52 protein-coding genes and 1 tRNA gene (1 of these 53 cut by a window edge) are annotated in these 56,371 nt (G+C 68.0%); 29 read left to right on the forward strand and 24 right to left on the reverse strand.

Translation table 11 applies throughout. The annotated features are described in order from the left end of the window. Positions 1 to 198: 198 nt before the first annotated feature. The 12 genes from FDA38_RS23005 (at position 199) to FDA38_RS23060 (ending at position 12,150) form a co-directional block, all read left to right on the forward strand. Positions 199 to 1,569 (forward strand): serine hydrolase domain-containing protein, encoded by a 1,371-nt coding sequence (locus FDA38_RS23005; RefSeq protein ID WP_233714873.1) that lies wholly within the window; start codon positions 199 to 201, stop codon positions 1,567 to 1,569. Beyond that, positions 1,566 to 2,084: a flavin reductase family protein gene (locus FDA38_RS23010; protein ID WP_137256144.1), complete on the forward strand. Its 519-nt coding sequence runs from the start codon at positions 1,566 to 1,568 to the stop codon at positions 2,082 to 2,084. Before FDA38_RS23005 ends, FDA38_RS23010 begins: the two co-directional genes overlap by 4 nt. 44 nt (positions 2,085 to 2,128) lie before the next feature. After that, positions 2,129 to 2,692 carry a TetR/AcrR family transcriptional regulator gene (locus FDA38_RS23015; protein ID WP_202877789.1) on the forward strand — a complete coding sequence of 188 codons (564 nt, stop codon included), beginning with the start codon at positions 2,129 to 2,131 and terminating at the stop codon, positions 2,690 to 2,692. Next, a complete protein-coding gene (locus tag FDA38_RS23020) occupies positions 2,689 to 3,243 on the forward strand; it encodes a hypothetical protein (RefSeq protein ID WP_137256145.1) in 555 nt (184 codons plus the stop codon). Before FDA38_RS23015 ends, FDA38_RS23020 begins: the two co-directional genes overlap by 4 nt. 18 nt (positions 3,244 to 3,261) lie before the next feature. After that, positions 3,262 to 4,293, forward strand: coding sequence for a zinc-dependent alcohol dehydrogenase family protein (locus FDA38_RS23025; protein WP_137256146.1), 1,032 nt, complete (start codon positions 3,262 to 3,264; stop codon positions 4,291 to 4,293). A 258-nt stretch (positions 4,294 to 4,551) separates the two neighbouring features. Continuing rightward, entirely contained in the window at positions 4,552 to 5,835 is a 1,284-nt protein-coding gene (locus FDA38_RS23030; RefSeq protein WP_137256147.1) for an ABC transporter substrate-binding protein, read from the forward strand. Positions 5,836 to 5,878: 43 nt separating this feature from the next. Further along, positions 5,879 to 6,778, forward strand: a complete 900-nt coding sequence (locus FDA38_RS23035; protein ID WP_137256148.1) for a carbohydrate ABC transporter permease — start codon at positions 5,879 to 5,881, stop codon at positions 6,776 to 6,778. Next, positions 6,775 to 7,680: a carbohydrate ABC transporter permease gene (locus FDA38_RS23040; protein ID WP_137256149.1), complete on the forward strand. Its 906-nt coding sequence runs from the start codon at positions 6,775 to 6,777 to the stop codon at positions 7,678 to 7,680. Before FDA38_RS23035 ends, FDA38_RS23040 begins: the two co-directional genes overlap by 4 nt. 103 nt (positions 7,681 to 7,783) lie before the next feature. Beyond that, complete coding sequence (locus tag FDA38_RS23045) at positions 7,784 to 9,409, forward strand: hypothetical protein (RefSeq protein WP_233714874.1); 1,626 nt, start codon at positions 7,784 to 7,786, stop codon at positions 9,407 to 9,409. A 55-nt stretch (positions 9,410 to 9,464) separates the two neighbouring features. Next, on the forward strand, positions 9,465 to 11,243 hold the full coding sequence (locus FDA38_RS23050) for an NHL domain-containing thioredoxin family protein (RefSeq protein ID WP_137256150.1): 1,779 nt from the start codon (positions 9,465 to 9,467) through the stop codon (positions 11,241 to 11,243). Positions 11,244 to 11,292: 49 nt separating this feature from the next. After that, on the forward strand, positions 11,293 to 11,829 hold the full coding sequence (locus FDA38_RS23055) for a DUF2231 domain-containing protein (protein WP_137256151.1): 537 nt from the start codon (positions 11,293 to 11,295) through the stop codon (positions 11,827 to 11,829). A 72-nt stretch (positions 11,830 to 11,901) separates the two neighbouring features. Next, complete coding sequence (locus FDA38_RS23060; RefSeq protein ID WP_137256152.1) at positions 11,902 to 12,150, forward strand: DUF6458 family protein; 249 nt, start codon at positions 11,902 to 11,904, stop codon at positions 12,148 to 12,150. 42 nt (positions 12,151 to 12,192) lie between these two features. Here the strand turns inward: FDA38_RS23060 and FDA38_RS23065 are convergent, their stop codons facing one another. The 5 genes from FDA38_RS23065 to FDA38_RS23085 all read right to left on the reverse strand — a co-directional run bounded on the left by FDA38_RS23065 (position 12,193) and on the right by FDA38_RS23085 (position 18,263). Next, positions 12,193 to 12,963 (reverse strand): DUF4097 family beta strand repeat-containing protein, encoded by a 771-nt coding sequence (locus FDA38_RS23065; protein WP_137256153.1) that lies wholly within the window; start codon positions 12,961 to 12,963, stop codon positions 12,193 to 12,195. Between the two features lie 110 nt (positions 12,964 to 13,073). Further along, entirely contained in the window at positions 13,074 to 14,294 is a 1,221-nt protein-coding gene (locus FDA38_RS23070) for a hypothetical protein (RefSeq protein ID WP_233714875.1), read from the reverse strand. Further along, entirely contained in the window at positions 14,291 to 14,935 is a 645-nt protein-coding gene (locus FDA38_RS23075; protein WP_137256154.1) for a hypothetical protein, read from the reverse strand. The genes FDA38_RS23070 and FDA38_RS23075 overlap by 4 nt, the downstream gene beginning before the upstream one ends. After that, positions 14,932 to 16,149 (reverse strand): hypothetical protein, encoded by a 1,218-nt coding sequence (locus FDA38_RS23080; protein WP_137256155.1) that lies wholly within the window; start codon positions 16,147 to 16,149, stop codon positions 14,932 to 14,934. The genes FDA38_RS23075 and FDA38_RS23080 overlap by 4 nt, the downstream gene beginning before the upstream one ends. A gap of 254 nt (positions 16,150 to 16,403) precedes the next feature. Next, positions 16,404 to 18,263, reverse strand: coding sequence for an acyl-CoA dehydrogenase (locus tag FDA38_RS23085; RefSeq protein ID WP_137256156.1), 1,860 nt, complete (start codon positions 18,261 to 18,263; stop codon positions 16,404 to 16,406). A 75-nt stretch (positions 18,264 to 18,338) separates the two neighbouring features. Between FDA38_RS23085 and FDA38_RS23090 the strand changes: the two genes are divergently transcribed. Then, the gene (locus FDA38_RS23090) at positions 18,339 to 18,857 is read left to right on the forward strand and encodes a histidine phosphatase family protein (protein WP_137256157.1); all 519 of its coding nucleotides are present in this window, start codon (positions 18,339 to 18,341) and stop codon (positions 18,855 to 18,857) included. On the opposite strand, the gene FDA38_RS23095 is transcribed toward FDA38_RS23090, so the two are convergent. The 3 genes from FDA38_RS23095 to FDA38_RS23105 form a co-directional block, all read right to left on the reverse strand. Further along, positions 18,845 to 19,744, reverse strand: coding sequence for an endo-beta-N-acetylglucosaminidase H (locus FDA38_RS23095; protein ID WP_170989842.1), 900 nt, complete (start codon positions 19,742 to 19,744; stop codon positions 18,845 to 18,847). The two genes, FDA38_RS23090 and FDA38_RS23095, sit on opposite strands and share 13 nt — an antisense overlap. Before the next feature lie 161 nt (positions 19,745 to 19,905). Continuing rightward, a complete protein-coding gene (locus FDA38_RS23100; protein WP_137256159.1) occupies positions 19,906 to 21,261 on the reverse strand; it encodes a hypothetical protein in 1,356 nt (451 codons plus the stop codon). After that, on the reverse strand, positions 21,258 to 21,755 hold the full coding sequence (locus FDA38_RS23105; protein ID WP_137256160.1) for a SigE family RNA polymerase sigma factor: 498 nt from the start codon (positions 21,753 to 21,755) through the stop codon (positions 21,258 to 21,260). The genes FDA38_RS23100 and FDA38_RS23105 overlap by 4 nt, the downstream gene beginning before the upstream one ends. Before the next feature lie 134 nt (positions 21,756 to 21,889). Between FDA38_RS23105 and FDA38_RS23110 the strand changes: the two genes are divergently transcribed. The 4 genes from FDA38_RS23110 to FDA38_RS23125 are packed head-to-tail and all read left to right on the forward strand — an operon-like array spanning position 21,890 to position 25,828. Then, the gene (locus FDA38_RS23110) at positions 21,890 to 23,041 is read left to right on the forward strand and encodes an anhydro-N-acetylmuramic acid kinase (RefSeq protein ID WP_137256161.1); all 1,152 of its coding nucleotides are present in this window, start codon (positions 21,890 to 21,892) and stop codon (positions 23,039 to 23,041) included. A 24-nt stretch (positions 23,042 to 23,065) separates the two neighbouring features. Then, entirely contained in the window at positions 23,066 to 23,575 is a 510-nt protein-coding gene (locus tag FDA38_RS23115; RefSeq protein WP_233714937.1) for an AAA family ATPase, read from the forward strand. Between the two features lie 34 nt (positions 23,576 to 23,609). After that, positions 23,610 to 24,665, forward strand: coding sequence for a MerR family transcriptional regulator (locus tag FDA38_RS23120; protein ID WP_137256162.1), 1,056 nt, complete (start codon positions 23,610 to 23,612; stop codon positions 24,663 to 24,665). Beyond that, positions 24,662 to 25,828, forward strand: coding sequence for an MFS transporter (locus FDA38_RS23125; RefSeq protein WP_137256163.1), 1,167 nt, complete (start codon positions 24,662 to 24,664; stop codon positions 25,826 to 25,828). Before FDA38_RS23120 ends, FDA38_RS23125 begins: the two co-directional genes overlap by 4 nt. Here FDA38_RS23125 and FDA38_RS23130 read toward each other — a convergent pair. After that, positions 25,795 to 26,238, reverse strand: coding sequence for a GNAT family N-acetyltransferase (locus tag FDA38_RS23130; protein ID WP_137256164.1), 444 nt, complete (start codon positions 26,236 to 26,238; stop codon positions 25,795 to 25,797). The two genes, FDA38_RS23125 and FDA38_RS23130, sit on opposite strands and share 34 nt — an antisense overlap. A gap of 85 nt (positions 26,239 to 26,323) precedes the next feature. Between FDA38_RS23130 and FDA38_RS23135 the strand changes: the two genes are divergently transcribed. Together FDA38_RS23135 and FDA38_RS23140 are read left to right on the forward strand one after the other, a co-directional pair. Further along, entirely contained in the window at positions 26,324 to 26,923 is a 600-nt protein-coding gene (locus FDA38_RS23135; RefSeq protein ID WP_202877790.1) for a DJ-1/PfpI family protein, read from the forward strand. Further along, positions 26,920 to 27,396 (forward strand): MarR family winged helix-turn-helix transcriptional regulator, encoded by a 477-nt coding sequence (locus tag FDA38_RS23140; RefSeq protein ID WP_137256166.1) that lies wholly within the window; start codon positions 26,920 to 26,922, stop codon positions 27,394 to 27,396. The genes FDA38_RS23135 and FDA38_RS23140 overlap by 4 nt, the downstream gene beginning before the upstream one ends. Here the strand turns inward: FDA38_RS23140 and FDA38_RS23145 are convergent. From FDA38_RS23145 to FDA38_RS23155, 3 genes are all read right to left on the reverse strand, one after another. Further along, positions 27,371 to 29,860: a polysaccharide lyase family 8 super-sandwich domain-containing protein gene (locus FDA38_RS23145; protein ID WP_137256167.1), complete on the reverse strand. Its 2,490-nt coding sequence runs from the start codon at positions 29,858 to 29,860 to the stop codon at positions 27,371 to 27,373. The genes FDA38_RS23140 and FDA38_RS23145 overlap by 26 nt on opposite strands. Positions 29,861 to 29,930: 70 nt before the next feature. Then, on the reverse strand, positions 29,931 to 31,994 hold the full coding sequence (locus FDA38_RS23150) for a hypothetical protein (RefSeq protein WP_137256168.1): 2,064 nt from the start codon (positions 31,992 to 31,994) through the stop codon (positions 29,931 to 29,933). A gap of 177 nt (positions 31,995 to 32,171) precedes the next feature. Then, on the reverse strand, positions 32,172 to 32,966 hold the full coding sequence (locus FDA38_RS23155) for an SDR family NAD(P)-dependent oxidoreductase (RefSeq protein ID WP_137256169.1): 795 nt from the start codon (positions 32,964 to 32,966) through the stop codon (positions 32,172 to 32,174). 99 nt (positions 32,967 to 33,065) lie between these two features. Between FDA38_RS23155 and FDA38_RS23160 the strand changes: the two genes are divergently transcribed. The 4 genes from FDA38_RS23160 to FDA38_RS23175 all read left to right on the forward strand — a co-directional run bounded on the left by FDA38_RS23160 (position 33,066) and on the right by FDA38_RS23175 (position 36,782). Then, on the forward strand, positions 33,066 to 33,821 hold the full coding sequence (locus tag FDA38_RS23160; RefSeq protein ID WP_233714946.1) for a hypothetical protein: 756 nt from the start codon (positions 33,066 to 33,068) through the stop codon (positions 33,819 to 33,821). Beyond that, positions 33,818 to 34,654, forward strand: coding sequence for a DUF4097 family beta strand repeat-containing protein (locus FDA38_RS23165; protein ID WP_137256170.1), 837 nt, complete (start codon positions 33,818 to 33,820; stop codon positions 34,652 to 34,654). The genes FDA38_RS23160 and FDA38_RS23165 overlap by 4 nt, the downstream gene beginning before the upstream one ends. 150 nt (positions 34,655 to 34,804) lie before the next feature. Continuing rightward, a complete protein-coding gene (locus tag FDA38_RS23170; protein ID WP_137256171.1) occupies positions 34,805 to 35,050 on the forward strand; it encodes a hypothetical protein in 246 nt (81 codons plus the stop codon). A 205-nt stretch (positions 35,051 to 35,255) separates the two neighbouring features. After that, entirely contained in the window at positions 35,256 to 36,782 is a 1,527-nt protein-coding gene (locus FDA38_RS23175) for a hypothetical protein (protein WP_137256172.1), read from the forward strand. A 49-nt stretch (positions 36,783 to 36,831) separates the two neighbouring features. Here the strand turns inward: FDA38_RS23175 and dcd are convergent, their stop codons facing one another. Together dcd and FDA38_RS23185 are read right to left on the reverse strand one after the other, a co-directional pair. Further along, positions 36,832 to 37,407 (reverse strand): dCTP deaminase, encoded by a 576-nt coding sequence (gene dcd / locus FDA38_RS23180; protein ID WP_137256173.1) that lies wholly within the window; start codon positions 37,405 to 37,407, stop codon positions 36,832 to 36,834. A gap of 138 nt (positions 37,408 to 37,545) precedes the next feature. Then, positions 37,546 to 37,986 (reverse strand): MarR family winged helix-turn-helix transcriptional regulator, encoded by a 441-nt coding sequence (locus FDA38_RS23185; protein WP_137256174.1) that lies wholly within the window; start codon positions 37,984 to 37,986, stop codon positions 37,546 to 37,548. 319 nt (positions 37,987 to 38,305) lie between these two features. Here FDA38_RS23185 and FDA38_RS23190 point away from each other — a divergent pair. The 4 genes from FDA38_RS23190 to FDA38_RS23205 all read left to right on the forward strand — a co-directional run bounded on the left by FDA38_RS23190 (position 38,306) and on the right by FDA38_RS23205 (position 41,326). Then, positions 38,306 to 38,376: transfer RNA gene (locus FDA38_RS23190), tRNA-Gly, on the forward strand. Between the two features lie 244 nt (positions 38,377 to 38,620). Continuing rightward, positions 38,621 to 39,271 carry a hypothetical protein gene (locus tag FDA38_RS23195; protein ID WP_137256175.1) on the forward strand — a complete coding sequence of 217 codons (651 nt, stop codon included), beginning with the start codon at positions 38,621 to 38,623 and terminating at the stop codon, positions 39,269 to 39,271. Between the two features lie 46 nt (positions 39,272 to 39,317). After that, on the forward strand, positions 39,318 to 39,989 hold the full coding sequence (locus FDA38_RS23200; protein WP_137256176.1) for a response regulator transcription factor: 672 nt from the start codon (positions 39,318 to 39,320) through the stop codon (positions 39,987 to 39,989). After that, positions 39,986 to 41,326: a HAMP domain-containing sensor histidine kinase gene (locus FDA38_RS23205; protein WP_137256177.1), complete on the forward strand. Its 1,341-nt coding sequence runs from the start codon at positions 39,986 to 39,988 to the stop codon at positions 41,324 to 41,326. Before FDA38_RS23200 ends, FDA38_RS23205 begins: the two co-directional genes overlap by 4 nt. On the opposite strand, the gene FDA38_RS23210 is transcribed toward FDA38_RS23205, so the two are convergent. The 5 genes from FDA38_RS23210 to FDA38_RS23230 form a co-directional block, all read right to left on the reverse strand. Next, positions 41,314 to 42,168, reverse strand: a complete 855-nt coding sequence (locus FDA38_RS23210) for a galactose-binding domain-containing protein (RefSeq protein ID WP_137256178.1) — start codon at positions 42,166 to 42,168, stop codon at positions 41,314 to 41,316. The two genes, FDA38_RS23205 and FDA38_RS23210, sit on opposite strands and share 13 nt — an antisense overlap. Next, positions 42,165 to 43,736: an alkaline phosphatase D family protein gene (locus FDA38_RS23215; RefSeq protein ID WP_137256741.1), complete on the reverse strand. Its 1,572-nt coding sequence runs from the start codon at positions 43,734 to 43,736 to the stop codon at positions 42,165 to 42,167. Before FDA38_RS23215 ends, FDA38_RS23210 begins: the two co-directional genes overlap by 4 nt. Positions 43,737 to 43,835: 99 nt before the next feature. Then, a complete protein-coding gene (locus FDA38_RS23220; RefSeq protein WP_137256179.1) occupies positions 43,836 to 44,630 on the reverse strand; it encodes a LolA-like protein in 795 nt (264 codons plus the stop codon). Positions 44,631 to 44,709: 79 nt separating this feature from the next. Then, positions 44,710 to 46,869, reverse strand: a complete 2,160-nt coding sequence (locus tag FDA38_RS23225; RefSeq protein ID WP_137256180.1) for a (Fe-S)-binding protein — start codon at positions 46,867 to 46,869, stop codon at positions 44,710 to 44,712. An 83-nt stretch (positions 46,870 to 46,952) separates the two neighbouring features. Then, positions 46,953 to 48,404, reverse strand: a complete 1,452-nt coding sequence (locus tag FDA38_RS23230) for a GAF domain-containing protein (RefSeq protein WP_137256181.1) — start codon at positions 48,402 to 48,404, stop codon at positions 46,953 to 46,955. A gap of 83 nt (positions 48,405 to 48,487) precedes the next feature. Here FDA38_RS23230 and adh point away from each other — a divergent pair, with 83 nt between their 5' ends. Together adh and FDA38_RS23240 are read left to right on the forward strand one after the other, a co-directional pair. Continuing rightward, positions 48,488 to 50,011 (forward strand): aldehyde dehydrogenase, encoded by a 1,524-nt coding sequence (adh, locus tag FDA38_RS23235; protein ID WP_137256182.1) that lies wholly within the window; start codon positions 48,488 to 48,490, stop codon positions 50,009 to 50,011. 2 nt (positions 50,012 to 50,013) lie between these two features. Continuing rightward, positions 50,014 to 50,391, forward strand: a complete 378-nt coding sequence (locus FDA38_RS23240) for a DUF779 domain-containing protein (RefSeq protein WP_137256183.1) — start codon at positions 50,014 to 50,016, stop codon at positions 50,389 to 50,391. Between the two features lie 56 nt (positions 50,392 to 50,447). On the opposite strand, the gene FDA38_RS23245 is transcribed toward FDA38_RS23240, so the two are convergent. The 5 genes from FDA38_RS23245 to FDA38_RS23265 form a co-directional block, all read right to left on the reverse strand. Beyond that, on the reverse strand, positions 50,448 to 52,913 hold the full coding sequence (locus FDA38_RS23245; RefSeq protein WP_137256184.1) for a GH116 family glycosyl-hydrolase: 2,466 nt from the start codon (positions 52,911 to 52,913) through the stop codon (positions 50,448 to 50,450). Next, a complete protein-coding gene (locus FDA38_RS23250; protein WP_137256185.1) occupies positions 52,897 to 53,526 on the reverse strand; it encodes a hypothetical protein in 630 nt (209 codons plus the stop codon). The genes FDA38_RS23245 and FDA38_RS23250 overlap by 17 nt, the downstream gene beginning before the upstream one ends. Then, on the reverse strand, positions 53,523 to 54,335 hold the full coding sequence (locus tag FDA38_RS23255) for a carbohydrate ABC transporter permease (protein WP_137256186.1): 813 nt from the start codon (positions 54,333 to 54,335) through the stop codon (positions 53,523 to 53,525). Before FDA38_RS23255 ends, FDA38_RS23250 begins: the two co-directional genes overlap by 4 nt. Further along, positions 54,332 to 54,997, reverse strand: coding sequence for a carbohydrate ABC transporter permease (locus tag FDA38_RS23260; RefSeq protein ID WP_233714876.1), 666 nt, complete (start codon positions 54,995 to 54,997; stop codon positions 54,332 to 54,334). The genes FDA38_RS23255 and FDA38_RS23260 overlap by 4 nt, the downstream gene beginning before the upstream one ends. Positions 54,998 to 55,194: 197 nt before the next feature. Then, positions 55,195 to 56,371: the 3' portion of an ABC transporter substrate-binding protein gene (locus FDA38_RS23265; protein WP_137256188.1), read on the reverse strand. The gene runs 122 nt beyond the window's last position; only the last 1,177 of its 1,299 coding nucleotides appear in the window; its start codon lies off the right edge, out of view — the gene reads right to left on this strand; it ends in the stop codon at positions 55,195 to 55,197.

Below are 56,371 nucleotides of genomic sequence, written 5' to 3' on the forward strand. Positions count from 1 at the left end.
GTTTGGGGGGGGGCCTGGGGGGCGGGGGGGACTGCCCCCACCGGGCCCGGCGGCGCGGCCCCGGGGGGCCGGCGCGACGACCCACATCTTGGCGGACTCGCGGTGCTGAGGTTGCTGCCGAAGCGTCGTTGAGCTGACCCTGATGCGGAAGGTATGACTGATGCATCTCCATCCGCCGATCCGTCCAGGAGACCGACCGTGACTGACAGCTTGACCGAGGTACTCGCTTACTACGACAGCTGGCTGGCGTTCAACCAGCGTTATCAGCGGGTGCCGGGCATCCAGGTCGCGGTGTACGCCGGGGACGCGATCGCGTTCTCGGCGGCGTACGGGTCCGCGGACGTGGAGAACGGCGTACCGCTGACCGAGCAGCACCTGTTCCGGATCGCGTCGCACTCGAAGACGTTCACCGCGACCGCCGTGTTGCAGCTGGTCGAGCAGGGCCGGCTGCGGCTGGACGACAAGGTCGAGCAGCACGTCACCGAGATCGTCGGTACGCCGCTCGGCCAGCGGACAGTCCGCGAACTGCTGGCACACGCCGGCGGTGTCACCCGCGACGGCCTCGACGCGGACTGGTGGCAGCTGGCCACGAGCTTCCCGGACCGCGACCAGCTGCTCGAAGTACTGCGACGTGAGTCCTCGGCCGTCATTCCCGAGAACGACCGCTTCAAGTACTCGAACATCGGCTACGGCCTGCTCGGGCTCGTCATCGAGGCGGCGTCCGGTACGCCGTACAACACCTACGTCCAGACCGCGATCGTCGACAAGCTCGGGCTGGCCGGGCTCGGGCCGGAGCTGGATCCGGCCCGGCTGACGGAGTACGCCGCCGGGTACAGCTCGCTCGCGTACGCCGATACGCGCGTGCCGATCGAGCACATCGACACCCGCGCGCTGGCTTCCGCGACCGGGTTCTTCGGCAACGCGCGCGACCTGGTCACGTACTTCTCCGCCCACCTGCCCGGCGACGACCGGTTGCTCACGGACAAGTCGAAGCGCGAGATGCAGCACCCGCTGTGGATCACCGGCTCGGACGACAAGGCGCGGTACGGCCTCGGTCTCGCGGTGACGAAGGTCGGCGACCGCGAGGTCTTCGGGCACGGCGGCGGGTACCCGGGCCACATCACCCGGACCCTCGTCGACCCGGAGAAGCGGATCGTCGTCTCGGCGCTGACCAACGCGATCGACGGCCCCGCCTCCCAGCTCGCCGAGGGCATCTTCCGGCTGCTCGACCTCGCCGACTCGAAGGAGCGCGGTGACGCGGCGGACCTGTCCCGGTTCACCGGCCGGTTCGCGAACCTCTGGGGACTGACCGACTTCGTCCAGCTCGGCGGCCGCCTCTACGCCACCGACCCGACCGGCGGGAACCCGGCCGAAGAGCCGCAGGAGCTCGAGGCGGACGGCGACACGTTGCGCGTCACCGGCGGCAACGGCTACGGCTCGTACGGCGAGTCGTACCGCTTCACGTTCGACGCCAACGGCGCGGTCGAGCTGGTCCACGGCTCGAGCGGCCTGAGCCTGCACCCGATCGACAAGTTCGGCCTCCCGGAGCGCGTTACCGTGGCCCGGTGACCATCCACGGTGACCACCCGTTCCTCCCGCCCGAGTCCGAGCGCAGTCCGGTACGGCGGTTCCGCGGGCGGCTGCCGTCCCCGGTCGGCCTGTGGACAACGTCGTACGGCGGGAAGCGGGCCGGGCTCACGGTCTCGTCGATGCTGGTCGCGGACGGTGAGCCCGGGTACGTGATCGGGCTGATCGATCCGGACTCGGACCTGTGGGAAACGTTGCGCGAGGCAAGGACCGCGGTGGTGTCCCTGCTCGGCGAGCCGCATCGTCAGCTCGCCGACGCCTTCGGGTACGTCGCTCCGGCCCCGGGCGGACCGTTCCGGTTGATCGACTGGACGGACACCGCCTGGGGACCGGCGCCGGTCGGGGTCAGCACCTGGGCCGGCTGCACGCTCGTCGATCAGGACCCACCCGAGGTCGGCTGGGGTCTGCAGGTCCAGCTGGAGATCGCCCATGTCGAGCTCGTCGCAGACGACGTACCTGCTTTGGTCCACCGGCGCGGACACTACGGCACGATCTGAAATCCCCGTTGACGACCGAGGCTAACGCCATTAGCCTCTGAGCTATGGTTGTTAAGAAGTCGTTGACGCCCGCTGCCGTGGTCGAGGTGGCGCTCGGCATCGTGGACGAGCACGGGCTGGAAGGCCTCACGCTCGCCGCCGTGGCGCAGCGCTGCGAGGTCGCCACACCGTCGCTGTACAAGCACGTGGCGAGCCTCGGCGAACTGAAGGCGCTCGTCGGGGTTCGGGTGCTGGACGACATGACGGACCGGTTCACCGCCGCCGTGCTGGGCCGTGGCGGCGACGAGGCGGTGACCGCGCTGATGCACGCCTATCGCGCCTACGTCACCGCCAACCCGAAGCGGTACTCCGCGATGCCGATGGATCCGCTGCATGACCCGATCCAGAAGGAGGCCGGTGCGAAACAGGTCGACGTCATGTTCGCGACGCTGCGGGGTTACGGCCTGGAGGGTCCGGCGGCGGTCCACGCGGCCCGCCGGCTGCGGGTGCTCGTGCACGGCTTCGCGTCCATCGAGTCGGCCGGCGGCTTCGGCCTGCCCGAAGACCTCGACGGCACCTACGACCAGCTCATCCAGATGTATCTCGCCAGCCTGAGGAAAGAATCATGAGAATCCCCTTGTCCGTCGCAGGCGTGCTGTTCCTGCTCTACCCCGTCCTCCGCCCGTGGCACGACGAGACGACCACCTCGGGCGCCGCGGCTGCGATGGGTTCGACCGCCTGGGTCATCGCGCACCTGTGCGCGATGCTCGGGTTCATCCTGGCCGCGCTCGCCCTGCTGGAGATCGACCGCCGGGCGGCGATCGTCTTCTGGATCGGCGCCGGCCTGACGCTGCCGTACTACGGCGCCGAGGACTTCGGCCTGCATGCGATCGCCGCCCAGCCGAACCTTCTCGACCTGGCCGACGCCGTGCGCTACAACCCGGTCTCCATCACGATGTTCGGCCTCGGCCTGCTGACCATGGCAGCGGCCGCGATCCTGGTCGCGGTCCGGCTGAGGACCGTGCCGGCGATCGTGTTCGCCGCGGGTTTCGCGCTCTTCCTTCCGCAGTTCTTCGCCCCGCCCGCGGCGCGGATCGTTCACGGTGTGTTGCTCGCCGCCGGTTGCGTGTGGCTGGCGTCCAGCTCGAAGCGGGTGGAGGCTGCGCTCAGTCCGGCCTGAGGATCTAGTGTTGGCCCCATGCGTGCCACAGTGATCCATGCGCCGTTCGACGTACGGCTGGAAGAGCTTCCGGACCCGAAGATCGAGGGGCCGGGCGATGCGGTGGTCAAGGTTGTTGCCTCATGCATCTGTGGGTCCGACCTCTGGCCGTACCGCGGTGAGCCGCCGGTGAAGCAGCCGCGGCCGATCGGGCACGAGTTCGTGGGCATCGTCCAGGAGGTCGGATCGGACGTCCGGACGGTCAAGGCGGGTGACTTCGTCGTCGCGCCGTTCGTTGTGAGCGACGGCACCTGCCCGCACTGTCTGGCCGGCTACCAGACCGCCTGCGACAACGTCATCGGGTACGGCGGCGGCAAGGCGGACGGCGGCCAGGGCGAGTACGTGCGGCTCCCGTACGCCGACGGCACGCTGGTCGCGACGCCTGAGCTGCCCGACGACGCGCTCGTACCGTCCCTGCTCACGCTGTCCGACGTGATGGGCACCGGCTGGCACGCGGCCCGCTGCGCGCGGGTCAAGGCCGGCGACACGGTAGTTGTCGTGGGCGACGGTGCGGTCGGGCTCTGCGGCGTACTCGCGGCGTCCCGGATGGGTGCGGCGCGGGTCGTTGCCTTGTCGCGGCATGAGCCCCGGCAGAAGCTGGCGAAGGAATTCGGTGCCACGGACATCATTTCCGAACGCGGCGACGCGGCCAAGGACGCCGTACTCGAACTCACCAAGGGGGTCGGGGCCGACGCGGTGCTGGAGTGTGTCGGCACCGCACAGTCGATGACGACCGCGTTCGACGTCGCCCGGCCCGGGGCGACGGTCGGCTTCGTGGGCGTGCCGCACGGCGTCGAGGTGCCGATCAGCAGGATGTTCGGGCGGAACATCGGGCTCTCGGGCGGCGGTGCGCCGTGCCGGGCGTACCTGCCGGACCTGATGAACGACGTACTGGCCGGGGAGATCAACCCGGGCAAGGTGTTCGACTCGGAGCTCCCGCTGGCCGACGTGGCGGAGGGGTACGCCGCGATGCATGAGCGTCGCGCTATCAAGGTGCTGCTGCGGCCCTGATTCTGCGCAGTCCGACTGCGCGGTGTGCCAATCAGGCCGTGAATGTGCGCGCTCTCACACTGTCAAGGTGCGCGGGGTCACGGCTGCGCAACGCGCCTGCGCGGAGCGTTGACACTCGATGCCTACAGTCCCAGAGTTGCACCGTCACTTAAGAGAACCCCCTAGCTTTTCCCCCCTCACCGAGAGCCAAACTCAGGTGAGAGAAGAAAAGAAGAGAGTGATATGGGGCGGCTCCATCTATTGATCGGAGAGTGAATCATGCGTGGTGGTCTGAGTAAGACCCTGGCGCTGGTGGGTGCGGCGGGTCTTCTCGCAGTGAGCGCCTGCGGAAACAGCGACGACAGCGGCGGCAGCGGTAGCGGCTCGTCCGCGAACAAGGACGTCACTGTCTTCACCTGGTGGGCCGACGGTGGTGAGAAGGCCGGTCTGGACGGCCTGGTGTCGGTGTTCGGCACCGACTGCAAGGACTTCAAGTTCGTCAACTCGGCCGTTGCCGGTGGCGCGGGCTCGAACGCGAAGCAGGTGCTGGCCAACGACCTGCAGGCGGGTAAGCCGCCGTCCACGTTCCAGGCGCACGCCGGTGCGGAGTTGAAGGACTACATCAACGCCGGCCAGGTCGACGACATCAGCCAGCTGTACAAGGACTTCGGGCTGGACAAGGCGTTCCCGCAGAACCTGATCGACAACCTGACCGTGGACGGCAAGATCTACTCGATCCCCGCCAACGTCCACCGGGCGAACGTCGTCTGGGCGAACCCGACCGTGCTGAAGAAGGCGAGCATCGACGGCACCAAGGCTCCGGCCAGCATCGACGCGTGGATCGCCGACCTGACCAAGCTGAAGGCCGCCGGCGTCACCGCGCCGCTGGCGCTCTCCAAGGGCTTCGCCCAGGAGATGCTGGTCGAGGCCGTGCTGCTGGCCGAGCTCGGTCCGGACAAGTTCAAGGGTCTGTGGGACGGCAAGACCGACTGGGCCGGTGGCGACGTGACGTCGGCGCTGAACAAGTACAAGACGCTGCTGACCTTCAGCAACACCGACCGCGAGGCGATCGACTGGCCGGACGCGCTCGGCTACGTGAACACCGGCAAGGCCGGCTACACGCTGATGGGTGACTGGGTGGCCGCGCAGCAGGTGGCGGACAAGATCCCGGACTCGGCGTACACCTACTGGCCGTCGCCGGGCACCGAGGGCGACTTCCAGTTCCTGTCGGACTCGTTCACGCTGCCGACCAACGGCGCGGACCCCGACGGCGCCAAGTGCTGGCTGAAGACGGTCGGTTCGGCCGAGGGCCAGAAGGCGTTCAACACCAAGAAGGGCTCGATCCCGGCCCGCTCCGACGCCGACCCGGCCGACTACCCGAAGTACCAGCAGGGCGCGATGGCCGACTGGAAGAGCAAGACGATCGTTCCGTCCTGCGCCCACGGTGCCGCGTGCACGCTGGGTCAGAACAACGACATCCTCTCCGCGATGAGCCAGTTCAGCGGCAGCCCGGACGTCGCCAAGCTGCAGTCGGCGCTCGGCACCGCGATGAAGACGAGCTGATGCAGGTCGAGTTGCGGAACCGATCCGAGACGGAGGACTGAGCGTGCACGGAAGAATCCGCACCTGGGGACCTGGTGCCCTGGTGCTGCTGCCGACCGTGCTGCTGCTCGGGTACTTCGTCTACGGGCTGATCGCGTGGTCCTTCAACACCTCGCTGACCGACCGGCACACCGCCCGCAAGGGTCCGGCGAGCTATGTCGGGTTCGAGAACTACACGAACCTGTTCGGCGAGGAACGGTTCCAAAACTCGCTGAAGAACCTCGGCGTGCTCACGGTGGCGTTCATCGTGGGCACGCTGATCTTCGGCCTGCTCTGGGCACTGCTGCTGGAGAAGGGCGTGCCCGGCGAGTCGGTCTTCCGGTCGATCTACCTGTTCCCGATGGCGATCTCGATGATCGCCTCGGGCGTGGTCTGGGGCTGGTTGCTGAACCCGTCCCAGGGCGAGGACGCGCGGGGGCTCAACCGGTTGTTCGAGATCCTCCATCTGCATTTCCTGGAGAATCCCTGGTGGACCGCGGGGAGTAGATGGACGACGATGGCGTCCATCGCGCTGCCGGCGGTCTGGCAGCTGTCCGGCTACATCATGGCGCTGTTCCTGGCCGGTTTCCGGGGCATCCCGCCGGAGCTGCGCGAGGCGGCCCGGGTCGACGGGGCGTCGGAGTTCAAGCTCTACCGGCACGTGCTGTTCCCGCAGCTGTCGCCGATCGCGCTGTCCGCGCTGATCATCCTCGGGCACATGTCGCTGAAACTGTTCGACCTGATCTACGCGATCACCGGGCCGAACCAGTTCCGGACCGAGGTGCCCGCGGTCTACATGTGGAACACCTTGCTCCGCAGTGACCAGGCCAAGGCGGCCGCGATCGCGATCGTGCTGCTCGCCGTCGTCGCCGTCCTCGTCATCCCGTACATCGCGTACACCGTCCGGCAGGAGAATGAGGAATGAGCGTCGACACCTCCGCCGCGACCGGTCAGGCCGCTGCGGCGATCCGCCGGAAGCCGCAGAAGCGCGGGGTGATCTCGGACGGTTCGACCCGGCGCAGCCGGACCATCCGCTACATCCTGCTGCTGTTGTTCCTGCTGTTCGTGCTGATCCCGGTGTACGTCGTACTGATCACCAGCTTCAAGACCTCCGGTGACACCACCGCTGCCTCGCAGTGGAACCTGCCGAAGACCTGGACGCTGGAGCCCTGGCGCAAGGCCTGGGACGTACTACAGCCGTACATGATCCGGTCGCTGTCGCTGGCGATCCCGGCCGCGATCATCTCGTCGCTGATCGGTTCGATGAACGGGTTCGTGCTGGCCCGCTGGCGGTTCCCGGGCGCGAACATCGTGTTCGCGTTCATCCTGTTCGGGATGTTCATCCCGTACCAGGCGGTGATGCTGCCGCTGCGTACGACGTTCACCGCGCTGGACGTGACCCGGGGTGTGCCGACGCTGATCATCGCGCACTGCATCTACGGCATCCCGATCTGCACGCTGATCTTCCGGAACTACTACGCCACGATCGTGCCGAACGAGATCATCGAGTCGGCCCGGGTGGACGGGGCCGGGCTGGTGCAGACGTACCTGCGGATCATCCTGCCGATCTCGATCTCCGGCTTCGTGGTGACGCTGATCTGGCAGTTCACCTCGGTCTGGAACGACTTCCTGTTCGCACTGTTCCTGACTCAACAGAACAATGGCCCGGTGACCTTGGGCCTGGCCGCGCTGGCCGGTGGGCAGAAGGTCGACTACGCGGCCAGCATGGCCGGCGCGCTGATCACGTCGTTCCCGACGCTGATCGTCTACATCCTGCTCGGCCGCTGGTTCATCGGCGGCCTGATGGCCGGCGCCCTGAAGGGCTGACCGCTTGTGGCCCGTGCTCCATCCGGAGCACGGGCCTCGCCTTATCCACAGGACGCGCGCACGGGACTGCGGTGGACTGGTTCCGGACGGTAATCTCACGAAGGTGACCAAGTCTCCACGCGGACGGGACGGGCGACGCAGCCATTTGCGGCTCGTCCCCGATCCTGGCGAGCCGCACGGGCCGACGGCGGGTGTCGATATCGACACCACGCCGAGCGTCGCCGTGCTGGAGACCCTGCTCGAGACGCTGTCCCTCGACCTGGCCGCGGTGCCGGCCGCGCTGCATCCGGTGATCGCGGAGGCGTCGGTGGCCCGCTCGGCCTCGATGCTCGCGGATCAACTCTGGCCGGCCGGGCGTCCGGACGAGATCGGCGAGGTCGAGCGGTTCTTCTGGGCCGACGCCGCGCGGGTGCTCGGTGAGCGGCGGGATCTCGAGTCCTTCGTCCTGCTGACGAGTCTGGCCCGGACGGTCGGTCCGGCCGGGCGGTTGCCGTTGCAGCGGGCCCATGTCTCGCGGTTGCGCACGCAGGACGCGGTGCCCGAGTGGGTGACCAGGATCGCCGGGTTCCGGCTGACCAGCGCGATCGTGTCCGAGGACATCACCGGCGACGGGCTGAGCGTCGTACTGGACTACGACGATGAGCAGCATCCGCACACCGTGGTGGTGTTCATCGACAACAACCTCGGAGCGATCGTCAAGGACGTGTTCGTCGGCCCGCCGGTCGACCGGGTGCTGGAGGCGTACCAGCGCGGCGGCCGGGTGACGATCCGGACCGTGCGGCCCTCGACCGCGGCCGGGATCATCCTGCAGGCGCTGGGGGAGACCCGCGACTACGACGATCCGCCGGTCAGCGAGGACTTCGAGTTCTTCACCGGCCTGCTGGTGAATCGGCTGACCCAGTTGCCGGAGCGCCCGATCCGCCCACCGGTCCGGCCGCTGCTGTCCCCGCGACAGCGCGACCAACTGGTCGAGGAGTTCCTCGAGTCCGCGTCGGTGTTGCCAGATGACGCTGCAGACATCGTTCGGCTGTGGATCGACCACGCGGTGGACCACACGGTCGGCGGTCCGTTGCGGGTCAGTGCCGTGCTCGTCGAGCTTTTCCTTGCGCATTGGTTGCCTCGCAAGGTCCTTGCCGACAGCACGTACTTCGACGCGGTTCCCGTTGTGGTGAAGGCCTGGCTCCAGTTCGCGGGCGACCGCACGCAGCTGCCCCTGGACGCCGTCGACGAGGCGATCGACGCGGTCGACGTCTGGCAGCCCGCGCTCGAAGCCGCCGCGATGGTCGACCCGGTCGGTACGAAACCCGGCGAGCGAGTCTTCCTCGAAGACACCACGAACGACCTGGAAGACGCTTACCGAGCCCTGGCCGGACTGGGCTCCCCGCCGCAGCCGGACCTCCGCGGCCTCGACAACTCGCAAGCAGCCACGCTCTCCGTGCTGGCTCCCCACGCCTGGCTGATGGCCGGCGAAACCCTCGGTACGGCGTACGCACCCGATGCGTTCGACATCGCCGAACGCCTGGTCCGCGACGCCCCCGACCTCCTCGCCAAAGCCCGCCTCTCCACCTGGCCCCGAGCCATCGTCTGGCTCCTCGCCCACCGCCACCGCCTCGTCGGCCCCGGCGAACCCCTCACCCCCTACGCCCTCGCCACCGACCTCTCCTCCTCCCCGGCAACCCTCCGCAAAACCGCCAAACTCCTCACCGACACGCTGATCCTGCCGCTCTGATCTCAGCCGCCGGGCCGGGCGCGGATCGGGTTGGGCGGCGGCGGACAATGGGGGCATGCATGTGCGTGCGCCGGAGTTGCGGGGTCGGGGTTGGTTGAACACCGGTGGTCAGGAGTTGTCGCTCGCTGACTTCCGGGGACGCTTTCTGTTGCTGGATTTCTGGGCGTTCTGTTGTATCAACTGCCTGCATGTGCTGGACGAGTTGCGGCCGTTGGAGGAGAAGTACGGCGATGCGCTGGTGATCGTCGGCGTGCACTCGCCGAAGTTCGCGCATGAGGGTGAAGAGGCGGCGGTTCGGGCTGCTGTGGAGCGGTACGGGGTGGGGCATCCGGTGCTGGACGACCCGGAGTTGATCACCTGGCAGAACTACACCGCCCGCGCCTGGCCGACGCTCGTGCTGGTCGATCCGAACGGGTACATCGTCGCGCAGTACTCCGGCGAAGGGCACGCGCACGCACTGGACGCCCTGCTGGCCGAGTTGGTGGCCGAGCATGAGGCCGCGGGAACCTTGACCCGTGGCAAGTCGCCGTACGTTGCACCCGTTGCCGAGTCCACCGATCTCCGCTTCCCCGCCAAGGTCGTTGCTCTGGACAACGGGCTGCTCGTCGCGGACGCCGGCAATCACAGCATCGTCGAACTCGCCGCGGACGCGACAACCGTCGTACGCCGGATCGGTACCGGTCAGCGTGGTTTTGCGGACGGGGCGGCCGAGGAAGCCTCGTTCTCGGAACCGAACGGGCTGGTGGTGCTGCCTACCGACGTCGCCGATCGGCTCGGGTACGACGTGGTCGTCGCCGACACCGTGAACCATGCGCTGCGGGGGATCTCGCTGGCGGATGGTCAGGTGCGGACGTTGGTTGGCACGGGCAAGCAGTGGATGGATGGCGACAGCACCGACGTACTCAGTTCGCCATGGGACGTGGCGTGGTGGGGCGAGAAGGTGTGGATCGCGATGGCCGGCGTACATCAGCTGTGGACGTTCGATCCGTTCACCGGGGTGACTGAGGTTGCCGCGGGTACGACCAACGAAGGGCTGAAGGACGGGCCGCTGGCGGAGGCCTGGTTCGCGCAGACCAGTGGGCTCGCGGCGGACGGCGAACGACTTTGGCTGGCCGACTCCGAGATCTCTGCGCTGCGGTGGATCGACACTTCGGTGCACACGGCTGTCGGGACCGGGCTCTTCGATTTCGGATTGCGGGACGGCAAGGCGAGCGAGGCGTTGCTGCAGCATCCGCTCGGGGTGACGGTGTTGCCTGACGGATCGATTGCGATCGCGGACACGTACAACGGCGCCGTACGCCGGTATGACCCGCGCACCGAGGTCGTCGAGACGATGGCGACCGGCCTGGCCGAGCCCAGCGGGGCTGTTGTCGTGGGCAACGAGTTGCTGGTGGTCGAGTCTGCGGCGCATCGCCTGACGCGGGTGCCGTTGGGAGCGTCCGCGACTGCTGACGAGTTCAGCACGCAGACCCAGCGGCCGCCGATGGATGTGGCTGCGGGCGAGGTCACGCTGGAGGTTGTGTTCACGCCGCCGCCCGGTCAGAAACTCGACGACCGGTACGGCCCGTCCACCCGGCTGCTTGTCTCCGCCACTCCGGACACGCTTCTGCGTGAGGGCGCCGGCGACTCCGCTGACCTCGTACGCCGGTTGGTCATCGATCCGCATGCCGGCAGCGGGGTGCTGCATGTCGCCGTACAGGCCGCGTCTTGTGATGATGCGTCTGAGGTGGAGTTCCCCGCTTGTCACATGCATCGGCAGGACTGGGGCGTGCCTATCCGCGTCGTTCCTGACGGCCCTGACCGCGTTGAGCTGGTTCTCTCCGGGGGCAAATAGCGGTAGCGAGCGCTTCCGGGGGTGACGGCGGCGCGCGTACCTTGAGAGCGTGGCGTTGAGATCCTTGCCGCAGCGCGCGGTTCGGGCGGTCGGCGAAAGCCCGCTTTCCGAGCGGCTCGCTCGCGCGCAGGAGTTGGCGTACCAGCCGCTGATCGACTGGGTGCGGGGCAGTCCGCTGCATACCGACGTACTCGGTCATTCGTTGCATCCGTCGCTGACCGACGTGACTACGGGGTGCTGGCTCGGCACGTCGCTTCTTGACCTCGCCGGTGGGTCGGAGTCGCGTCGTGGGGCGACGGTCCTGGCTGGGTTCGGGCTGTTGGCTTCGCTGCCGACGGCTCTCGCCGGTGCGGGCGACTGGGCGGAGCTGTCGGGGGAGGAGCGGAGGATCGGTGCGGTCCACGCGCTTGGTGCTGACACAGCGACGTTTCTCTTCGCGGGCTCGCTTGTTTCGCGTCTGCGCGGGCGGCACGGGGTCGGCGTGAAGCTTGCCATGGCCGGGAACCTGGTGATGGCCGGCGCGGGCTTCCTCGGCGGGCATCTGGCGCTGCATCGCGGTACAGCCCGGCGCCCTTCGATCGGTTAGCAGCGGACTGTTTGGTGTGTGGGTACAGAGAGGTAGCTTTGACGGTGTAGGACGATTAGCTGGGAGGCTCGGATGAGCATCGGTGTCGGGATCTTTCTGATGGTGATCGGCGCGGTGCTGGCGTTCGCCGTCCGCGACACCTGGGACGCCGTGAACCTGCAAATCGTCGGCTACATCCTCCTACTGGCAGGCCTGGCCGGCATTCTCCTCTCCTTCTACATCACCAACCGCCGCCGCCGCGTAACCACCGACGCCATCGACCCGGCCGTCGAGGAGGAGTACCGCGTAGTCGAGGAACACCACCGCGACATCAAGGAGTAAGCGGTCGGTCGGGGCTTACCCACTTCCTTGGTTCCCTGGCGACTAGCTCGCGTGGAGTTCGATGTCGCCTGAGGTTGTTGTGGCGGTGAGGGTGTGGGAGGCGTTGGACGTGTTGCCCAGGGAGTTTTCGACGTCGCCGGAGCGGGATTCGGTGGTGACCTTGTAGTCGCCCGTCGGTGCGGAGATCTCGATGTCGCCGGACGTGCCCTTGGCGTGGACGTCGTTGGGTTCGGAGAGTTGGAGTTGCATGTCTCCGGACGAGGTCTCGACGTCGACCGGGCCTCCCTTGAGGTCGGACGCTTCGATATCGCCCGAGTTGGCCGTCACGTTCAGTTTGCCGGTGAGGTCGCTGACGGAGACGTCGCCTGAGGTGACGTCCAGGTTCACGTCACCCTTGATCTCGCGGAGTTCGGCCTTGCCCGAGCGGGACTTCAGGTCGACCCCGGCGACTCCGGTCAGTTCCAGGTCGCCGCTGCCGTTCTCACCGGTGATCTTGGTACCGCGCGGGACCGTCACCTCGAAGTCGGCGCTGCACTGCCAGCCGCAGTCGCCGTCGAGTTTGAGTACGCCGTCGTTCACGGAGTACGCGTCGCCGTGCTTCCAGAACCAGTACTTGCGCTTCTCCTGCACCGTGGTCGTGTCGTCGTCGGACACGTTGATCGTGATGTCGGAGTGTTCGGCGGCGAGCTGCACCGTGGTGATCTTGTCGTCGACCTTGTGCGTGTCGTCTGAGTCCTTGCCGCCGAACTGCCAGAACGCCAGCCCGGCCGCCGCTACCAGCAAAATCACGCCGAGCTGCTTGTTCTCCGCCATCGTCCGCCTCTTCTCGAGCCCACCCACGTTGTCGTGTCGACAGTAGGTGGCGAGGTGTGCTCACAGGATCAGGCAGATCCCCCGAGCTGCCCCTGAACGCTTCTCAGGGGTCACCGGTGTAGCTCGCCGCGGGAGACTGCTGCGGCGAGGTCGTCGCCGGTGGTGCCGTAGAACGTGCGGGCCCAGAGGGTGTCGTCGTACCAGTAGGGCCCGTCGTCCCCTGGCAGCGACGCCGGCGCGGTGCCGCGCTTCAGCGCTCGACGGCAGTCCGCGCACAGCGGCAGCGTGAGGGTCGTGCCATCAGCCTCGACCTGCGTCGGCTTACCGACGGACCGACCATGCAGCGGATTGAAAGCACACAGATCCGGTACGGCATCCGCCCGACCCGTCACCGCGACGTCGTACTCCCGGCGCGCCTTGTCCAGCAACACCATCGCGCCCACCAGATCCACCAGCGACGTAGACGAATCGAGAACCTTCCCCGCCGCCGCATGATCGTCGAGCGCTGCCTGTTGATGCGCCAGACCAGGACCGCCAGTCGTCGGCAACGCGGCGAGCTTCGTGCCCAGCGTCGTCAATCCAGCCGTCGTGTCGCGCTCCAACCGCCGGCGCCGCTCGGCCGCGACCGTCGCGGCAACATGCGGCGGGATCCGGAACGCCTTCTCACGGCGGGCCCCTGAGCCCCGCCGCCGCAACCCGATCACCAGACCCAGCAGAACCAGTACGACAAGCCCGCCGACGATCGACAGAGCGACGATCCAACCATGCCCACCTGGCTCGTCGTCGGAGGTGGAAGCAGGCGTGGAAGAAGTCGGCCGAGGCGTGGTCGCAGGGATCCCCGGCGCCGCCAGCAGCTCGTACATCCGCGCCAGCACCTCCGTCGGCCCCGCGTCGTACCCCTCGTCATCCAGCGCCCGCTCCCGCGCCGCCTGCAGCTTGTCCTCACTCACCTGCGGTACGTCGCGCGCCTCGTACCACGGGAAGCGATCCCCGCCGTCGACCACGACGTACAACCCCGGTTTGCGCAGCGCGTCCTCCACCAGGGTGAGCACAGTGCTCTCCTCGCCCTGGAACTCGTCGCTCGGCGTCAGCGGCAAGATGATCGTGTAGATCGGGTACCCGACCGCCTTGGCCTTCGTCCGTACGTCGGCCCGCAGCTTCTCCGGCAGCGCCGACGCGTACGCCGGATCGATGTACACCGGGTCCTTGGTCAACGCCGTCGCGATCTCCCGAGCCCGCTCCGCCGGCGTCTGTGCCGTCGCCGCCTCGGCCCCGGCCGGAACCGCGACCAGCATCACCAAAGCGGCCAAGCAGCTCAACAGGCCCTTCACGCGTTCCCCTTCCGACGTCGAGCGGCCAGCGCCGCCACGATCAACACGAACCCGGCGAGGATCCCGCCGCCGATCATCCCGAGCACGCCGCCGCCGAGACCGTTCCCGATCGCCTTGCCCACGGTGAACTTCTCCTCCGGGTACGAAGGCGCAGGCTCGGTCGGCGCCGGCTCGGTCCGGGCCGGCTCAGGCGAGTAGCGGGCGTTCAGCTCGACACTGTAGAGGTACTTCGAGAGCTGTGCGCTCAGCGTCTCGTCCTTGTCCCGCCAGGTGCTGTCCGGCGCGTACGCCGCGAGCTCATGCGCCACGCCGTACGTCGTGTCGCCGTCCATCACCACGTACACGCCCGGCTTCCCGTTCGCGGCTGCCATCCGACCGGCCAGCAGCGTCGCGTCCCCCTTCTCCGGGAACCACGAGCCGGTCGGTACGACGGCAACGAACACCGGCGTCTTCGCCGCCGCGATCACCCGCAACATCTCGTTGCCATCAGCAATCGAGCTGAAGTCGGGATCGACGTACAACCCATCCTTCGCCCAGGCCGCCGTGGCCGCGGCGACCCGCGGATCGGTAGGCGTGGCCGCCCAAGCCGTCCCGGTCAACGCGAAGGCGGTTGCTAGCAGCAACAGAATCAGGCGCCTCATCGGACCGCGATCCGTTCCGGCAGGTCGTCGGACAGTGCGCCGAAACCGGTCGCGACCATCGGGCTGTCCTCCGGGGCGAGCGTCCAGTACGGAACCTTCTTGCGGTCATGACCGAGCAGCCCGGCCTTGCTCCACACCCGCAGCCCGATCGGTGTCCGCCCGCGGCGCAGAACGTTCGCGCAGTTCTGGCAGGCAGGTACTTCGACCTCGTCCTCCCAGCCGACCTGCGTCGTACCGGGGTTGTGCAACGGGTCGAAGAAGCACGGCGGCTGCAGCTCCGCTCCCGAGGCGACGCGCTCGGCCTGCCGGGCGAGGACGAGCGCACCGGCGGCGGCGAGCAGATCCTCCGGCTGATCCGCGCGCAGCGTGCGCGCCGCATCCAGCCGGCGGTAGGCATCGTCTCGCTGATCGAGCTGCTGAGTCGTCTTGTTGGTGCGCTTGTCGAGCCGCGCGAGAGCCCGCTCGGCCTGCTTGATCTTGTCGTCCGCCTTGAGCTCCACGTACCACGCCTCGATCGGCGGATCGTCACTCCGATGCAGGTTGGTCTGCTTGCCGGGCCGCCGCCGGCGCAGCCCGAGGAAGAGAACCAACGCGAAGCCGAGCACCGCGCCGACCCCAATCCCGACGTACGCCGACCGGTTCTCCTTGTCGGTCACGGACAGACCGCCATCGGAGTGCTGCGGATCCAGATCGCCATGCGGGACCGGCGGCAGCGGACGGCCGTCGTACGCCGTCGAGGCCTGCTGGATCGTGCGGACGATCTGCGGCGCCGGCCGCTCGTCGATGATGTCGGAGTCCTGCTTGTCATCGGCCCGGACGCTGTAGAGGTCGCGACCCCGCAGCCCGGCGGGCCGGAACAGCGCCGCGTTGTCGGACCAGTAGTTGTCGTAGACAACCGCGACGATGTACACCCCGGGCTCGCCGATCCTTGCGTGCAGCAACGTCGGCAGGTCGTACCCACTCGCCCGCAGGTACGGCGACTGCGGGACGAGCGCGACGTACACCGGGAGACCGGCGGAGCGGATCGCAGTACGGATCCGGGCCAGCTCGGAGGCCGGCATCGTCGGCTGCAGGCGTTCGTCCACGGAGACGTGGTCCGTCCGCCAGGCCGCGGCGATGCGGTCGGGCAGCTCGGGGGTGTCGGCCTGCGCGGGGAGCGCCGGCACGAACGCCAACGTCGCGAGGAGGGCGGCGAGGAGACGGGCGGCGGACATCGCGAACAGCCTACGACGACCGAATCTGGGCACACTCACACGGACGCCGAATCCTCCCTGCCGGTTCCGGAATAGACGCGACCCTGGCTCGGACAGGGGAGACCAAGCCAGGGTCACGGTGTTGCAGGGCAGAAACGTTGCTACAACACCCCGCTTTACAACAGGGCAGATCGCGGGGCATCCCGGGGCAGATCAATCTGCCCCGAGTTGGAACCCTCCGGCTCGACCGCGCAAGCACCCGAGCCGGAGGAGCTTCAGAAGGCGGACTCCGGGAGGTCCATCACGTCCAGATCGGTGAGCTCGGCCTTGACCCGCTCGGCCCGGACCGACGGCATCGTGCTGCGGACGAACCACTGCGCGGCCGCCACCTTGCCGGCGTAAAAGTCCTGGTCAGCAGGGGAAAGCTCGCCGCCCAGCCGGTCCAGCGCGACCTCGGCCTGGCGGAGCATCAGCCACGAGCAGACCACGTCACCGAGGACGAACAGCAGCCGTGAGGTGTTCAGGCCGACCTTGTAGACGTTGCGCGGGTCGCCGTTCTCCGCCTGGGGGTTGCTGGCCATCAGGGCCTGCCCCATGATGCCCAGGATCTTCTGGGTGTCCTCGAGGCCCTTCGCGAGCAGCCCGCGCTCCTCCTTCAGCCGGCCGTTGCCTGCCTCGGAAGCGACAAATGCCTGCACCTGCTCGGCCAGATGGCCCAGTGCCTTGCCCTGGTCCTTGATGATCTTCCGGAAGAACAGGTCCTGACCCTGGATCGCGGTCGTGCCCTCGTAGAGGGTGTCGATCTTCGCGTCCCGCACGTACTGCTCGATCGGGTAGTCCTGCAGGAAGCCGGACCCGCCGAACGTCTGCAGCGACTCGGTGCCGAGCAGCGTCCACGACTTCTCCGAGCCGTACCCCTTCACCAGCGGCAGCAGCAGGTCGTTGACCCGCTCGGCGAGGTCGTCGTGCTCACCGGCGTACCGCGCCTGCTCGGCCCGGTCCTGGTACGTCGCGGTGAACAGCACCAGCGCCCGCAGCGCCTCGGCGTACGCCTTCTGCGTCATCAGCGAACGCCGTACGTCGGGGTGGTGGGTGATCGTGACCCGCGGCGCGTCCTTGGCCGGCTGCGTCAGGTCCGCGCCCTGCACCCGCTCCTTGGCGTACTCGAGCGCGTTCAGGTAGCCGGTGGACAGCGTGGCGATCGCCTTCGTGCCGACCATCATCCGCGCGTACTCGATCACCTGGAACATCTGTGCGATGCCGTCGTGCACCTCGCCGAGCAGCCAGCCCTTCGCGGGTACGCCGTCGCCGAAGGTGATCTCGCAGGTCGTGGAGACCTTGATGCCCATCTTCTTCTCGACGTTCGTGACGAAGGCGCCGTTGCGCTCACCCGTCAGCTCACCGGTCTCGAGGTCGAAGTCGTACTTCGGAACCACGAAAAGGCTCAGGCCCTTGGTACCCGGACCGCCGACGCCCTCGACGCCCTGCGGTCGCGCGAGCACCAGGTGGACGATGTTCTCGGTCAGGTCGTGCTCGCCCGAGGTGATGAACCGCTTGACGCCCTCGATGTGCCAGCTGCCGTCCTCCTGCAGCGTGGCCTTGGTGCGGCCGGCGCCGACGTCGGAGCCGGCGTCCGGCTCGGTCAGCACCATGGTGGCGCCCCAGCCGCGCTCGATGATGTGGTGCGCGATCTTCTTGTCGCGGTCGACGCCGTTGCGCCACAGGACGTGCGCGAAATTCGGGCCGGCGGCGTACATGTGCACCGGCGGGTTGGCGCCGAGCACCAGCTCGGCGGCGGCCCAGCGCAGCGACGGCGGGGTCGGCTGACCTCCGAGCTCAGCCGGCAGCTCGAGCTTGAACCACTCGGCGTCCATGTAGGCGTGGTAGCTCTTCTTGAACGCCTCGGGCATCCGGACCTCGTGCGCCTCCGGGTCGAAGACCGGCGGATTCCGGTCGGCCTCCCCGAACGACTCGGCCAGCTCGTGCTTGGCCAGCCGGTCGATCTCCGCGAGCACCTCGCGGGCGGTGTCGACGTCCATGTCGGCATACGGGCCCTGACCGAGCACGTCGCCGCGGCCCAGGACCTCGAGCAGGTTGAACTCGATATCCCGCAGATTCGACTTGTAGTGGCTCACAGAAGCTCCCTTACTCACGAGTAACTTAAGTATATACCCGTCAGTAATGAGGGCAAAGGGGGTTTGCTGTGACCTGTGACCAGGCTGATATACGAGACCCACTCGACCACTGTCGACAACGAACGCGGAATCGCGACCGGATGGCTGCCGGGACAGTTGTCCGAGCGCGGGCAGCGGGAGTCGCGCGAGCTCGGGCTGCGGCATGCGGACGTCGACGTCGTCTTCAGCTCGGACCTGCATCGCGCGGTGCGGACCGTCGAGCTGTCCGGACTGACGGTGCCGCACCTGCGGGACTGGCGCTTGCGTGAGTGCAACTACGGCGAGCTGAACGGTGCGCCGGTGGAGGCGCTCGAACCGAGGGCCGAGCGCGTCCAGACTCCGTTCCCCGGCGGTCAGAGCTACACCGACGTCCTCGAGCTGACGCGTGCGTTCCTCGAGGACGTCAAGCGCTGGTACGGCGATGGCACTGTCCTGGTGGTTGCCCACTCGGCCAACCGATGGGCGTTGGAACATCTGCTGGGGAGCGGGCAACCGTTGGAGAAATTGCTGATGGGGCCGTTCAACTGGCAGCCCGGCTGGACCTACGCCTTGTAGACGGTCGCGCTGCCGTACAGCTTCTGCGTGAACGACGTCATGTACGACGACGTGTCCGCCTCGGTCAGGTTGTAGGTGAGGAAGACGCCGTACCCCTCGCTGACCGTTCGCTGGGCGAGGCTCGCGGCGGTCGATGAGCTGGTGGCGGTGTAGGAGATGGCGGCCGGTGAGAGGCGGGACTTCTCGCTGGGGCCGACCGGGACGCCCCACGTGCCGTAGTACGGGTTCCAGGCGTAGTTGAAGGTCTCCGCGATGCTCTGGCCGTTGTACGACAGGCGATCCGCGGCCGGGCCGATGTCGTAGAGCGTGATCAGCTTGTTCGGGAGTTTGGCGCGGAGGGCCTGGACCAGATAGACGAACGAGAAGTCGTTCGGCTGGCCGGTGCCGTTGTTGCCGTACTCCGCGTACTCGTCGTCGAAGTCGATGCCGTCCAGGCCGTACTGGTTGACCGCGTCGGCGAGCTGCTGCGCGAACGCGTCGGCGGCGGCCTGGTTCGGGAAGTTCGCGAAGCCGGCGCCCTGGTGGTTGCCGAGGATCGACAGCAGGACCTTGATGCCCTTCTGCTGCAGCGGGCGGACCTGGGTGGCGACGTTGTTCAGGACGTTGGTCACCTGGTCGTTGAAGAACAGGTACGCGTTCGAGCCGTCGTAGTTGATGTTCGCCGCGAAGATCACCGCGACGTCGATCACCTGCGCGCCGCCGTTCGCCAGCGTGTACTTGCCGGCGCTCAGCATGCTGTGGTCGTTGACCTCGATGTACGCGACGGTGACCGGGCCGGTCTTCTGCGCGCGGCGGCACTTTGGCGCGGCCTCGGCGGGCAGCGCGGCACCGGTGGCGGCCGCGGCGGTGCCGGCGGCCAGGGCTGACAACAGGGTCCTTCGTTTCATGAGTGGTGAGCTCATCCGATCGACTCCTCGTCAAAGGTGGGCGGTGTCGCTATATCGGTTAAGTACCGGTCGCCGCGGGGCGATTGGCCCAGGCGGCGACAGGAGATAAACCGGTATAGCGACACCGATCATCGATCGGGGCCAAACCCGGTGTCAAGGGTTCACGACAACGGTACGACGTCCGTCGTGCCGCCGGCCTCGACCTTCACCTCGGCGCGGCTGCCGGCCGGTACCAGGAGCGCGTTCGAGCGCGCCGGGCTCCACGTGCCGCCGTCGTACCGGTAGGAGAGTTGCGCGTCCTTGCGGGCAACGGCCCAGCCCTGGTTGTCGGGGAGTTTGATCGCGACCGGGAGCGCGGTCGCTGCGTCCGGTACGCCGCCCCCGACGATCCTGAGGTTGCCGGTCTTCGGCTTGAGTACGGCGTACAGGTGGGTCGGGTCGTTGTCGAGCGCCTGCTCGCCGAGGTACACCGCGGTCCCGTTGGTGGTGACGCCGTACCCGGTCCAGATCGAGAACGCGGTGCTGTTCGCGTTCGGGTCGCTGACCTTTCCGATGGCGTCGTTGAAAAGCTCGTTCGCCTTCGAGCGCAGCTTGTTGGCGCCGTCGCTCATCGGCCAGAGCCCGTCGCTCTCCTGCGCGAAGTCCGACCAGAGGCGGTTCTCCGGCGTCTCGGTCATCGCGGGGCCGGTGTACAGGACCGAGAGGGACGAGAAGGCGGTGCCCGGCATCCGGTTGATCTTCAGGTCGTCGACCTTCTGGCCGGCCGGCAGCTTCACGATCGCCACGCGGTCGCGGAACGTCAGCTGGTTGTAGGTGCGCTTGACCGAGCCGTCCTCGGCGTACGTCCGGCCCAGCGACAGGCCGATCGGCTTGCCGGGCATCTGGAGAGCGACCAGTGCTTTGGTGCCGTCCTTCTCGACCACGAACGCGGTCTGCTGGGACGCGCCCGGGACCGGGTAGTCGTCGCCGAGGACGGTCGGCTTGCCGTCCTTCCCGTCGCCGACGTACCCGACCAGCGCCGCGACGCCCTCGTGGTACAGCTGCACGTCGGAGTGGTTGCGGAGGTCGGAGTTCTCGACCACGATCGCGGCCCGGCCGCCCGGCGTGTTGCCGGCCCAGGCGACCTTCGCGTCGCCCTGCATGTGGTTGAAGATGCCGCGGTCGTGGTTGATCGACCTGCCGTGCGAGGACCGCCAGGCCTCGAGCACCTGCCGGAGGTATGCCGTGTCGCCGGCCAGGTCGCCCCGGGTCGGACCGTTCATCAGGAACGCGTACGGGTCGCCCTCGCCGGGGCGGGATGCGACCGGCGGATCGGACCGGTGGTCGAGGACGGCCGGAGCGGTGACCGCGACCCCGCCGACGACAACAGTCGTCAGTGCGATCGCTCCGGCGGCGAGGAAGCGGCGGCGCCGGAGTCGGCGAGCCCCGCCGGCCCGGGCGCGGTCGAGCAGGTCGGACGGGGCCTCGACGCTGTCGACGTCGGCGCTCAGTCGCTGCTTGAGTTCGGTCTCGGTCATCGGAGTCCTTCCAGGATGGCGGGTTCGGTGATCAGGCGGAGCCGGTCCAGTGCGCGGGACGTCTGGCTCTTCACGGTGCCGAGTGAGCACCCGAGCGCGTCGGCGGTCTGGGCCTCGGTGAGGTCTTCGTAGTACCGGAGCACGATCACGGCGCGCTGCCGCGGCGGGAGCTCCTGCAGGGCGGTGATCAGCTGGTCGCGGACGGCGTGGTCCTCGGCCCCGTCGGGCGTCGGCCGGTCGTGGTCGGCGAGCGCGACCTCGGGTTTGCGGCCCTTGCTGCGCCACCGGTTCGCGGCGAGGTTGGCCAGGGTCCGGCGGGCGTACGCGTCCGGTGCGCTGTGGATCCGCCGCCAGGCGACATACACCCGCTCGTACATCTCCTGGACGAGATCCTCGGCCGCCGACCGGTCGCCGACCAGCAGCACGGCGGTCCGCAGCAGCCGGGTCGAGCTGCCCCGGACGAAGTCGTCGAAATCATCACCCCGCGTGACCATCCACCCCTCCTCGGTGATCGTTCTCGTAGTCAGATAGACACCGGCGCAGACCGGAAGGTTGCATTGCCCGGGTCGCGGCGTGGCGGCGTTGTGAATGAAGATGGACGCTCCGACCGCCATCGACGGGAGTTGATATGCGAGTGATCGGGCTGATGTCCGGTACGTCGTACGACGCCATCGACGCCGCCGCCGCTGACCTGCGGCTGGACGGCGACGTGCTGGTGCTGACGCCGCTGGGCATGCTCAGCCAGCCGTACCCGCCCGAGCTGCGGGCGGCGGTCGCGGCCTCGTTGCCGCCGGCATCGACGACGGTCGAGCAGGTGTGCCGGCTGGACACCGGGATCGGGCAGGCGTTCGCCGCGGTGGCCCGGCAGGCGGTCGAGCAGCTGTGCGGCGGGTACGCCGATCTGATCGTGTCGCACGGGCAGACGGTGTTCCACTGGGTCGACGACGGAACGGTGCGCGGGACGCTGCAGCTCGGGCAGCCGGCATGGATCGCGGAGGCGACCGGCGTACCGGTGGTGTCGGACCTGCGGGCGCGGGACGTGGCGGCGGGCGGGCAGGGTGCGCCGCTGGTGAGCATCATCGACGTGCTGTGGTTGCGCGGGCGTCCCGGCGTACCGGTGGCTCTGAATCTCGGCGGGATCGCGAACATCACCGTCGTCCACGGCGAACCGGTTGCCTTCGACACCGGTCCGGCGAATGCGCTGATCGACGCCGTGGTGACCGAGCTGACCGGGCGGCCGTTCGACGCGGACGGGGTGATGGCGGCGCGGGGTCAGGTGCATGAGGAACTGCTCGGTCGGCTGCTGGCGGAGCCGTACTACGCGCGGCCGGCGCCGAAGTCGACCGGGAAGGAGCTGTTCAACCTGGCCTATGTCGCGCGCGCGATGGAGGGGCTGCCGGAGATCCCGGCGGAGGATCTGGTCGCCACCGTGACCACGCTGACCGCCCGGACGGTCGCGGACGCCGTACGGCGCTATGGCGGCACGGAGGTGGTCGCATCAGGTGGCGGGATCCAGAACCCGGCGCTAATGCATCTGCTGGCGGACGAGCTGGAGATTCCGGTCCGGACCACGGATGAGCTCGGCATGCCGTCGGCGGCGAAGGAGGCGTACGCGTTCGCCGTACTCGGGTTTCTGAGCGTGCACGGCCTCGGCGGGACGGTGCCGAGCTGCACCGGCGCGAGGCATTCCAGCGTGCTCGGATCGGTCACACCCGGGCTCAGCGGACTGCCCACGATTACCGGTGAGGCACGACCTCCGATGCGCCTTCTGGTGCAGTGACCGCACACTAGAGCTGTGACGAGGATGTTCGTGGTGACAGGGGCACCCGGATCGGGGAAGACGACAGTGGTGCCGGAGCTGGTGCGGCTCAGCCCGGGGAACCTGGTCGTGATGGACATGGACGAGCTGCTCGACGACAACGGACGGCTGCTCGGGATCGACATCGCGAGCCCGACCGCGGCGCCGATCTGGCCGGCGTACAACGCGCTCTGGTTGCGGATCACGGAGCTGATCAGACGGTCCGGGATCCCGGTGCTGCTGCTCTCCCCGCTGCTGCCGTCCGAGCTGCCGGAAGGCCGCTGGCTGCATCTGGACTGCCCGGACGCCGTACGGCGGAAGCGGCTGGCCGGGCGTGGTTGGCCGGAGGCGGAGATCAAGGAGGCGCTGGCGGACGCGGCCGAGATCCGCAAGCACGTACCGCGGTCGGTGCGCGGTGACGTCTCGCCGGAGCGGTCGGCGAAGAGCATCCTGGACTGGATCCGGGGCGAGCGGTTCGGCAAGACGCTCAGCCTGTGGGGCCGGCTCCGGAGTTGACCTTCGAGTTGGTTCAGGGATCAGGGTCGGGGCCATGAGGCTGACGATCAGTGAGTTTGCGCGGGTGGTGGGGCTGGCACCGAGCGCCCTGCGGTTCTACGACGACTGCGGGCTGCTGCCACCCGCCTTCGTGGACGCGGCCAACGGCTACCGGTACTACGACCGCTCGCAACAACCCCGAGCCCGCCTGCTCCGCGACCTCCGCGAGATCGACCTGCCACTCCCCGAGGTCCGCATCGCCCTGGACGCCGACCCGGCCGAGGTCGCGGACCTGGTCCGCTCCCACCTCCGCACCCTCGAAGCCAAGTCCACCGCCACCCGGGCCGCAGCCGAGCGCCTCCTCACCCAACTCGTCTCCCACCGAACAACCGCGGTGATAGGAGGCCCGGAACTGGCCAGCGCGATCCGCCAGGTAGCACCAGCCGCAGCAGGGCCCTCGGGCGGGCACGCTGCCTCGGCGGGTGGAGTTGGGGCGGGCGAGTTGGAGTTCGTGTTGAGCTGCGTGCTGATCGAGTTGTCGCCTGAGGAGATCACGTTTGTGGCGACTGATAGGTATCGGTTGGCAGTGCGGACCGTTCGGCCGGTGGAGTTCGGTGGGGTGGCAGGGCGAGTGCTGGTGCGGGCTGAGGAGTTGGCTGGGGTTGCTCGGTGGGCCGCGGCGGGGGATGTGGTCCGGGCGGAGGTGGACGGCGGGCTCAGACTCGTGCGGGGTGACGAGTCGCGGGAGTTGGCGGTTGTCGATGCCGAGTTTCCGGCGTACCAGCAGATTCTGGACGGGTTGACGCCGCCGGCTTGCCGGGTGGTGGTGGATCGGGTGGGGCTGCTCGACGTGCTGGTCGGCCGGGATGTGGTTGCTTTTGACATCGACTCCGAGAGCCTGCGGATCGGTGACGAGGTGAAGCTCGACGCGATCGGGTCCGGGGCGGTGCGGGTCGGGTTCACCGCGAGTCTGCTTGCCGCGGCGCTGGAGGCGAGTGTCGGGCCGGACGTGTTGCTCGAGATCTGTGAGCCGGCGCGGCCGGTCGTCGTACGGTCGGCCGACCAGGGTACGTTCACCACGCTCGTCATGCCTGTCCGGCTGGACGGGTGACGCGGTCGTACTACGGCTGGCTGGCAGGTTCCACACTCTCGGTTCTCGGCGACACCGCGCTGTTCTTCGCGCTGGGCTGGGCGGCGACGGGCATTGGCCCGCGGATCGCCGCGCTGGTGCTGACCGGGTTCACCCTGCCACGCGCCGTACTCCTCCTGCTCGGCGACCGGATCGGTCCGCGCCGACTGCTGCTCGCGTGCGGCGCGATCGTCGGGACCTGCTGCTTCCTACTGGCCGTGGTGGTCGGGATCCATGGAGTCTCGGCCGGTCTGCTGGTGACGACGGCGGTTGTGGTCGGGACGGTTGACGCGTTTGCGCTGCCGGCCGCGGGTGTGCTGCCGCGGCTGTTCGTGCCGGACGATCAGTTGCCTAGGGCAATGGCGTTGCGCACGTCGGCCACGCAGCTGATCACCCTCGTTGGCGGACCGGCGAGTGGGCTGCTCGTGGTCACGGTCGGGTTGGCCGGTGCGCTCGTGCTCGACGGATTGACGTTTGCGGTGCAGTTCCTCGTGTTGTTCATCCTCAGACCGCCGTACGACGTGGGCCCGACGCAACCGGCAGGCCGTTCCGTTGTGCGTGAGGCGTTGGACGGGTTGCGGGTTGCTGCGGGGGATCCCGTGTTGCGGACGGTGTTAGCTGTGGTGGCATTGGTCGCGGCGTTCGTTCTGCCGGTCACGTCGTTGTGCGTTCCGTTGCTCGCCCGATCACACGGGTGGGCGGCCGGGCAGGCCGGGTTTGTTGTGGCGGGCAACGTTTGCGGTGGGTTGGTCGTGACGATCCTCGTTGCGCGCTTCGGCACCTTTGATCGTGCGGGGTTGACGGGTGGCGTCGGGTGTCTGCTTGCTGCGGTCGCGATCTCGGGGCTCACGCTGGCGCCGTCCGTCGCGTCGGCGGTCGGTGCGATGGTCGTGCAGGGCGTCGGGGTCGGGCTCTTCACGTCGCACCTTGCGCCGGTGTTCGTTCGCAGTACGCCGCGATCCCATCTGACCCGGCTGCAGTCGTTGCTGTCGTTGGTGCAGACCGTTCCGCTGATCGTCTCGACGAACCTGCTCGCCGCGCTCGACATTCATCATGCGTTGATGCTCGCCGCCGCGGCGACCGCGCTTGCCGGTCTTCTGCTGGTCCGCGACTACTTGCCGAAGTCGATCTCGAAGGTCGGGTAGTCCGGCTGCGGACACGGATCACCGTGGTACCCCAGCGCCTCGTAGAACGGCGCCGCGCGCTCGTGATGGCCCTGCCATTCGAGATGCCGCACTCGGGTGGAGGCCCACTCGGCGACCGCCGCCATCAACGCTCGACCGACACCGCCCCGTCTGCGGTCCGGCAGGACGTACAGGTCATGCAGCCGCCCGTGGTGCCGGCGCCCGGCCCGGAGATGCGTGCCGTAGTCCTGCACCGCGGCGTACCCGATCAGCTCACCGCCGTCGTCGTACCCCAATGCCACCCACCGCGGATCCTCCACCAACTCCTCGAAGTACCCCCGCGACTCCGGCTCAGAGAACTCGGTCCCGAAGCCCTTCACCAGCGGCCACAAACCCGCCCAGTCGTCGACCGTCAACTCACGCACACCCATCCGCCTACCGTCCCAGCCTCCGCTCGGCCTGACACCCCATTTCCTGAGCTTGACAACATGTTGTCCAAATGACAGCATGTTGTCTATGAGAACAGCTTATGTGGCGGTGTACGAGACGTTGGCGGACTGGGAGATCGGGCACCTGGTGGTGGAGTTGCGGACCGGTCGGTTCACCGGCGTGCCGTGGACCGTGGTGACGGTGGGGGAGTCGCTGGAGCCGGTCGTGACCATGGGCGGGATGCGGATCGTGCCGGACGTGACGATTGCCGACGTCGAGCCGGATGCGGGAGACCTGCTGGTGCTGGCGGGGTCGGGGCAGTGGGACAACGGCGGTGGAGATGCGTTCGCGAAGTTGGCGGCGCGGTTCCTCGACGCTTCGGTGCCGGTGGCGGCGATCTGTGGCGCGACTGCGGGTCTCGCGAGGGCGGGGCTGCTGGATGAGCGCAAGCACACGAGTGCGGCGAAGGAGTACCTGCAGGCGACGGGATACCAGGGTGTCGGCAACTACGTCGACGAGCGCGCGGTGGTCGGCGGGGATCTGATCACGGCGGGGCCGGACTCGCCGGTGCAGTTCGCGCGCGCGGTGCTGCAGCGGCTCGAGTTGGCGGACGAGCGGAAGCTGGACGCGTACGAAGGCGTGTTCCATCGCGCCGACCCCGCGGCGTACGCGACGCTGGTGGGATGACGGTTCCACCCCGGGAAGAGTGGCCGAAGCCGACGAAGCAGTCGGAAGGTGGTGCGGTGTTGACGGATGTCGTCCTCGCCACCTTCCGGCTGAACGCGCGGCTGATGGAGGCTGCCCAGGACCTTGCCGCGCACGGCGGCCTCACGGCTGCGTGGTGGCAGGTGCTGGGCGGTGTACTCGATGAACCGCGGTCGGTCGCCGACGTCGGGCGGATCATGGGCGTCAGCCGGCAGGGTGTGCAGCGCATCGCGGATCTGCTCGTCGAGCGCGGCCTCGCGGAGTACCGGCCGAATCCGGCGCACCGTCGCGCCAAGCTGCTCGCCTGCACCGAGGCCGGCTACTGGGCGATCCGCCAGATCGCGGTCGCCCAGCACCCGTGGACCTCGCAGCTCGCGAAGACCGTCGAGCTCGACGACCTTCGTACGACGCTCGCCACGATGCAGGCGATCATCGCCAAGCTGGAAGAAGCTTGATCGCCAGGCTGCTCCCGTAGGTGTGTCGCGTGGTGAAGGTCAATCGGGTGCCGGTGAGCGTCCGGGTCACCTGAACGCCTGGCGCGGGCGACGCGGGCTTGAGGTACTGCGCCCACAGGTTGACGGTGATCGTGTCGCGCTTGGTCGTCGGATCGGAGACGGCAACCTGGACGCCTGACGATTGACGCCGCAGGAGCAACGACGCAGGGCCGTCGATGGTGAGCCCGGGAAGGTTGTGCCGGCCGGAGGTGAAGGTGTTGGCGGCCGTCAGGCGGAGGCCCAGGTGCTGGATCGCCTGTAATTTAACGGTGTTGGCGACGGGCAGGATCCGGTTGTGCTGGTACGCCTTGAGTGCAGATTCTGTTGCGTTGGGCACCAATACGTAGGCGAGGGATCCGCTGGTGGCGGTGAGGGCGAAGACCTGCTTGGTGACCGGCGTGTCCGGGTTCGAGGTGCGGACTACCCGGCGGCTGCGCGTGACTGTCTGCAGATCTACTGACAGCTGCGTCGGCTGGAGGAAGTGGTAGCCGATCGACGCGGTGCTGTTGGCGTAGCGGAGCCAGCGTGGAGTGACTGTTCCCGGACCGGTCCATGCGCTGCCGTCGCGGCGTGCGCCGGTGATCGTGACGGGGTCGGTTGCGCCGGCGATGCGGGTGTCGAGGGTGGTCGTGACGGCGCGGGTCGCGTCGCCGACGCCGGCCGCGAGTACGACGATCTCGTCGTCGAGCAGGAACCACGACTTGGTCGCCGATGCGTTCTTGTAGACCACGAAGTCGTCGGGCAGGCTCGCACGCGACGCATACGCAAAGTCATCCGACTGCACCCACCCGACCGCGCCGTACGCATCGAGGGTCGCGCCGCCCGAGTGCACGTTGGTGCCGGTCGGGAAGTAGACGTAGGTGTTCTGCTCCTCCGACGACGCGGTGAACGTCGGCGGATTGTCGTAGTACTGCGTCCCGTAGAGCTCCGGCACCGACTTCCGTGTCTCCACCGGCGCGGTCACGCCGCCGAGCGCGTACGGCGAGACCGTCGTGAAGTAGTCGATGCCGAACGCCTTCGTCTGGTCCTCACCCGCGAGGTAGAGGTAGTGCGCGCCGTCGCCCTGGAACCACGGCATCAGGTTCTCGCCGCTCATGTACTCGTACTTGCTGATCCGCTCCGAGTTCCGCGCCACCGCGAACGCGTACCCGGGCCGTCGATGCACGGTCCGGTCCATCGCGTTGAACGCCGTCGTACTCGCCGCCGGGTTGAGGTCGGCCGGGACGATCGCCGGGTCGTTCTTCAGGTCCGCGAACCGCCCGATGCTCACCGGTGACACGAAGCTGTTCACGTTGATCGTCGGTCGTGCGGTGAACTTCGCGAACGCCTTCAAACGCAGGGCGTCCGTGCCGGTGGCGTAGTCCGCGAGGTCGACGATCGCCTCCACGACGACCGCGACATCGTCGTACCCGGTCGCCGTCCGGGACACCGCACGACCCTTGACGATCTCCATCATCCAGCCCTCGAAGATCAGCGGCGCGAACCCGTGCTCGACCCAGCCCTGGACCACGCCGACCAGGTCGTCACCCTGCGCGTACTCCGTCCCGGCGAGCACCTTGATCGTCTGCACGACCCGGCTGAGCAGGCCCTTTCCGTACGAGCCCGTGTACGCGACCGAGGCGTGCTGGATGAACGAGCCGTCCGCGTAGTACCCGTCGGTGACGTCGTGCTGGAGGTTGTACGGGTCGATGGTCGCGAAGACCGTGAACTGGTCCTGCAGCGCCTTCCGGATCCGCGCGTCGTCGTTCAGCAGGGCGCCCTGGAGCACGCGGTTCGCGGTGATGTCGACGAGGTTCGCGCCGGTGTGGAAGCGCGAGTCGAGGTCGACGTCGCCGTCCTTCCCGTTGCGCAGGTAGGCGTCCATCGAGGCGACGTACTGCGTGATCAGGTCGGTCGGGGCGTCGATCAGCGCGAGCGTCTTCGACACGAACGTCGAGATGCCGATCTCCCAGGTGAACCAGTTGCCGTAGTACCCCTTCGACTGGTCGCCGTAGTAGTTCTCGTGCAGCCAGAGCAGCTTCTCCGCGATCCGGGCGCGCACCTCCTCGTTGCCCTGCAGGTCCGACGCCGGTCCGGGCCGGCGGAAGGCGAGCGCGATCTCGTAGAGGTGCTGGTACGACGAGCTGAGGTTCGGATCGCTGGTCCCTAGCGGGAGTCCGGCGAAGAGCTCGCCGGCGCCGGCGCGGTCGAGCGCGGACAACCAGGTACGCGCGGTGCTGTCGATCGCGGCGACCTTTGCGGCGACCTCGGTGCGCGCGTTGGATTCCGCCGTACCGGCATAGATCGCGATCGCGTTGGTCAGCAGTTGGCCGGGGTCAGCGCTCACCGCACCCATGGTGGCGTGCGCGGCCGGAGCCGGATTGACCGCGGTCAGCAGGGCGGTGGCGGGTACGACGGACAGCAGGCGGCGACGAGTGATCTCCACTGGAACTCCCGGGCGGTGGGAAAACCTCACCCCGGGAGTCAATCAGTCGGAACTATCTTCCGGCAAGCGCTTACTGGCCGCCGGCTCCGATGAGCTGGGGGTCGATCGACAGGACCCGGATCGCCTCACCCGACGACTTGGTCGGGATGACCAGCGCGACCTGGTGGAGGTAGTCCTGGTGGAGGCTCTGGGTGTACTTGACCATGCTGCTGAAGGCGGTCGCCTCGCCGCTGGTCCAGTACGCGTTCGAGCCCGGCTCGACCCGCTGCAGGTACTGCTCGGTGAGCGTGAGGAACACCAGGGCGTCGCCGGACGAGGTGATGAAGGCCAGCGGCTCGCCGGACGGCAGGAACGCGTCGGTCACGCTCGCGATGTACGGCTCGGCGGTGTCGTTGGCCTTCGTCGTCGCGCGCAGCTTGAGCATGCTCGACAGGGCGGGGGACGGCGTGAACAGCTTCGACTGCGGGGCGTTCGGGCCGCCGCTCAGGTACGCCGCGAGGTCCTTCGCGACTGTCGCCGGCTGGCTCCGCAGCTTGTTCAGCGCGCTGACGTCCGGGGTGCGCATCCCGTCGACCGACGGTAGATCGGCTGCCTTCGGCGGGTAGACGGAGTGCGTCAGCAGCCACGGGCTGCCGGCGTTCTCGCGCTGCCAGACGCCGAGCTGCCGGGCCCCCGGTGCGTTGGAGACGCCCGAGCTGACCACGAACCGCATCGGGTACGACGCGAACTGCGGCGCGCCGATCTCCGGGTTCGTGTAGCTGAACGGCTTCGAGACGTCCTTGCCGGCCGCGTCGAGCTTCCGCCCGATCACGAAGCCTGCCTGCGTCTGCGCCAGCGTCGGGTTGCCCTCGATCGTCGCGGAGAGCTTGGCGTCGCGCGACTGGTTGGCCTGGTTGTTCAGCTGGTTGTACCGCTGGACGACCGCCTGCGCGTCGGCGAGCGTGACGGCCGGACGGCTGTCCGGCGCAGCCAGGCTGTTCTTCGGCGGCATCAGCCCGCAGCTCGTTGTCGTGAGCAACAAAGCCCCGCTGGCGAGGAGGGCGGCGGTACGGCGGACCGCCTCGTCGCTCTTCTCGAACTCCGGCGAGGCGGCGAGTGGGACCGTCTCGGGCTCGACGGCCTCGGTGCGCTCGACGGTCGGCTCGACGGACTCGGTGCGGTCGGCCGGTTCGTCGTACGTCGGCGGCTCGTCGTACCGCTGGGAGGCGCCGATCAGCGCCGGTGACTTGGCGCGGGCGACCGCTGCGGGCGACATGAACATCGGCGCAGCCGGCACCGGCGTCGGCGCAGGCTTGACCGCCGCGGGTCTCGCCACAGCAGGCTTGGCCGGCGCCGGCTTCGCCGCCGGCTCCGTCTGCTGCATCGGCGCGAACGGGCTGACCCGCTCAGGTGCGAACGGCGACACCCGATACGCCGGGCTGTTGGCCTCTTGAGCGGCCGGCGCGGATGCCACCGCGGCCAGAGCCGGGATGCGGTCCGCGACCGGCACCGGGATCTCGGTCGTGGTCGCGTTGTCGGCGGCAACGTCCGCGACCTTGCGGCGGCGGAACATCAGCGCCAGCCCCAGCGCGAGCACCAGCACGCCCGCACCCAGCACCAGCAGGCAGATCCCGAAGAGGCGGTGCACCTGCACCCCGAAGCTGACCTGCGCTCCGACGGCCGGCGTACCGTCCGCGTTCATCACGACGACCTCGTACCGACCGTCCTGCATCGGCCAGCTCAGCGACTGCGAGCCGGGGGCAGACTGTGCGACCCACCAGTCGAGCTCGCCCGGCGGCGTCAGCTTGCCGCTGCGGCCGCGCAGGTCCTGGGTGCCGAACGTGCCCGGCGGCTCGAAACGGATCAGCCGGGTCTGCGCGGACCCTGCCAGGTAGTCGCGAACGTCGAGGTCCTGCCCGATGCCGACGAACAGCGGCTTGTTGCCCGACGCACTCACGTGCAGCGTCGGGCCGTGCCGGTCGAGCAGCGTGGGCGCGGTGACGACCGCGAGGCCAGAACTGGCGAACTCGCGGCCGGGGGTCGAGATCGTGTTGTCCGGACCGACCAACCAGAAGGCGGCGACGGCTCCGGCCACGGTGGCCACCAGGCCTGCCAGCGTGAGCAGCAGGCCCAGGGTGATGCGGGCGAAACGCATGAAGAGGCTCCCGTTGTACGACGAGCCCGGCGACGGACGGGTGCACCGGACAGGCGGGTGCACCGGTCCGGACCCCTCTCCAGGTATCCGGAAGCTCACCCGTTGTTACTGAATAACTGAGCCAACAAGAATCTGTTACGGGCAGGGCTCGGACGGGTGACGCCGGCGTTGGGGAGCTCAGTGCAGGTACGACGCCCCGTTGAAGTCAAGGACCGCGCCGCTGGCCCAGTTCGCCTGGGGTGAGGCGAGCCAGTAGATCGCGTCGCCGACCTCCTCCGCCGTGGCGACCCGGTCGAACGGGCTCTGCGCTCGGATCGCGTCTCCGCCTGGACCGGCCAGGAAGGTCTCGGTCATGTCGGTGGCGATGAAACCGGGCGCAATTGACGTCACGCTGATGTCATGTGGCGCCAGCGATGCCGCCAGCGACTGCCCGAGCGAGTGCAGCCCGGCCTTGGAGGCGCCGTACGCCGGCACATCCGGCTCGCCGCGGTAGGCGCCACGCGATCCGACGTTGACGATCGCACCCCGCCGTACGCCGTCTGCGGGCTCTTTGTCGAGCATCTGCCGCGCTACGCACCACGTCACATGCGCCGCGCCCTCGAGGTTGACGGCCAACGTACGACGCCAGGTCGCGACCCATTCGTCGTACGACGTCTCGGCCAGCGGGTGACCGACCCGGCGTGAACCGCCGACCGGCTCGTCGACGAACATCGCCGCGTTGTTGACGAGTACGTCGATCCGCCCGAGCGTGGTGGCCGATTCCTCAACCAGGGCAGGGATTGCAGCCGAATCGCCGAGGTCCGCGGCGATCACCCCGTGACCGTCGCCGGGCAGTCCGGCGCGGATCTCCTCGGCGCGGTCGACCGCGCCTCGGCAGTGCAGCACGACCCGGTCGCCGGCCCGTGCGAACGCCTGCGCAGCGGCCGCGCCGACGCCCCTGGACGCGCCGGTGATGAGTACCCCTCTGGACACGGATCCTCCCTCGGTTGACTGCACGCCATTCTGCCTGTGCCGCCATCCTGACGACGACCTGACATCAGAAGGGGTTGACAGTGACGTCACAATGACGTCATGCTGATGCACATGGAACTTGACCACTACCTCGAGTCGGTCCGGCGGAGCGTTGAGAACGCCACCGCCCTGGCCGACGAGCAAACCCGCTCCGTGGCCCAGCGCCTCGGGGCGACGCTGGATGACGCGGGCCGCCTGGCCCTCATCTCAGCCCTGTCCGACGCCGCCGGGGAGATCAGCCGCGAGCTGTCCCCGGGCTCGGTCGAGCTCCGGATGGCCGGTGGCCGTCCTGAGTTCGTGGTCACGCCGGCGCCGAGCCAGCTGACCGGTCCGGACGAGACCGACGACATCGACGACGAGGCCGACGCGGAGGCGAACGAGCAGTTCGTGTTCGACGCCGACGAGCCGACCGCCCGGATCACGCTCCGGCTGCCGATGTCGATCAAGAACAAGGTGGACGAGGCCGCGAATGCCGAGGGCATCTCCTCGAACGCGTGGCTGATGCGCACCGTGATGACCGAGCTGAGCGGCCGTAGCGGCCGTCCGCCCCGGCCGCCGCGCCCGCCGCGCGGTCCGGTGTTCGGTCCGGAAGGCCCGCTGGGCCCGAACGGCCCGCTCGGCCCCGACGGCGTCTTCGGTCCGAACGGCGTGTTCGGTCCGAACGGACCCTTCGGTGACGAGGGCGTCTTCGGTACGGACCGCGGCCGCCGCGACCGCGACCGCCGGCGTGAGGATCGCGACCGGCGCCGCGAGGACAAGGAACGCCGCAAGGGTGGACACGGACCGGGACAACGGATGACGGGGTGGGTCGAATGAGCGACCACAGCGCGACGCAGTACATCGACGACGAGGAGAAGCGGATCGAGCGGATCCGCATCGAGATCGGCTCGGGGCTGGTCGAGATCAAGGCCAACCCGGACGGTGCCGGCACGGCGGTCTCCATGGAGATCGACGGCGACGACGACGGCGTGATCTTCGAGGTGGTCGACGGTGAGCTGATCATCGAGGGCCCGCGCAACGTCCGCCGCGGACCGGAGATCCTGGTCCGGATCGCCACCTCGACGATCCTCGAGGCCCGGGTGAAGACCGGCTCCGGAGACATCACCTCCGAGGTGCCGCTCGGCCCGTCCCGGCTGTCCACCGGTTCCGGCGACGTACAGCTGACCCGGATCGAGGGCGAGCTCGGCGTCAACACCGGCAGCGGGGACGTCAAGGTCGAGGAGGTCACCGGCGCGGTCAAGGCCAGCACCGGCTCCGGCTCGATCGACATCGACGAGGCCGGCGACGCGCTCGGCCTGAGCACCGGCTCCGGTGACGTCACCGTGGGCGAGGCCAACGGTCCTACCTCCGTCAAGGTCGGCTCGGGTGACATCACCATCGAGCGGATCCGCGACCACTCGGTCGCCACCTCCGGTTCCGGCGACGTCAAGGTCGAGATCGCCGACGGACCGAGCGTCCAGGCCGAGACGGCCCGCGGCGACGTCCAGATCGGGGTCCCGGAAGGGCTCCCGACGTACCTCGACCTGAAGACCGTCACCGGGCACATCCGGTGCGACCTCGAGCCCGGCGAGAAGCCGGCCGAGGGGGAGCGCGCGCTGATGCTGCGGGCCCGCACCGTCTCCGGCGACATCACCGTCTACAAGGTCTGACCCGAAAACACCACCGCACGCGTCGGATCGGCGCAGTCGGGTTCGTTGGGTTCATGTAAGCGATCGAGGTCCCGCCGCCCAGGCGGCGGCGGGACCTGAGCGAAGCATTGCCAAAACCAGCCACGGGGATCACCAGAGGGGAACACGATCATGATCACCGAACACCAGGAAGTCGCCCGCTACCGAGTCGCCGAGCAGCTGCGCGCCGCCGAGGCCCGCGCCCAGCGTCACGACCGCAAGGCCGAGCGCACCGGCCCGCGGGAGGGCCTGGCCAGCGCACTGCGCCGGCTGGCCGACAAGCTGGAGCCCACCCGCCGCCTGGCCGAGCCCACCTCCCGGGCCCTGGCCGACCAGCAGCCCCGCCACCGCGGGACCGGACTCTCGATCGTCCGATGAACGCCGTACCGCTGAACAGCGCGGCCGCCGCGCTCTACCACCTGCTGCAGCGTCTGGGGCTCGCCCGGACCAGCTGAGCGATCCCCACGCTGCAGCTTGGTGCAAAGCCTGTGGATAACTGCCGGGCCGACCCATGGACACTGCTAGCGTTCAGTCGATCATTCTCGGTCGACCTTGGGGAGAGAAACCAACGATGTTGCGCCCGATGGTGGCAACTACAGCCGTCACCGCCGCCCTGATCCTCGTGGCAGGCTGCGGCGGCAACGACAAGAAATCCGACTCGGGATCCGACAACGGCAGCCAGTCGACCGCCTCCGCCACCCCGTCCGCTCCGACGGTCCCGTCCTTCGACCCGCCCAAGGCGCTCAGTGTCGCGGCCGCGTTCCCGTCGGCCGACTACCAGGGCCGCTCGACCCTCGACGAGGCCCAGATGGGTATCGCCGGCCAGGTCGCGCTGATCGGCGGCTATGCCGGCCTGAACGGCCACGACGTCACCAACCCGAACAACCAGTGGATGATCCCGTCGAAGTCCGCCGACACGACCACGGTCAACGCCGCGAGCAGCCCGATGGCGGCCAAGGTCGACGGCAAGGACGTCGCGGTCGTCGCGTACGCCGAGACCGACAAGGGCAACGGCACCCAGAAGCCGAAGGGCCTGGTCGTCGTCCAGTGGATCGACGTGATGTCCGGCAAGAAGATCGGTGAGGTCTCCACGCCGGTGAGCACGGTGCAGGGCGAGGGCGACGACGCCATCGGCTCTCCCGGCCTGGCGAACACGGTGGTCGACCCGGAGACCGGCCAGATCGCCGTCGGCGTGGTCGCCGCGGGCAGCATCACCGTCAAGCGCATCGACATGACCGTGTTCGCGGACCCGAAGACGCAGAAGTCCACGATCCTGCCGGGCATGAATCCGGCCGCCGTGCACAGCGGTGTGGTCGCCGGCGCGAAGGGCCAGCAGGCCGACAGCGCCTCCGACGGCACGGCGCTGCTCGCCGACGGTGCGAGCGGGAAGATCACCAAGCAGATCCCGTTGAAGCAGGCCTACCTGAAGCCGATCGCCGGCGCCGCCAAGCACGCGTACTTCTACGGCATGAGGTACATCGACTACGGCCAGGGGACCAAGACCGAAGGTATCTTCGCGCTCGACCTGTCGACCGGTGCCGTGGCGCAGACGGTGTCCGCACTCCCGTCGGACAGCATCGGCGCCGGCGACTACGACTGCTTCGCGGACCAGGCGACCTCGATCGTCTGCACCGACGGCTCCGGCCCCGGCGACGCCGAGATCCTCGGCATCGACGACACGACGGGCAAGAAGACCTGGGGCTTCACCAGCAAGTCCGGCGGGCGCGTCGTGCCCAGCGTGACCGCGGCGTTCCACGGTGTCGTGTACGCGAAGACCGAGGCGCAGCCGGTGATGCTGGACGCCAAGACCGGCCAGGACCTGCCGAGCGCGGCACCGTCCGGCACGCCGAGCTCGGGCGACACGCCGTCCTCCGGTGACACGCCCTCGTCCGGCGACACCCCGTCGACCGGTGACACGCCGTCCGAGAGCGATTCCCCGTCGGACAACAGTTCCCCGGGGAACGGCGACCTGGGTCTCAGCCTCTACAACGGCAAGCAGGAATCGCCCGTTGCCGTCTCCCCCTTCGGAGGCGTCTACCGGCAGTTGCCGACCGGCAACGACTCGTCCGATCTCGAGTCGGTCTGCATCTTCGTCAAGGCGACCGCCTGACAATTGGTAAAGGCCCCGGGAGCTCGTCCCGGGGCCTTTACTTATGTCTTCAGACGTCGGTGCGGTGGAAGTTGCGGTAGGACCGGGACGGCGTCGGGCCGCGCTGACCCTGGTATCGGGAGCCGTACTTCTCCGAGCCGTACGGGTGCTCCGCAGGGGAGGAGAGCCGGAAGAAACAGAGCTGGCCGATCTTCATCCCCGGCCAGAGTTTGATCGGCAGTGTCGCGACGTTCGACAGCTCCAGCGTCACGTGTCCGGAGAAGCCCGGGTCGATGAAGCCGGCCGTCGAATGCGTCAGCAGCCCCAGCCGGCCGAGCGACGACTTGCCCTCGAGGCGGGCCGCGACGTCGTCGGGAAGCGTGATCAGCTCGTACGTCGATCCCAGGACGAACTCACCGGGATGCAGGATGAACGGCTCTTCGCCGTCCGGCTCGACCAGCCGGGTCAGATCCGGCTGCTCCTCGGCCGGGTCGATGTGCGGGTACCGGTGGTTCTCGAAAACCCGGAAGAACCGGTCCAGCCGTACGTCGACACTCGACGGCTGCACCATCGCAGCATCGAACGGATCCAGCTGGACCCGCTTCGCGTCGAGCTCGGCCAAGATGTCACGGTCGGAGAGCAGCACGGTCGCACGTTAGCAGCGTGCTGCTCATCCGCACAGCTTGCACCCAGAACCCGATCCCAGCGGCTGGTGGTGAATCGTCCGGAGCCCTCAGCTCTCCGGTGGGACCGCACCACCAACCTGGGCCTGAGGCAACTAACCTCAGTCGGCCAGCTTGTTGAACTTCGACACCTGGGTGGCGAAGGTCTTCACCTGGGCCGGCGACCAGTCCTTGAGCAGGTCCTCGATCACCTTGTGCCGCTTCTTCCGGGCCGCCGTCAGCTTGCGCTTGCCGGCCGCGGTCAGCGTCAGCAGGGTCGCCCGCGCGTCCGACTTGTCGGCGGCACGCTTCAGCAGACCCTCTTCCTCGAGTCGCGCGCAGGCCCGGCTGACCGGACCCTTGTCCACCTCGAGCGCTGCCACCAGGTCGGCCATCCGCACCGGCGCCAGTTCTTCGACGTGGTTCAGCAACGCGTACTGCGCCGGCTCCAGGTCCGGGTGCGCCTCGTCGGACAGCGTCCGCTGCAGACCCCGCAGCCGCCGTGCCAACGTGACGAGTTCCTTCTCGAGGTTGTCCACCGCGTCACTTGTGTCTGTTGCCACCGTTCACCCCTTCATCCAGTTGCCCGCAACCATCTTGTCCGGTCCGGAGGACCGCGTCCTCACGTTGCGTCGAATGTTGCCCCCGGCAACGCGTTCTAATCTGCCAGAAGATGACGAACCTGCCCAGTCCTGAACGCGCCCTTTGTGGAAAACTGCCCAAGAACCCCCGGCGCAAACCGTCCGCACCCCTCTTTTCGATGCATTCGGCACCTTCTGGGGACAAGACCCTGACCGCGCAACAACCGACGCGCGGACCCGGCGTGGTTGACAGCCCACCGATCGGCTATGCTCTTCACCGCTGCCGGGTCACCGGCAGCGCGCGGGTGTAGTTCAATGGCAGAACATCAGCTTCCCAAGCTGACAGTGCGGGTTCGATTCCCGTCACCCGCTCCGTTGCGAGACCCCGGGCCAGGATTCTGACCCGGGGTTTCGTCGTTCCGGTGGGAACGTTGACCTGCGCAACTGTCTGCCGCGCCAGGAAAACGAACGCTTCAGGCGTTCGTTTGACGTGCCTGCCCGTGCTTCTAAGGAAGCTCTAAAGCTGGCTGAAACCACCCCTGAGGCCGCGCTGTTTGGGTTGTAGCCACGGCGCCGGTTCTCGTCCGGCGCGTTCAGTGGACGAAGGGGATTCACGATGATGAAACGCTCACAGCGGATCGTGGCGACGGTCGTGCTCGCCGCACTGGCCACGACCGGTACGGCGGCGGCGCAGGCGTCCGGCCCGGATCCGAAACCCGGTGCCGCGAAATCCGGTGCTGCGAAAGCAGGTGCCGCGACCAAGGACGGTAAGTCCAAGCCGACCGCGGATGCCGAGTTCGCCGCGATCGCGGCGAAGCTCGGGGTGACGAGCGACCGGCTTGTTGCCGCGCTGGTCGCAGCCAAGAGGTCGTTCACCGGCAAGACCACGGTGACGCCGCAGGCATTCGCGGCAGCGGTCGCGGCCGACCTGGGGCTGCCGGTCGCCCGGGTCAAAGCAGCCGTGGAACCCCTGCTTCTGAAGCCCGGGCGCCCGCGTGCCGGCGACAAGAACGACAAGGGCAAGGAGGGTGCGGACGACCGGAAGAACTCGCCGTTCACGTCGAACGCCGCGGCGGCAAGCCTGGCCTCCAAGCTCGGCGTGTCACAGGCCAAGGCCAAGGCCGCCCTGGCCAAGTTGGTCGCGACACCGGGCGGCATCACTCCGACCTCCAAGTCCTTCCGCCAGATCGCCGCCTCTCTCGGAGTCAGCACCGACCGCCTGATGGTGGCGTTGGGTGAGCTGAAGCAGTCACTCGCCAAAGGCTGACAGCCGCTCATCAGAACTTCATGATTGACGGCGAGGATGGTCGACCATGCGGATACTTGTCGTCGACGACGACCCGGCGGTACGGCGATCGCTCGAGCATGCGCTGCGCCGGGACGGCTACGACGTGGCATCCGTGATGGACGGGGCGTCCGCCCTCGCTGAGCACGGAGTGTTCCGCCCGGACGCGGTGGTGCTCGACGTCCTGATGCCAGAACCGAACGGACTCGAGGTATGCCGGAGGCTGCGTTCGGGCGGGCACGACACGCCGATCCTGATGCTGACGGCCCGGGACCTGGTCGCCGACCGGGTCGCCGGGCTGGACGCGGGAGCCGACGACTACCTGGCGAAGCCCTTCGCTCTGGAGGAGCTGCGGGCCCGGCTTCGAGCCTTGCTGCGGCGTAGCGGCGCAAGGGACGAGGTACTGCATTTCGCCGATGTCGATCTGGACCTGAGTGGCCGTCGGGTCGAACGCGCCGGTCGGCGGCTGGAGCTGACCAAGACCGAGCTGTCCCTGCTGGAGCTGTTCCTGCGCAACCCCCAGCGGGTGCTCAGCCGGACCCAGATCTTCGAGTCCGTGTGGGGCTACGACTTCGGCCCGGAGTCGAACGCACTGTGGGTCTACATCAGCTACTTGCGTCGCAAGCTCGAAGCGGACGGCGGCAGCAGACTGATCCAAACGGTGCGCGGCCTCGGCTACGTCCTGCGCGAGGAGCCATGAACCTGCGCACCCGGCTGACCATCGCCGCAGGGGCGATTGCCGCGGGCGCGATGCTGCTCGTGTCGGTGGTTCTGTACCCGGCTGTGGAAGCCAACCTCCGCGGCCAGATCGACAGCTCCCTGGTGGCGGCGGCCGCAAAGGCCCCGGACGTGGCCAAAGCCATCAAGCAGAAGTTCAAGGGGACGCCCAACGAATCGGCCTTTCCGACTGTTCCGCTGGGGATAGGGAGCACCCAGCTGCAGATCGTGCCGGACCCGGTCCAGGCCGGGCCGTCGTCGGAGTTCGTCGACGTCACCGAGCGGGACGTCAAGGTCGCGAAAGGAACGGCCGCTGCCTACTTCCGCAACGCGGTGTACGACGGCATCGAATACCGCATCTACACCGCCCCCTTCCCAGGATCGCCCAGCACGCTCGTGCGCACAGCGATTCCGCAATCCGATCCTGCGCCCACGCTGCATCAACTCGCTTGGATGCTGGCCGGATCGACGGTGGCCGCCGGCCTCCTGGCAGCGCTCGCCGCACGCCTGGCCGCGCGCCGCGTCCTGCGCCCGGTACGCCGACTCACCGAGACCGTCGAACTGATCCGCACGACCGGAGACCTGGCCATCCCGATCCCCGCCGACAGCCAGGACGAGATCGGCCGGCTCGGCTCCGCGTTCGCCGGCATGACTGCCACGCTGGACGAATCCGTCGGTGCCCAGCGGCGTCTGGTCGCCGATGCCTCGCACGAACTGCGCACACCGCTCACGAGCCTGACCGTGAATCTCGAACTGCTGGCGGAGAACCTGGCCGACGCGCAGGCCCCACACCTGGCGGCCGAAGCGCTCGGCCAGGCCGGCGAACTCAGGACACTGATCAACGACCTGGTCGACCTGGCCCGCTACGGTCAACCCGCTTTCCACACCGAAGACGTCCGCCTCGATCTCGTCGCGGAGCGCGTCGCGGCCCGCGCGTCCCGCCGGGCCGCAGAGATCGAGTTCGACCTGGTCTGTGCGCCCACCCTCGTCCACGGCGATCCCGATGCCCTGGAACGCGCCGTCGCGAACCTCGTCGACAACGCCGTGAAGTGGAGCCCGCCCGGCGGCCGGGTCCTGATCAGCCTCGAGGCGGGCGCTCTCGAGGTCGGGGACGCCGGCCCGGGCATCCCCGACAGCGACCTCAAGTTCGTCTTCGACCGCTTCTACCGCTCACCCGCCGCCCGCGCGCATCCCGGATCCGGGCTGGGCCTGGCCATCGTCCGACAGGTCGCCGAGGCCCATGGCGGCACGGCCGAAGCCGTGCCGCGCCCGACCGGTGCCCTACTGCGCCTGACGTTGCCGGTGTGTCAGCTTCCGTAGACCTCGAGCTCGACGATGCGGGAGTACGTGTGGTCGTTCCCGTCGAGGCAGAGGATCCGTACGGCGTCCGCCTGGATGGGAGTGAACGTCGACGTGACGTGTCCGACCGTGTTGCCGCGGACCTGGTCGACGGTCTGCCAGGTGCCGCCGACGTTGACCTGGACGTCCCAGTCCTTCAGGCCGTTCACCCGAGCCGGGTACTTCGCCGAGTCCAGCGTGTACAGCTCGACCCGGTTGATCGTTGCCGGTGTCGACAGAGCAACGTCGTACGTGTCGGGGAAGGCGGCGCGGGTGCCGTCGTTCCAGCCGGTCAGCGTGTCCCAGTGCTCGGAATCCTTGTCGCCGTCGACGGCGCCGCAGAGGGTGAAGTTGCCGTGCGTGGACGATGCCGTCGCCTGCTCGCCGAGCGCGAGGTTGTCGCCGGGACCCTTCGGCGGCAGCGGGTTGACCGTCACCGGAACGGTCACGCGCTTCCGGTCGACCTCGACACCGATCTTGTACGAGCCGGGCTTGGCGTCGCGCGGTACGCGGACCTCGACCGGTGCGGAGACGGGCTGGTCGGGATCGAGTGCGGGCAGCCAGGACGAGAACAGAGTGCGGGAGAGCTGCAGCGGACCGGTCGGGTCGAGCGTGAGGTCGGCGTACCGATCCTTCGAGCCGGTGTTGGTCATCGTCAGGTTCAGCAGGCCGGGGAAGCAGGGGAGGCCGACCACGCTCAACTGCTCGGGCGCGACGCTGACGGCCACGTCGGAGGTAGTTGCCTTGGGCACCGAGCTGGAGCCGAGCAGGGCGGCGGCCAGCAGGGTGCCGGCCGCGATGACGGTCTGCCGGGGGATGTTCATTCCTGGACCTCCGAGATGCCGGGGCGGCCGTCCTCGACGAGGAGCTTGGCGCGGGTGCTGACAGTGCCGTGCTGGACCGACACCTTGTCGACGACGCGGTAGTCCGAGACCCATTGCTGCGGCGTGATCGTGCAGCTGACGTAGCCGCGCTGGAAGTTGCCGAACTTCATGTGCGGGTTCTCCCGCAGCAAGGTCGCACCGCCCGCGTCGAGGTCCTCACCGTCCATGCCGGACGTGATCGACGTACCGACGAACTCGGCGCCGACCGTCGCCGATGCCGGATCGGTGAAGTCGAGCTTCAGGTCCGACGCGACGCTGCGGTGCAGGTCGCCGGCGATCGACACCAGGTTGCGGACCTTGCGCTGCGCGGCACCGCCGAGGATTCGGTTCCGCGACGCCTCGTACCCGTCCCAGGTGTCCATCGGCACGAGCACCTCCGGCCCGTCCTTGGTGTCGAGTCGCGCGATCGCGGTCTGGTGCGCCATCACGTTCCATCGCGCCCGCGACGCCGACCAGCCGTCGAGCAGCCACTTCTCCTGCGCGTCCCCCGTGATCGTGCGGGTCGGGTCGGCGGTCTCCGGACCCGGTGCCTTCGTGCCGTCGCCGTACGCCTGGTCGGACCGGTACTGCCGTGTGTCCAGCACGTTGAACTCCGCGAGCCGCCCGTAGTTGATCCGCCGGTACAGCTGCATGTCCGGGCCTGTCGGCAGTTGCGCCAGCCGCAGCGGCATGTGTTCCCAGTAAGCGCGGAACGCGTTGGCGCGGCGTACCCGGAACTGCGCGGGCGGCGCGCTCGGATGCGCCTCATCGGCCCAGTTGTCGACGACCTCGTGGTCGTCGAGCGTGACGATCCACGGCGCGTTCGCGTGCGCGGTCTGGAGATCCGGGTCCGTCTTGTACGCCGCATAGCGCTGCCGGTACTCGTCCAGCGTCACGGTCTGCTGGGTGATGTACGGCTCGTTCGAATGCGGCCGGATCCCGCGGTCGATGCCGAACTCGTAGATGTAGTCGCCGAGGAAGAACACCACGTCGTGGTCGCGTTTCGCCATGTCGGCGTACGCCGTGTACCAGCCCTCCCACCACGCCTGGCAGGACGCGAACGCCAGCGAAAGCTTCGACAGTTGGGTATCGGCGGTCGGCGCGGTCTTGGTGCGACCGACCGGGCTGAGGTGACCGTTCACGCGGAAGCGGTACCAGTAGTGCCGCCACGGACGCAGCCCGCGTACGTCGACGTGGACGGAATGGCTCGCCTCCGGACCCGCCTTCACCGAACCGTGGCGGACGACGCGACGGAAGTGCTCGTCCTCCGCGACCTGCCACTCGACGTCGACCGGCCGGCGATCCATCCCGCCGAACGGCGCGAGCGGATCCGGGGCGAGCCGGGTCCAGATCACGACCGCGTCCGGCAGCGGGTCGCCGGACGCGACGCCGAGCGTGAACGGGTCGCGCCGGTCGGGACGGCCGGTCCAGCCGGCCGCGGCACTCTTGATCTCCGGGAGGCTGCCGGTCAGCGCAAGCGCCGCCGCCGCTCCGGTCGCTGTCAGAAAGCTTCGTCGACTACTCCGCATCGGCACAGGCCCCACCCGATCATCGAGAGGTGATCACATCCGTAACGGGAGATTACGAGAAGTTCACACAATCGGGTGGGATCTGACCGAATCCGGTCGTTACTTCACGATCTTGCTCGCCGGCGGCGCGGTGATGTGCACGGCCTTGTTGTAGTCGGTCATCGTCATCAGCATCGAGACACCGACCAGGTCGAACGACATCCGCCGGACCAGGTGCGAGCTGTCCATCCAGAGCGAGTACGTCATCGTCTTCGGGGCGCCGGCCGGCAGCTTCTTGCCCTGCAGGGCAAGCGCCTTGGCGGTGCTGACGCTGATGTCGTAGCGCTCGAGCTTCTGGCCGTCGACGGTCTCGGGGCCGACGTACTTCACGCTGCCGAGGCTGGAGCCGAACGAGTTGAAGATCTTCGTCGGATCACCGCTCTCGAGCAGTTCGCCGACATCACCGGTTTTCGCCCCGGTGAACCTCACGAACTTGCCGGCCGGGGTCAGCCCCGGGAACGACATGTACGCGACGTTGTTGATCGCGACGATCTTGGCGGTCTTGCCCTCGAAGGCCGCGCCGGCCATCTCCATCGACAGCGCGTTCGGCTTGGCGGTCTGGAAGCCGTCCATCGTCATCAGCGTGCTGCCGTTGGCCGTCACCTTGCCGACGATGTGCCACGACTTCTGCTTGGTCAGCGCGGCCTTCATCGCCGGCACGAACGTGGCGCGGTTCAACCGCGCGGCCGGCGCCTTCACGATCGGCGCCGCGGTCTTGGTGACGATCGCGGTCGGCGTCTCGGCCGGCACCGACGGGCGGTAGCCCGTGGCCTTCGGGTCGCCGTTGCCGCAGGCGGCGAGGCCGAGAACCAGTGGTACGGCGGCAACGGTCGCCACCGCGGTGTGCAGCTTCATGTCCCTCCCCAGATGATGCAGACGAGGGATCTTATGGTCTGGACCACCTGGGGAGGAAGGGTTTTGCAGCCAGTTGCAGTTACTCGCCTCGTTTGACGGACGCGAGCAGCAATTGCGCGACGTCCTGGACCTCGACGGACTCGCGCGCGGAGCCGTCGGCCTGCTTGGCGGTGAGGCCGTCGGACAGCATCACCCGGCAGAACGGGCAGCCGGTGGCGATCTTGTCGGCGCCGGTCTCGACCGCCTCGGTGGTGCGGTTCAGGTTGATGCGGGTGCCGAGTTTCTCTTCCATCCACATCCGCGCGCCGCCGGCGCCGCAGCAGAACGACTTGGTCTGGTTGCGCGGCATCTCGGCGTACTGCGCGCCCGGGATGATGTCGAGCAGTTCGCGCGGGGCGTCGTACACCTGGTTGTGGCGGCCGAGGTAGCACGGGTCGTGGTACGTGATCGTCTGGCCGTTGAGCGAGCTGTCCGCGGGTGCGACCGGGGTCAGCTTGCCGTCGCGGACGAGGCGGTTGAGCAGCTGGGTGTGGTGGATGACGTCGAGCTCGACGCCGAGCTGGGAGTACTCGTTCTTCAGGGTGTTGAAGCAGTGCGCGCAGGTGGAGACGACCTTGCGGACCTTGGTCTCCTTGAAGACCTCGGCGTTCTGCATCGCGAGCTGCTGGAAGACGAACTCGTTGCCGGAGCGCCGGGCCGGGTCGCCGGTGCAGGTCTCGCCGTCACCGAGTACGGCGAACGTCACGCCGGCGATGTTCAGCAGCTCGGCCACGGCCTGCGTGGTCTTCTTCGCGCGGTCCTCGAACGCGCCGGCGCAGCCGACCCAGAACAGGTAGTCGACCTCGTCCAGCGACTCGACGTCCGTACCGACCTGCTTGACCTCGAACGGCAGGTCCTTGGCCCAGTCCATCCGGCCGGACGGGTTCATGTTCCACGGGTTGCCCTTGTTCTCCAGGCCCTTGAACAGCCCGTTGAGCTCGGATGGGAACGACGACTCGATCAGCACCTGGTACCGGCGCATGTCCATGATCGCGTCGACGTGCTCGATGTCGACGGGGCACTGCTGCACGCAGGCGCCGCACGACGTACACGCCCACAGCGCCTCCTCGTCGATGACCGCGACATCCGCGGGACCGACCAACGGCTTGTCCTGCTCCGCCAGCACGAGCTCGGGCAGCGACTTGCGCTCATCGTCGGACGACGCCAGCAGGTACGGCGCTTTGGCGTACGCGTGATCGCGCAGGCCCATCATGATCAGCTTCGGCGACAGCGGCTTGTCGGTGTTCCACGCCGGGCATTGCGACTGGCAGCGGCCGCACTCGGTGCAGGTGGTGAAGTCGAGCAGGCCCTTCCAGGTGAAGTCCTCGACCTTGCCGACGCCCAGCGCCGCGTCCTCGTCGAGCTCTTCGATGTTCTCGAAGTCGATCGGGGCGCCGTTGACCATGATCGGCTGGAGTGCGCCCAGCGCCGTACCGCCGCCTGGACCACCCGGGTTGCGCTTGAACCAGATGTTCGGCCAGGCGGTGAACCGGTGCCAGGCCACGCCCATCGTCGCGTTCAGCGAGATCGTGATCATCCACGCGAACGAGATCAGGATCTTGATCATCGCGACCAGGTAGACCGCGTTCTCCAGCCCGTGCTCACTCAGCCCGCCGAACAGTCCGGAGCCGATGAAGAACGTCGTCGGGAAGTGGAACTTGTCACCGTCGCCGAGCTGGTACTCGAGGCCGCGCAGCAAGAGGATGCAGACCAGTACGCCGAGGATCGTGTACTCGACGTAGTACGCCTGCCAGGCCGTCGACCCGTAGAACCGGGACGAGCGAGGGTTGTCGCCCTTCGGCAGATGCATCAGCCGATAGACGATCAGGCCGATGATCGACAGCAGACCGGTCCAGGTGAGGGCCTCGCTGACCCACTCGAACACGAACCAGTGCCCGATGATCGGCAACGCCCAGTGCGGGTCGAACAGCTGGCCGAACGCCGTCACCAGGGTCAGGAACAGCCCGATGAACCCGAAAGCGACGAACCAGTGCATCACCCCGATGTGACTCCACTGCAGCATCCGGGTGTGGCCGAGGGTCTCCTTGGCCAGGGTGACGGTCCGCTTGCCTGGATTGTCGGTCCGGCCGGCCGGCTGTCCGAGCTTGATGACGGACACGATGTGCCCGATCGTCTTGCCGAACAGTGCTACGGCGACGAGCGTCACCGCGAGCGAGACGACGATGGCGAGGATCTGCATACCAGCGATGTTATTGGTTGGTTACTCGTCAGTCATGTGCTTGCGGTCATCATCACGCCCGCGTGTTTCGTGTCACGTTGGGTTCAGTCGACAAGTCTGGCCAGGCGCGCGGCGACCGCGGCGTGGCGTGGGTCGTCGGTCGGGAGTACGGCGGCCAGCGACTCGAAGATCTCCAGGTCCTCGGCGCCGGTGGGCGTCTGGGCGAACTGCCACAGGAAGTCCGGACTGCGGGCGTCGAGGGCGGCGCGACGGATGGTCGCATCGAGTTCGTCGCGTTCCGCGCGGAGGGCAGGAGCGTCGGAGCGGGCGAGCAGCGGGCCGACGTACAGGTTGAGGGCTGTGTCCAGGTTGCCCTGGCGGAGCGCGCTCTGGACCTGGGGCACGTCGCCGGTGACGTCAGCGATGATCCGGTACGGCTTGGTGTCGAGTACGCCGCTGCCGAGCAGGTTGCGCAGTCGGTGCATCTCCGCGCGCACTGTGGTCGGGTTGCCCTCGTCGCCGTACAGCTGAAGCATCAGCTGCTCCGCGGTCAGACCTGACGGGTGCAGTAATAACAGTGCAAGTACTTCGGCCCGCCGCAACGTCAGCGCGATCTCGCGGCCGCCGACGATCGCGGTCGACTGACCGGAGCCGAGCAGCTTCAGCTGGAGCGACGGCCGCGAACGGCGTACCGGCGTACCGGGCATGCGGAGCAGGTAGCCCTCGTCGAGTCGCTCGACGACTCCTTCACGGCCGTCGCCGAGATCGATCCGATCGGCACCGTCCGGTACGACGAGACGGTCGGGCAGCCATTCGAGCGGCTGTACGGCGAGGACGCGGCCGGTCGGGGTCAGCAGGGCGCCGGGTGCATCGCCGAGTGCCATCAGGTGCCGCATGTTGCGCGCGCGGAGCATCTCGTCGGCCGCGGCCATCCGGACCCGCAGCTGACCTTCGGCGAGCTGGGCCGCCGCGGTCACCAGCGCGACCATTGCGGGGTGGACCGTGCGCAGCGGTCCGGAGACGTCGACCGCACCGAGCAGCTTGCCGGTGTCGGGATCGTGGACGGGCGCGGCGGCACAGGTCCACTCGTGGATCCGCCGGACGAGATGTTCGGCCGAGTGGATCTGGACCGGCTCGCCGACCGCCAGCGCCGTACCCATGCCGTTGGTGCCGATCTGGTCCTCGGACCACACCGCACCCTCGGAGAGCGCGATGCGGTCGGCCTGGCGCTTGACCTCGGCGGAGCCTTCGCGCCACAGGATCATGCCCTGCGCGTCGGTGATGATCATGATGTGCGACGCCTCGTCGGCGATCGTCGTCAGCGTCTGCCGCAGTACCGGCAGGACCGCGCGGAGCGGATGGTTCTCGCGCAGCGTCTCGACCATCTCGTGGTTGACGACGACGGGCGGTTGGTCGAGCTCCGGGTCGACCGCGGCGGCCAGTGAGCGCTCCCATGACGCGGCGACGAGCGGGCGCGGCGCGCCAGGCACCCGGTTGCCGCTGAGCACTTCGTCGTACAACTCGCTCAGTCGGCGGGCCTGCTCGCGTTGATCCATGCCGCCTCACTCCACGCTGCAACGTCCGTGCAACGTCCTGCTGCCTAGTGTCCACTGCAACGTCAGGTTTCCAAGGAGGACCTATGACGATCTTCGCAGCTCCCGGGCAGGATGGCAGCCCGGTCACGTACAAATCCCGCTACGAGCACTACATCGGCGGCGAGTGGGTGCCGCCGGCCAAGGGCCAGTACTTCGAGAACCCGACTCCGGTCACCGGAGAGAACTTCACCGAGATCGCCCGCGGTACGGCGGACGACGTCGAGCGCGCCCTCGACGCCGCCCACGGTGCCGCGCCCGCCTGGGGCCGCACCTCGCCGGCCGAACGGGCGAACATCCTGAACAAGATCGCCGACCGGGTCGAGGCCAACCTCGAGCTGCTTGCGGTCGCCGAGACCTGGGACAACGGCAAGGCCGTGCGCGAGACGCTCGGCGCGGACATGCCGCTGGTGATCGACCACTTCCGGTACTTCGCCGGCGCGCTGCGGGCCCAGGAGGGCTCGGTGTCGGTGATCGACGACGACACGATCGCGTACCACTTCCACGAGCCGCTCGGCGTGGTCGGGCAGATCATCCCGTGGAACTTCCCGATCCTGATGGCGACCTGGAAGCTGGCGCCCGCGCTGGCGGCCGGTAACACCGTCGTCCTGAAGCCGGCCGAACAGACACCGGCGTCGATCCACGTGTTCATGGAGCTGATCCACGACCTGCTGCCGCCCGGTGTGCTGAACATCGTCAACGGGTTCGGCGTCGAGGCCGGCAAACCGCTTGCCTCAAGCAACAGAGTTGCCAAGGTCGCGTTCACTGGTGAGACCACGACCGGGCGCCTGATCATGCAGTACGCGTCGGAGAACATCATCCCGGTCACGCTCGAGCTCGGCGGCAAGAGCCCGAACGTGTTCTTCGCCGATGTCGCGTCCTCGAAGGACGACTTCTACGACAAGGCGCTCGAGGGCTTCACGATGTTCGCGCTGAACCAGGGCGAGGTCTGCACCTGCCCGTCGCGGGCACTGATCCAGTCGTCGATCTACGACGACTTCCTCGGCGACGCGACCGCGCGGACCAACGCGATCAAGATGGGCAACCCGCTCGACACCGAGACGATGATGGGCGCGCAGGCGAGCAACGACCAGTACGAGAAGATCCTCGCCTACATCGACATCGGTCAGGCCGAGGGTGCGAAGGTGCTCACCGGCGGCGCTCGGGCCGAGCTCGACGGTGACCTGTCCGGCGGGTACTACATCCAGCCGACGATCTTCGAGGGCGACAACAAGATGCGGATCTTCCAGGAGGAGATCTTCGGCCCGGTCGTGTCGGTGACCAAGTTCGACGACTACGCCGACGCGATGAAGATCGCCAACGACACGCTCTACGGTCTGGGCGCGGGCGTCTGGTCGCGGGACATCAACACGGCGTACCGGGCCGGGCGGGAGATCCAGGCCGGCCGGGTCTGGACGAACTCGTACCACACCTACCCGGCGCACGCGGCGTTCGGCGGGTACAAGAACTCCGGCATCGGCCGGGAGAATCACAAGATGATGCTCGACCACTACCAGCAGACCAAGAACCTGCTGGTCAGCTACAGCCCGAACGCAGCGGGATTCTTCTGATCATGGTCGAGAAGGTGTTGCTCTCGGACGAGGCGGCGGGCTGGCTCCGCCGTCTCACCGAGATGCACGGTCCGCTGATGTTCCACCAGTCCGGTGGCTGCTGCGACGGCAGCTCGCCGATGTGCTACCCGGACGGGGAATTTCGAACGGGGTCGGCGGACGTGCATCTCGGCGATCTCGTCGTCGACGGTTTGGACAAACCGATCGCGTTCTGGATGTCCGCGAACCAGTACGAGTACTGGAAGCACACCCAGCTCACCGTCGACGTGGTCAAGGGCCGCGGCAGCGGCTTCTCCGTGGAGGCCCCCGAGGGCGTCCGCTTCCTGATCCGCTCCCGCCTCTTCACCGACCAGGAGTCCGCAGCCCTAGGACTCCTCTGAAACGAGTGCCGACCGCCCGGCGGCGTTGCCGGACGGCCGGCACTCTTCTTTTCGGGTCAGATCACCAACGGGGTTCCGGGGTGGATCGGGGCCTCGATCGCGTGGGTGGTGCCGTCGATGGTGATGGTTCGGAGGTCCAGGTGGCCCGCCTGGCAGGTGATGGTGAGGGTGTTGTTGGTGTGGGTGGCGGTGGCCCAGCCGGTGTTGGTGACGAACGGCGTTTGCCAGGTGTCGTTGGAGCGGGCGATTTCCAGTGGGGCGAAGGTTGCTGTCTTGGTGAGGGCGTTGTGGTGGTAGCCGGTCAGGGCTTCTAGGACGGACCAGCCGGCGGCGTTGCGGATGTAGTGGTCGCCGCATTCGATGGGGTTGAAGGGGTTGCGGCGGGTGCCGTCGTACCGTTGCCAGAGGCCGGTCAGGATCGACATGCCCTCGTCGGTGAGGCCTTCGTAGAGGCAGTGGGCGGCTACTTGATACTCCGAACCCGTCCACACCTCGTCGCAGTACCGGGTGGGTATGTCGGGGCGGCCGCCGTGGGGCCAGGTGCACATGAGGAGGCCGGTGTCGTCGCCGTCGGCGAAGACGCGGTACGGGTGGTTGAAGTCCTGGAAACCGGTCCGCAGGTTGTGCCGTACGACGTTGCGCAGCGCGGTCCGCACGTGGTCAGCGGGAAGGATGTAGCCGAGCTCCAGCTGATGCGCCCACCACTGCCCGATCAGCTGGTCCGCGAGGCAGCCGTCGCCCCACTGGAAGTCCCTCGTCTCGTCCGGCTCGAGGACCTGCCGGTAGTACTCGCCCGTGAACAGCAGCTCGTCGTACGCCTTGCTGCCGGCCCCGAACAGCTTCCGGTACGGCGTGCCGTCCTCGCCGAGCAGCAACGCCATCTCCTCAGCCGCACGCAACGCCGCCAACCACAGCGTGCCCATGAACGAGTTGACGCCGCACAGGTCGATGTCGTGCGTGCTGGGCTGGATGCCACGCAGTACGCCGTCCCTCAGCCACTTCTCGTGGATGTGGTCGAGCAGGCGTACGACGTTGGACCAGCGTCGACCCAGCCAGTCCAGACCGGCACCCTGGCGCACCTCACGGTACGTCTTCAACACACTGCCGAGCATCCCGTCCAGCGCGGGCTCCTCCGGCCCGCCGATCACCACGTCCCACAGCTGCTTCATATAGAGCGGTGCGCGGACGCGGTGCGGGATGTAGCCCTCCGGCGCCTGCATCACGTCGTACTCCGTGTCCCGCATGTTCCGCTCCAGCGACGGGAAGAGGCGGGAGAGCGTCTGCTCGTAGTTCCACACGTGCGTGCAGTTGAGCGGACACGAGCCGCCGTACCGGCCGCCCCACATCGCCGTGGACGCACCGAGCACACCTTCGAACCCGAGCACGTCGCCGTCGGCAGTCTGGAAGACAGTTGGGCTACGTACGTCGGCCACCAGCGCAGCGAGCCGTGAACCCGCCTCCCCGGGCAGACTGCTCGTCTCGAACGCCTCAGCCCACGCGGCCGTCAGCGACTCCTGCTCGGACCACTGCGCGATGAAGGACTCGGCTGCGGCGACGGCGTCCGGCGTACGGCGGGTGTACGCGTTGCCGAGCCAGAAGCGGCTGTGGCCGTACTCCGGATGCGGGCCGAACTGGTTGAAGTCGACATATCGGTTCGGGAAGTGCCATGCGATCAAGAAACGCACCTGCTTGGTCTCGCCCGGCTGCAGGTTGAACGGGACGGCCAGACCGCCGTTCCAGCTCTCACCTGGTGCACTTGCGCCGCTCACAGCAGTGGTCGGACCGTTGAGGAAGGCAACGAACTCCTCGGGGCGGGTCCATTGCGGGTGGGCGGGCGAATCGGCTGTGTCGGTCGAGAGCACCAGTTGCCCGGAACCGGGATGGTCGATGGGCAGGGTCGTGTTCTCGAGGACGAGGTGGGTCCAGCCGGCGATGCGGCGGATGCGGTTGGTGTTGCCGCCGTACAGGCTGCACGAGGTGCCGTCGATGGGGGTGACGCCGTCCCAGCCGACCGAGTTCTGCAGCGCACCGGCCAGCTTCCCGTGCAGTCCGATCTCACCCGGGTTGTGCAAGGTGAACGTGAACCCGACGACGGGCTGCGAGCTGGCCGCTGGATCGCTCGGCACCAGCGGGTTGAAAACGTCCAGACTCACCTGGACAGGCAGATCCGTCTCGTAGTCCACATGTGCCTGCGGATACGTGGCAGTCACCGTCGTCGGACCGATCGGCTGGATGACCTCCTGCAGCTGCCGCTCACCAGCCGGTACGACGTCGTCGGTCACCAGCGGCGTGTCCGACGGGTCGAGCGGAGGGCCTTGCAGCAGGCGGATCTCGTCCCGCGGCGGTTCGACCTGCGAGAGACGCAGTACGAAGAAGCTGCCTGGCACATGGCCCTCGTGGTTGCCGATGTTGTGCAGTTGCCACTGGCGCAGCGCACCGTTGCCGGCCAGCGCGACCGTGCCGGTGCCGAGCCCGCCGAGCGGCAGGGCGAAGTGTCGAAGGTTGTCACCGGTGTAGTGCATGTTTCTCCGTCCATGTACCAGCAGAGGCGAACAACGCCACCGGACCGGGGGCGAGCAGAAGCAGTGAGGCGGTTACCGAGGTGCCGAGAACTAGTGCCACAGCAACTAGTGCCAGTACGCCGAGCGGAACCAGCGGTGCACGTGCAACTAGTTGCAATGCAGCTAGCCAGAGCGTCTTGCCGCGAAGCCCGGCGGTGACGCGGAGGCTGAAGGCGTAGCAGGAGGCGAGTATGGCGAGCACGCTCGCGCACCCGCTGACAGCCAGCGGGATCGCGAAGACGGGGCCGGCGTACACCTGCCAGTTGAGCATCGCCAGCCCAACCAACACGGCCGGCACACAGGCGACCTCGAGGCCGTCCAGCGCATGGCGTTTGAGGTTTCGAAGCAGGAGCAGCACGCCCCCGCGATCATCACGGACGATGGAGTCGGTCGTGGCGACCACGGCCGCCCAAGCTGGTCCGGCCACGACCCCGCCCAGCAGGATGCTGACCGGGGACAGGCCAGGGGAGAAGAGGACGACCACGCCCGAGGCAACGCAGACCAGCACGCCCGCGGCCGCGAGGAGCGGGAGCTCATGCCACAAAGCTTTGAAGGCGGCCGGTAGATAGGTCATGCGCGCAAACCCGTCGACGCGATGGAGGCAATGAACGAGCGCTGGAAGATCAAGAACAACACGAGGATCGGCAGCACGACCAGCGTGATCGCGGCAAACAGCACGACCGCCGGACCGCCGCCCATCGCGCCCTGCAGGGACACCAGCCCAACGGGCAGCGTCATCTTCTCCGGTGACGAGAGGAAGATGTACGGCCAGAAGAAGTTGTTCCACGACGCCTCGAAGACGAAGATCCCCAACGCGGTCAGACCAGGCCGAGCCAGCGGCAGGATCACCCGGAACAGGATCCAGAAGTGCCCGGCGCCGTCCATGATCGCTGCCTCGTCCAGCTCGCGCGGGATCGAGGCGATGTACTGCCGCAGGAAGAAGATCCCGAACACATTCACCAACGCCGGCAGCCAGATCGCCACGGTCGTGTCGACCAGATGCAACCAGCGCATCATGATGAAGATCGGCACCACAGTCAGCTGCACCGGTACGACGAGCGCCGCCAGCAGCACCGAGAAGATCTCATCCCGCCCCGGGAACCGCAGCCGGTTGAACGCGTACGCCGCCAACGCGCTCGTGAGCAGCGCACCCGCCGTCGTCAGCACCGCGATCTGCAGGCTGTTCCACGCCATCTGCGCGAACGGGATCAGGTCCGGCACCTGCTGGAAGTTCTGCAGCGTCGGCGGCCGCGGGATCCACTGCGGCGGCAGCTGGAACGCGTTGATCGGCTCCGACAACGCGTTCACGATCAACCACACCAGCGGCGCGATCATCAACAACCCGCCGAGCACCAGGATCAGATCGAGCAGCTTGCCCCTCATTGGTGCACCCACCGTCGGCTCAGCCGGAACTGCAGACCGGTCACGATCATGATCACCACGAACAACACGAGCGACAGCGCCGCGGCGTACCCGACCTCGAAGGACTGGAAGCCCTTCTCGTACGTGTACTGCACGATGCTGCGGGTCGCGCCGTCCGGACCGCCCTGCGTCATGATCACCATCGGGTCGAAGATCTGGAACGCGCCGATGAACGTGATCACCGTGGCGAAGAAGATCGTCGGCGACATCACCGGCAGCGTCACGCTCCAGAACCGCCACCACGCGTTCGCGCCGTCCACCCGCGCGGCCTCGTGCAACTGCGCCGGCACCGTCTGCAGACCGGCCAGCAGGATGATGAACGTGTACCCGATCGTGTGCCACCAGTCGACGACGATCAGTGTTGGCAGCGCCCACGTGGGAGATGCCAACCAGTTGGTCGTCGTCGACAGGTAGTAGTTCGCTAGGCCGAAGGCCGGATCCAGCACGTACTTCCAGATCAGCGCGACCGCGGCCCACGAGACCAGGAACGGAAAGAAGTACGCCGTCCGCACGAAGTACTTCGTCCCCCGCGTCATCGTCCGATGCACGCCGAGCGCGAGCAGCATCCCCAGACCGATATGCGTCACGACCGACGACAGCGCGAACACGAACGTGTTGATCACCGCGCGGATCGTCGCGCCGTCGCTGACCAGTTGCTTGAAGTTGTCCAGTCCGGCGAACTCCGGCGTACTCAGCAGATCCCAGTGGAACAGGCTCAGCCCGAACGCCGCGACCAGCGGTAGGGCGACGAAGACGACGAAGAGCAGGACGGCAGGGCTGATGAACAGGTAGCCCGGCAGCCAGTCCCGGCGTTGGGGTTTCAGACCAATCCCTCCAGCGTGGACTGCGCCTTACCGAGCGCATCGGCCGACGAGGCGTTGCCGGTCAGCACCTGCTTCCAGCCGTCCTCGATCGCCTTCTGTACGGCGGCGCCCTTGTCCGGTGACGGGATCGGGGTCGCGTAGGAGAGTGCCTGGTACAGGTACTCCGTGCCCTTCGGCGCGTCCTCGAGGAACGACTGGCTGTTCGCGACCGACTTGCGGGCCGGCACGATCGTCCCGCCGAGCTGGGCGAAGAACGACGAGCCTTCCTTGGAGATCAGGAACTTGATGAACGTCCAGGCGTCGTCCTTCTTCTTCGACGCCTTCAGGATCGGGTACCCGTTCCAGCCGACCGGCGAGCCCTGCCCGGCCTTCACCGGCCACGGCACGATCCCCATCTTCGCGGTCGCCTTCAGGTTCCGGATGCTGATGATCGGCCAGCGCCCGCCGCCGAACATCGCCAGCTTGCCCTGCGCGGCCGCGGTCGTCGCGTCGAACGTGCCCCCCGGCGGCGGCGACAGCTTGTCGGCGACCAGCTTGCGGTTGAAGTCGGCGGCCTCGATCACGCGAGGGTCGTTGTACGTCGGCTTCGACCAGTCCTCGCTGAAGCTGCTGGTCCCGTTCGTCAGCAGCCACGGCATGATCGCCGCGAAGTACTCGGGCCCTGCGGCGTACCCGAAGGCGCCGGTCTTGGCCTTGATCTGCTCACACGCGTGCCGGAAGTCGTCCCAGGTCCACTTCGGCGTCGGCTCCGGTACGCCGGCCTTCGCGAACAGGTCCTTCGAGTACCACATGCACATCGTGTTGAACTCGCCCGGCAGGTAGTACGTCTTGCCGTCGGTCGACGCGTACTTCTTGTCCCACTCGACCAGGTTCGGATCCATGTCGCCGTAGTACTCGTCGATCGTCGACTTGTCCTTGGCGATGTAGTCGTCGAGCGGCGCGAGCAGGCCCTTCGAGGCGAACAGCCGCTGGCCCTCGGTCGCGATCTGGATGACGTCCGGGACCTGGCCGCCGGCGATCCGGGTGGAGAGCTTGTTGAAGAAGTCGCCCCAGTTCGACAGCGGGATGCCCTCGGCCTTGAGCTTGATCTCCGGGTGCTGCTCGGTGAACTTCGCGAACAGCTTGTTCCACGTCGCCTGCTGCTCCGCCGTGCCCATGTAGACGAACGACAGC

It is taken from the genome of Kribbella jiaozuonensis, assembly GCF_005233875.1.
Lineage (GTDB): Bacteria > Actinomycetota > Actinomycetes > Propionibacteriales > Kribbellaceae > Kribbella > Kribbella jiaozuonensis.

What these genes read in the sequence shown, in the direction of transcription:
- FDA38_RS23165 (WP_137256170.1), top strand. Translation starts at nt 33,818, where the DNA reads ATGAGCGACCACAGCGCGACGCAGTACATCGACGACGAGGAGAAGCGG.
- FDA38_RS23110 (WP_137256161.1), top strand. Translation starts at nt 21,890, where the DNA reads ATGCGAGTGATCGGGCTGATGTCCGGTACGTCGTACGACGCCATCGAC.
- FDA38_RS23075 (WP_137256154.1), bottom strand. Translation starts at nt 14,935, where the DNA reads ATGAGGCGCCTGATTCTGTTGCTGCTAGCAACCGCCTTCGCGTTGACC.
- FDA38_RS23060 (WP_137256152.1), top strand. Translation starts at nt 11,902, where the DNA reads ATGAGCATCGGTGTCGGGATCTTTCTGATGGTGATCGGCGCGGTGCTG.
- FDA38_RS23020 (WP_137256145.1), top strand. Translation starts at nt 2,689, where the DNA reads ATGAGAATCCCCTTGTCCGTCGCAGGCGTGCTGTTCCTGCTCTACCCC.
- FDA38_RS23025 (WP_137256146.1), top strand. Translation starts at nt 3,262, where the DNA reads ATGCGTGCCACAGTGATCCATGCGCCGTTCGACGTACGGCTGGAAGAG.
- FDA38_RS23240 (WP_137256183.1), top strand. Translation starts at nt 50,014, where the DNA reads ATGGTCGAGAAGGTGTTGCTCTCGGACGAGGCGGCGGGCTGGCTCCGC.
- FDA38_RS23215 (WP_137256741.1), bottom strand. Translation starts at nt 43,736, where the DNA reads ATGCGGAGTAGTCGACGAAGCTTTCTGACAGCGACCGGAGCGGCGGCG.
- FDA38_RS23220 (WP_137256179.1), bottom strand. Translation starts at nt 44,630, where the DNA reads ATGAAGCTGCACACCGCGGTGGCGACCGTTGCCGCCGTACCACTGGTT.
- FDA38_RS23230 (WP_137256181.1), bottom strand. Translation starts at nt 48,404, where the DNA reads ATGGATCAACGCGAGCAGGCCCGCCGACTGAGCGAGTTGTACGACGAA.
- FDA38_RS23255 (WP_137256186.1), bottom strand. Translation starts at nt 54,335, where the DNA reads ATGAGGGGCAAGCTGCTCGATCTGATCCTGGTGCTCGGCGGGTTGTTG.
- FDA38_RS23150 (WP_137256168.1), bottom strand. Translation starts at nt 31,994, where the DNA reads ATGCGTTTCGCCCGCATCACCCTGGGCCTGCTGCTCACGCTGGCAGGC.
- FDA38_RS23140 (WP_137256166.1), top strand. Translation starts at nt 26,920, where the DNA reads ATGACGGTTCCACCCCGGGAAGAGTGGCCGAAGCCGACGAAGCAGTCG.
- FDA38_RS23050 (WP_137256150.1), top strand. Translation starts at nt 9,465, where the DNA reads ATGCATGTGCGTGCGCCGGAGTTGCGGGGTCGGGGTTGGTTGAACACC.
- FDA38_RS23245 (WP_137256184.1), bottom strand. Translation starts at nt 52,913, where the DNA reads ATGCACTACACCGGTGACAACCTTCGACACTTCGCCCTGCCGCTCGGC.
- FDA38_RS23135 (WP_202877790.1), top strand. Translation starts at nt 26,324, where the DNA reads ATGAGAACAGCTTATGTGGCGGTGTACGAGACGTTGGCGGACTGGGAG.
- FDA38_RS23065 (WP_137256153.1), bottom strand. Translation starts at nt 12,963, where the DNA reads ATGGCGGAGAACAAGCAGCTCGGCGTGATTTTGCTGGTAGCGGCGGCC.
- FDA38_RS23225 (WP_137256180.1), bottom strand. Translation starts at nt 46,869, where the DNA reads ATGCAGATCCTCGCCATCGTCGTCTCGCTCGCGGTGACGCTCGTCGCC.
- FDA38_RS23100 (WP_137256159.1), bottom strand. Translation starts at nt 21,261, where the DNA reads ATGACCGAGACCGAACTCAAGCAGCGACTGAGCGCCGACGTCGACAGC.
- FDA38_RS23160 (WP_233714946.1), top strand. Translation starts at nt 33,066, where the DNA reads ATGCTGATGCACATGGAACTTGACCACTACCTCGAGTCGGTCCGGCGG.
- FDA38_RS23195 (WP_137256175.1), top strand. Translation starts at nt 38,621, where the DNA reads ATGATGAAACGCTCACAGCGGATCGTGGCGACGGTCGTGCTCGCCGCA.
- FDA38_RS23095 (WP_170989842.1), bottom strand. Translation starts at nt 19,744, where the DNA reads ATGAAACGAAGGACCCTGTTGTCAGCCCTGGCCGCCGGCACCGCCGCG.
- FDA38_RS23205 (WP_137256177.1), top strand. Translation starts at nt 39,986, where the DNA reads ATGAACCTGCGCACCCGGCTGACCATCGCCGCAGGGGCGATTGCCGCG.
- FDA38_RS23130 (WP_137256164.1), bottom strand. Translation starts at nt 26,238, where the DNA reads ATGGGTGTGCGTGAGTTGACGGTCGACGACTGGGCGGGTTTGTGGCCG.
- FDA38_RS23080 (WP_137256155.1), bottom strand. Translation starts at nt 16,149, where the DNA reads ATGTCCGCCGCCCGTCTCCTCGCCGCCCTCCTCGCGACGTTGGCGTTC.
- FDA38_RS23170 (WP_137256171.1), top strand. Translation starts at nt 34,805, where the DNA reads ATGATCACCGAACACCAGGAAGTCGCCCGCTACCGAGTCGCCGAGCAG.
- adh (WP_137256182.1), top strand. Translation starts at nt 48,488, where the DNA reads ATGACGATCTTCGCAGCTCCCGGGCAGGATGGCAGCCCGGTCACGTAC.
- FDA38_RS23250 (WP_137256185.1), bottom strand. Translation starts at nt 53,526, where the DNA reads ATGACCTATCTACCGGCCGCCTTCAAAGCTTTGTGGCATGAGCTCCCG.
- FDA38_RS23200 (WP_137256176.1), top strand. Translation starts at nt 39,318, where the DNA reads ATGCGGATACTTGTCGTCGACGACGACCCGGCGGTACGGCGATCGCTC.
- FDA38_RS23030 (WP_137256147.1), top strand. Translation starts at nt 4,552, where the DNA reads ATGCGTGGTGGTCTGAGTAAGACCCTGGCGCTGGTGGGTGCGGCGGGT.
- FDA38_RS23015 (WP_202877789.1), top strand. Translation starts at nt 2,129, where the DNA reads ATGGTTGTTAAGAAGTCGTTGACGCCCGCTGCCGTGGTCGAGGTGGCG.
- FDA38_RS23040 (WP_137256149.1), top strand. Translation starts at nt 6,775, where the DNA reads ATGAGCGTCGACACCTCCGCCGCGACCGGTCAGGCCGCTGCGGCGATC.
- FDA38_RS23115 (WP_233714937.1), top strand. Translation starts at nt 23,066, where the DNA reads ATGTTCGTGGTGACAGGGGCACCCGGATCGGGGAAGACGACAGTGGTG.
- FDA38_RS23105 (WP_137256160.1), bottom strand. Translation starts at nt 21,755, where the DNA reads ATGGTCACGCGGGGTGATGATTTCGACGACTTCGTCCGGGGCAGCTCG.
- FDA38_RS23120 (WP_137256162.1), top strand. Translation starts at nt 23,610, where the DNA reads ATGAGGCTGACGATCAGTGAGTTTGCGCGGGTGGTGGGGCTGGCACCG.
- FDA38_RS23210 (WP_137256178.1), bottom strand. Translation starts at nt 42,168, where the DNA reads ATGAACATCCCCCGGCAGACCGTCATCGCGGCCGGCACCCTGCTGGCC.
- FDA38_RS23175 (WP_137256172.1), top strand. Translation starts at nt 35,256, where the DNA reads ATGGTGGCAACTACAGCCGTCACCGCCGCCCTGATCCTCGTGGCAGGC.